The organism is Pseudomonas sp. CC11G, from assembly GCF_056174845.1.
The window spans coordinates 283,284-337,769 of record NZ_JBWBZC010000006.1 but is presented as its reverse complement, the minus strand read 5'-3'; the positions used below and the strand labels follow the sequence as shown (position 1 = coordinate 337,769).

Annotated in this window: 45 protein-coding genes and 6 pseudogenes (1 of these 51 cut by a window edge); 43 read left to right on the top strand and 8 right to left on the bottom strand. The window is 60.3% G+C overall.

What is annotated here, in order from left to right; translation table 11 throughout:
- The 20 genes and pseudogenes from AC0V2S_RS11515 to AC0V2S_RS11420 form a co-directional block, all read left to right on the top strand.
- Positions 1–193: pseudogene (locus tag AC0V2S_RS11515) on the top strand (serine O-acetyltransferase); the annotation flags it as partial.
- Between the two features lie 142 nt (positions 194–335).
- Positions 336–824, top strand: a pseudogene (locus AC0V2S_RS11510) (Fe-S cluster assembly transcription factor).
- A gap of 45 nt (positions 825–869) precedes the next feature.
- Positions 870–2,084 (top strand): annotated as a pseudogene (locus tag AC0V2S_RS11505) (IscS subfamily cysteine desulfurase).
- Between the two features lie 48 nt (positions 2,085–2,132).
- Positions 2,133–2,519: a Fe-S cluster assembly scaffold IscU gene (gene iscU / locus AC0V2S_RS11500; RefSeq protein WP_108095972.1), complete on the top strand. Its 387-nt coding sequence runs from the start codon at positions 2,133–2,135 to the stop codon at positions 2,517–2,519.
- Between the two features lie 30 nt (positions 2,520–2,549).
- Positions 2,550–2,873: an iron-sulfur cluster assembly protein IscA gene (iscA, locus tag AC0V2S_RS11495; protein ID WP_108095971.1), complete on the top strand. Its 324-nt coding sequence runs from the start codon at positions 2,550–2,552 to the stop codon at positions 2,871–2,873.
- Between the two features lie 8 nt (positions 2,874–2,881).
- Positions 2,882–3,403 (top strand): co-chaperone HscB, encoded by a 522-nt coding sequence (gene hscB, locus AC0V2S_RS11490; RefSeq protein ID WP_475509852.1) that lies wholly within the window; start codon positions 2,882–2,884, stop codon positions 3,401–3,403.
- 42 nt (positions 3,404–3,445) lie between these two features.
- Entirely contained in the window at positions 3,446–5,311 is a 1,866-nt protein-coding gene (gene hscA / locus AC0V2S_RS11485) for a Fe-S protein assembly chaperone HscA (RefSeq protein WP_475509851.1), read from the top strand.
- Positions 5,311–5,652 (top strand): ISC system 2Fe-2S type ferredoxin, encoded by a 342-nt coding sequence (gene fdx, locus AC0V2S_RS11480; RefSeq protein WP_108095968.1) that lies wholly within the window; start codon positions 5,311–5,313, stop codon positions 5,650–5,652. The genes hscA and fdx overlap by 1 nt, the downstream gene beginning before the upstream one ends.
- Before the next feature lie 15 nt (positions 5,653–5,667).
- Positions 5,668–5,868, top strand: coding sequence for a Fe-S cluster assembly protein IscX (gene iscX, locus AC0V2S_RS11475; protein ID WP_475509850.1), 201 nt, complete (start codon positions 5,668–5,670; stop codon positions 5,866–5,868).
- A gap of 115 nt (positions 5,869–5,983) precedes the next feature.
- Entirely contained in the window at positions 5,984–6,415 is a 432-nt protein-coding gene (gene ndk, locus AC0V2S_RS11470) for a nucleoside-diphosphate kinase (RefSeq protein WP_108095966.1), read from the top strand.
- 25 nt (positions 6,416–6,440) lie between these two features.
- Complete coding sequence (gene rlmN, locus AC0V2S_RS11465) at positions 6,441–7,589, top strand: dual-specificity RNA methyltransferase RlmN (RefSeq protein ID WP_475509849.1); 1,149 nt, start codon at positions 6,441–6,443, stop codon at positions 7,587–7,589.
- A 12-nt stretch (positions 7,590–7,601) separates the two neighbouring features.
- Entirely contained in the window at positions 7,602–8,357 is a 756-nt protein-coding gene (pilW, locus tag AC0V2S_RS11460) for a type IV pilus biogenesis/stability protein PilW (protein ID WP_475509848.1), read from the top strand.
- On the top strand, positions 8,357–9,364 hold the full coding sequence (locus AC0V2S_RS11455) for a helix-turn-helix domain-containing protein (protein WP_475509847.1): 1,008 nt from the start codon (positions 8,357–8,359) through the stop codon (positions 9,362–9,364). Before pilW ends, AC0V2S_RS11455 begins: the two co-directional genes overlap by 1 nt.
- Positions 9,365–9,366: 2 nt before the next feature.
- Entirely contained in the window at positions 9,367–10,479 is a 1,113-nt protein-coding gene (ispG, locus tag AC0V2S_RS11450; protein ID WP_475509846.1) for a flavodoxin-dependent (E)-4-hydroxy-3-methylbut-2-enyl-diphosphate synthase, read from the top strand.
- A 24-nt stretch (positions 10,480–10,503) separates the two neighbouring features.
- On the top strand, positions 10,504–11,793 hold the full coding sequence (gene hisS, locus AC0V2S_RS11445) for a histidine--tRNA ligase (protein WP_475509845.1): 1,290 nt from the start codon (positions 10,504–10,506) through the stop codon (positions 11,791–11,793).
- A gap of 69 nt (positions 11,794–11,862) precedes the next feature.
- Positions 11,863–12,504: a YfgM family protein gene (locus AC0V2S_RS11440; RefSeq protein ID WP_475509844.1), complete on the top strand. Its 642-nt coding sequence runs from the start codon at positions 11,863–11,865 to the stop codon at positions 12,502–12,504.
- Complete coding sequence (bamB, locus tag AC0V2S_RS11435) at positions 12,497–13,651, top strand: outer membrane protein assembly factor BamB (protein ID WP_475509843.1); 1,155 nt, start codon at positions 12,497–12,499, stop codon at positions 13,649–13,651. Before AC0V2S_RS11440 ends, bamB begins: the two co-directional genes overlap by 8 nt.
- A 131-nt stretch (positions 13,652–13,782) precedes the next feature.
- Entirely contained in the window at positions 13,783–15,255 is a 1,473-nt protein-coding gene (gene der, locus AC0V2S_RS11430; RefSeq protein ID WP_475509842.1) for a ribosome biogenesis GTPase Der, read from the top strand.
- 125 nt (positions 15,256–15,380) lie between these two features.
- Positions 15,381–16,529 carry a pyridoxal phosphate-dependent aminotransferase gene (locus AC0V2S_RS11425; protein WP_475509841.1) on the top strand — a complete coding sequence of 383 codons (1,149 nt, stop codon included), beginning with the start codon at positions 15,381–15,383 and terminating at the stop codon, positions 16,527–16,529.
- A complete protein-coding gene (locus tag AC0V2S_RS11420; RefSeq protein WP_475509840.1) occupies positions 16,517–17,326 on the top strand; it encodes an amidohydrolase in 810 nt (269 codons plus the stop codon). Before AC0V2S_RS11425 ends, AC0V2S_RS11420 begins: the two co-directional genes overlap by 13 nt.
- 55 nt (positions 17,327–17,381) lie before the next feature.
- Here AC0V2S_RS11420 and AC0V2S_RS11415 read toward each other — a convergent pair.
- Positions 17,382–19,975: pseudogene (locus tag AC0V2S_RS11415) on the bottom strand (glycosyltransferase).
- A 355-nt stretch (positions 19,976–20,330) separates the two neighbouring features.
- Between AC0V2S_RS11415 and tcdA the strand changes: the two are divergent.
- Both tcdA and AC0V2S_RS11405 read left to right on the top strand, forming a co-directional pair.
- Positions 20,331–21,140, top strand: a complete 810-nt coding sequence (gene tcdA, locus AC0V2S_RS11410) for a tRNA cyclic N6-threonylcarbamoyladenosine(37) synthase TcdA (RefSeq protein WP_475509839.1) — start codon at positions 20,331–20,333, stop codon at positions 21,138–21,140.
- Between the two features lie 118 nt (positions 21,141–21,258).
- Positions 21,259–22,428: an alpha/beta hydrolase gene (locus AC0V2S_RS11405; protein ID WP_475509838.1), complete on the top strand. Its 1,170-nt coding sequence runs from the start codon at positions 21,259–21,261 to the stop codon at positions 22,426–22,428.
- On the opposite strand, the gene AC0V2S_RS11400 is transcribed toward AC0V2S_RS11405, so the two are convergent.
- From AC0V2S_RS11400 to map, 7 genes and pseudogenes are all read right to left on the bottom strand, one after another.
- On the bottom strand, positions 22,412–22,831 hold the full coding sequence (locus tag AC0V2S_RS11400; RefSeq protein ID WP_475509837.1) for a SufE family protein: 420 nt from the start codon (positions 22,829–22,831) through the stop codon (positions 22,412–22,414). The genes AC0V2S_RS11405 and AC0V2S_RS11400 overlap by 17 nt on opposite strands.
- The gene (locus AC0V2S_RS11395) at positions 22,828–24,033 is read right to left on the bottom strand and encodes an aminotransferase class V-fold PLP-dependent enzyme (RefSeq protein ID WP_475509836.1); all 1,206 of its coding nucleotides are present in this window, start codon (positions 24,031–24,033) and stop codon (positions 22,828–22,830) included. The genes AC0V2S_RS11400 and AC0V2S_RS11395 overlap by 4 nt, the downstream gene beginning before the upstream one ends.
- A gap of 133 nt (positions 24,034–24,166) precedes the next feature.
- Positions 24,167–25,200: pseudogene (gene dapD, locus AC0V2S_RS11390) on the bottom strand (2,3,4,5-tetrahydropyridine-2,6-dicarboxylate N-succinyltransferase).
- A gap of 93 nt (positions 25,201–25,293) precedes the next feature.
- A complete protein-coding gene (locus AC0V2S_RS11385) occupies positions 25,294–25,641 on the bottom strand; it encodes an ArsC family reductase (RefSeq protein WP_475509835.1) in 348 nt (115 codons plus the stop codon).
- Complete coding sequence (dapC, locus tag AC0V2S_RS11380) at positions 25,638–26,843, bottom strand: succinyldiaminopimelate transaminase (protein ID WP_475509834.1); 1,206 nt, start codon at positions 26,841–26,843, stop codon at positions 25,638–25,640. Before dapC ends, AC0V2S_RS11385 begins: the two co-directional genes overlap by 4 nt.
- A 16-nt stretch (positions 26,844–26,859) precedes the next feature.
- Positions 26,860–29,562, bottom strand: coding sequence for a [protein-PII] uridylyltransferase (locus tag AC0V2S_RS11375; protein WP_475509833.1), 2,703 nt, complete (start codon positions 29,560–29,562; stop codon positions 26,860–26,862).
- A 52-nt stretch (positions 29,563–29,614) separates the two neighbouring features.
- The gene (gene map / locus AC0V2S_RS11370) at positions 29,615–30,397 is read right to left on the bottom strand and encodes a type I methionyl aminopeptidase (protein WP_475509832.1); all 783 of its coding nucleotides are present in this window, start codon (positions 30,395–30,397) and stop codon (positions 29,615–29,617) included.
- Between the two features lie 362 nt (positions 30,398–30,759).
- Here map and rpsB point away from each other — a divergent pair, with 362 nt between their 5' ends.
- The 21 genes and pseudogenes from rpsB to eno all read left to right on the top strand — a co-directional run.
- Positions 30,760–31,503: a 30S ribosomal protein S2 gene (rpsB, locus tag AC0V2S_RS11365; RefSeq protein WP_475509831.1), complete on the top strand. Its 744-nt coding sequence runs from the start codon at positions 30,760–30,762 to the stop codon at positions 31,501–31,503.
- Positions 31,504–31,620: 117 nt separating this feature from the next.
- Positions 31,621–32,490: a translation elongation factor Ts gene (tsf, locus tag AC0V2S_RS11360; RefSeq protein WP_475509830.1), complete on the top strand. Its 870-nt coding sequence runs from the start codon at positions 31,621–31,623 to the stop codon at positions 32,488–32,490.
- Positions 32,491–32,687: 197 nt separating this feature from the next.
- The gene (gene pyrH, locus AC0V2S_RS11355; RefSeq protein WP_108095943.1) at positions 32,688–33,431 is read left to right on the top strand and encodes a UMP kinase; all 744 of its coding nucleotides are present in this window, start codon (positions 32,688–32,690) and stop codon (positions 33,429–33,431) included.
- On the top strand, positions 33,428–33,985 hold the full coding sequence (gene frr / locus AC0V2S_RS11350; protein WP_475509829.1) for a ribosome recycling factor: 558 nt from the start codon (positions 33,428–33,430) through the stop codon (positions 33,983–33,985). The genes pyrH and frr overlap by 4 nt, the downstream gene beginning before the upstream one ends.
- Before the next feature lie 14 nt (positions 33,986–33,999).
- Positions 34,000–34,761: a polyprenyl diphosphate synthase gene (gene uppS, locus AC0V2S_RS11345; protein ID WP_475509828.1), complete on the top strand. Its 762-nt coding sequence runs from the start codon at positions 34,000–34,002 to the stop codon at positions 34,759–34,761.
- The gene (locus AC0V2S_RS11340; protein WP_475509827.1) at positions 34,755–35,570 is read left to right on the top strand and encodes a phosphatidate cytidylyltransferase; all 816 of its coding nucleotides are present in this window, start codon (positions 34,755–34,757) and stop codon (positions 35,568–35,570) included. Before uppS ends, AC0V2S_RS11340 begins: the two co-directional genes overlap by 7 nt.
- A complete protein-coding gene (gene ispC, locus AC0V2S_RS11335; RefSeq protein ID WP_475509826.1) occupies positions 35,567–36,757 on the top strand; it encodes a 1-deoxy-D-xylulose-5-phosphate reductoisomerase in 1,191 nt (396 codons plus the stop codon). Before AC0V2S_RS11340 ends, ispC begins: the two co-directional genes overlap by 4 nt.
- Before the next feature lie 14 nt (positions 36,758–36,771).
- A complete protein-coding gene (rseP, locus tag AC0V2S_RS11330; protein ID WP_475509825.1) occupies positions 36,772–38,130 on the top strand; it encodes a sigma E protease regulator RseP in 1,359 nt (452 codons plus the stop codon).
- Between the two features lie 89 nt (positions 38,131–38,219).
- The gene (bamA, locus tag AC0V2S_RS11325) at positions 38,220–40,601 is read left to right on the top strand and encodes an outer membrane protein assembly factor BamA (RefSeq protein ID WP_475509824.1); all 2,382 of its coding nucleotides are present in this window, start codon (positions 38,220–38,222) and stop codon (positions 40,599–40,601) included.
- A gap of 36 nt (positions 40,602–40,637) precedes the next feature.
- A complete protein-coding gene (locus AC0V2S_RS11320) occupies positions 40,638–41,141 on the top strand; it encodes an OmpH/Skp family outer membrane protein (protein WP_475509823.1) in 504 nt (167 codons plus the stop codon).
- A 2-nt stretch (positions 41,142–41,143) separates the two neighbouring features.
- On the top strand, positions 41,144–42,202 hold the full coding sequence (gene lpxD / locus AC0V2S_RS11315) for a UDP-3-O-(3-hydroxymyristoyl)glucosamine N-acyltransferase (protein WP_475509822.1): 1,059 nt from the start codon (positions 41,144–41,146) through the stop codon (positions 42,200–42,202).
- Positions 42,203–42,250: 48 nt separating this feature from the next.
- Complete coding sequence (fabZ, locus tag AC0V2S_RS11310; RefSeq protein ID WP_475509821.1) at positions 42,251–42,694, top strand: 3-hydroxyacyl-ACP dehydratase FabZ; 444 nt, start codon at positions 42,251–42,253, stop codon at positions 42,692–42,694.
- Positions 42,691–43,467 (top strand): acyl-ACP--UDP-N-acetylglucosamine O-acyltransferase, encoded by a 777-nt coding sequence (gene lpxA / locus AC0V2S_RS11305; RefSeq protein WP_475509820.1) that lies wholly within the window; start codon positions 42,691–42,693, stop codon positions 43,465–43,467. Before fabZ ends, lpxA begins: the two co-directional genes overlap by 4 nt.
- A gap of 2 nt (positions 43,468–43,469) precedes the next feature.
- Complete coding sequence (gene lpxB / locus AC0V2S_RS11300; protein ID WP_475509819.1) at positions 43,470–44,603, top strand: lipid-A-disaccharide synthase; 1,134 nt, start codon at positions 43,470–43,472, stop codon at positions 44,601–44,603.
- On the top strand, positions 44,603–45,202 hold the full coding sequence (gene rnhB, locus AC0V2S_RS11295) for a ribonuclease HII (protein WP_475509818.1): 600 nt from the start codon (positions 44,603–44,605) through the stop codon (positions 45,200–45,202). Before lpxB ends, rnhB begins: the two co-directional genes overlap by 1 nt.
- A 74-nt stretch (positions 45,203–45,276) precedes the next feature.
- Positions 45,277–48,797, top strand: a pseudogene (dnaE, locus tag AC0V2S_RS11290) (DNA polymerase III subunit alpha).
- Positions 48,798–48,914: 117 nt separating this feature from the next.
- On the top strand, positions 48,915–49,865 hold the full coding sequence (locus AC0V2S_RS11285) for an acetyl-CoA carboxylase carboxyltransferase subunit alpha (RefSeq protein ID WP_475509859.1): 951 nt from the start codon (positions 48,915–48,917) through the stop codon (positions 49,863–49,865).
- Positions 49,866–51,179 carry a tRNA lysidine(34) synthetase TilS gene (gene tilS, locus AC0V2S_RS11280; RefSeq protein WP_475509817.1) on the top strand — a complete coding sequence of 438 codons (1,314 nt, stop codon included), beginning with the start codon at positions 49,866–49,868 and terminating at the stop codon, positions 51,177–51,179.
- A 185-nt stretch (positions 51,180–51,364) separates the two neighbouring features.
- Entirely contained in the window at positions 51,365–52,996 is a 1,632-nt protein-coding gene (locus tag AC0V2S_RS11275; RefSeq protein WP_475509816.1) for a CTP synthase, read from the top strand.
- The gene (gene kdsA, locus AC0V2S_RS11270) at positions 52,993–53,838 is read left to right on the top strand and encodes a 3-deoxy-8-phosphooctulonate synthase (RefSeq protein ID WP_108095926.1); all 846 of its coding nucleotides are present in this window, start codon (positions 52,993–52,995) and stop codon (positions 53,836–53,838) included. Before AC0V2S_RS11275 ends, kdsA begins: the two co-directional genes overlap by 4 nt.
- A gap of 145 nt (positions 53,839–53,983) precedes the next feature.
- Positions 53,984–54,486: the start of a phosphopyruvate hydratase gene (eno, locus tag AC0V2S_RS11265; RefSeq protein ID WP_475509815.1), read on the top strand. Its footprint extends 787 nt past the window's final position; the window shows 503 of its 1,290 coding nt (coding positions 1–503); it begins with the start codon at positions 53,984–53,986; its stop codon lies beyond the right edge, outside the window.

Sequence of the window (54,486 nt, the reverse complement as noted above, 5' to 3'; positions counted from 1 at the left end):
GGACATGCCGGATCCATCGCCAAAGCCATTGGTTCAAATGCTCGATCACCTGCACGCCGTAGACGGTCGCCTGGGAAGGCATGTGCTCGGCGCTGAGCGCTCTGGTAGTGACTACTGGCCAAGGAACTGCCGGCTGCGCGATGAAGACTTCGACGACGTCTGCAAAGGTCTGGGCGACAAGCCGGCGGCCTAACACCCGCGCAACCGCGTTTCTTGCTATTATTCGCGCCCTTCATTCTGCGTAATCCCGAGTATTTATGTAGGTCCTTATAGTTGACCTAATTACTCGGGAATAGCATACTTGCTGCATATTCAGTGATCTTGCGGTACACCCCATGCGACTGACTCCCAAGGGCCGTTACGCCGTGACTGCCATGCTCGACCTGGCACTCCATGCTCAACATGGTCCGGTTTCTCTGGCGGATATTTCCGAGCGTCAGGGCATTTCCCTGTCCTACCTCGAGCAACTGTTCGCCAAGCTGCGTCGCGGCAATCTGGTCTCCAGTGTGCGCGGGCCAGGGCGGCGGTTATCAGTTGTCGCGTGACATGCGCGCATTCAGGTCGTCCAGGTGATCGACGCAGTCAATGAGTCGGTGGACGCCACCCGCTGCCAAGGTTTGAGCGGTTGCCACGATGGCGACACCTGTCTGACCACCACTTGTGGTCCGACCTCAGCCAACAGATTCACAATTTCTTAGCGGTATCAGTTGGCCGACCTTGTCACGCGCCATGAGGTGCAAGACATCGCCAGACGCCAGGACCAGCGTCACTGCTCAAGCAGAACGCCACGCATGGATAAAATTGAAGCGTCCGCCATCGATTGAGTAGGGCGCCAGGCTGATTGGCCTACACCTGATTAGGAGACATCAATGAAATTGCCGATTTATCTCGATTACTCCGCGACAACACCGCTGGATCCACGTGTTGCGCAGAAAATGAGCGAATGCCTGCTGGTCGACGGTAACTTCGGTAACCCGGCCTCGCGCTCCCACGTCTTTGGCTGGAAAGCCGAAGAGGCCGTAGAAAACGGTCGCCGTCAGGTGGCTGAGCTGGTCGGTGCCGACCCGCGCGAAATCGTCTGGACCTCCGGTGCCACCGAGTCCGACAACCTGGCCATCAAAGGTGTCGCGCGCTTCTACAAGAGCAAAGGCAAACCATCATCACCTCGAAGATCGAGCACAAAGCTGTGCTGGACACCACGCGCCAACTGGAGCGTGAAGGGTTTGAAGTGACCTATCTCGACCCGCAGGAAGATGGCCTGATTACCCCGGCCATGATCGAAGCGGTACTGCGTGGAAGACACCATTCTGGTGTCGATCATGCACGTGAACAACGAGATCGGCGTGATCAACGATATCGCGGCAATTGGTGAGCTGACCCGCTCGCGCGGCGTGTTGTTCCATGTCGATGCAGCGCAGTCGACCGGCAAGGTCGAGATCGACCTGAGCAACCTGAAAGTCGATCTTATGTCCTTCTCGGCACACAAAACCTACGGCCCTAAAGGCATCGGCGCGCTGTACGTCAGCCGCAAGCCACGTGTTCGTCTGGAGGCTCAGACCCACGGTGGCGGCCACGAGCGCGGCATGCGTTCCGGCACCCTGGCGACCCACCAGATCGTCGGTATGGGCGAAGCGTTCCGCATTGCCAAAGAAGAAATGGCGCAGGAAAACCAGCGTATTGCGGCCCTGAGCGAGCGTTTCTTCAAGCAAGTTGATGGCCTGGAAGAGTTGTACGTGAACGGCAGCAGCACCGCGCGCGTTCCGCACAACCTGAACCTGAGCTTCAACTACGTGGAAGGCGAATCGCTGATCATGGCGCTCAAGGACCTGGCCGTTTCGTCCGGCTCGGCCTGCACCTCGGCATCGCTTGAGCCTTCGTACGTACTGCGCGCCCTGGGCCGCAACGACGAGCTCGCGCACAGCTCAATCCGTTTCACCTTCGGTCGCTTTACCACCGAAGAAGAAGTCGATTATGCCGCGGCGAAAGTCCGCGAAGCCGTCACCAAGCTGCGCGAATTGTCGCCGCTGTGGGACATGTTTAAAGAGGGTGTCGATATTTCCAAAGTGGAATGGGCGGCACATTAATAAGCTGCCATTAGAGCGGCACCCTGATGAGATTTAGAGGACTTCACCATGGCTTATAGCGAAAAGGTCATCGACCACTACGAGAACCCGCGCAACGTCGGCAAGATGGACGCGGAAGATCCAGACGTCGGCACCGGCATGGTCGGCGCACCGGCGTGCGGCGACGTGATGCGTCTGCAGATCAAGGTTAACGATCAAGGCGTGATTGAAGACGCCAAGTTCAAAACCTACGGCTGCGGTTCGGCAATCGCTTCCAGCTCGCTCGCTACCGAGTGGATGAAGGGCAAGACCCTGGACGAAGCCGAAACCATCAAGAACACCCAGCTGGCTGAAGAACTGGCCCTGCCGCCAGTGAAAATCCACTGCTCGGTACTCGCCGAAGACGCCATTAAGGCGGCCGTTCGCGACTACAAGCAGAAGAAAGGCCTGCTCTAACCAGCAGTCGTTTACGACCAAGGAGTTCTCATGGCTATCAGCATGACCGAAGCGGCGGCCCAACACGTTCGCCGCTCCCTCGACGGGCGTGGCAAAGGTGACGGCATTCGTCTGGGTGTTCGCACCACCGGTTGCTCGGGCCTGGCCTACGTCCTGGAGTTCGTCGACGAAGCGCAAAGCGAAGACGAAGTGTTCGAGAGTCACGGTGTGAAAGTGATCATCGACCCGAAAAGCCTGGTTTACCTCGACGGTACTGAGCTCGACTTCGTCAAAGAAGGTTTGAACGAAGGCTTCAAGTTCAACAACCCTAACGTGCGCGGTGAATGTGGCTGCGGCGAGAGCTTCAACATCTGAGGCTTGCTGTGGGTACCCCTTGTCACTTTGCGTTGTTTGAACTGCAACCCAGCTTCCGTCTGGACCTCGACCAGTTGGCCGCGCGTTACCGCGAGCTGGCGCGCAGTGTTCACCCAGACCGTTTTGCCGACGCCACCGAGCGTGAGCAACGTCTGGCGTTGGAACACTCCGCGAGCCTGAACGAGGCCTACCAGACGCTGAAGAGCGCGCCGAAACGGGCGCGCTACCTGCTGGCGTTGCGCGGCCACGAGCTTCCGCTGGAAGTCACCGTGCAAGACCCCGAATTCCTCATGCAGCAAATGCAATGGCGTGAGGAGTTGGAAGACTTGCAAGACAGCGCAGACCTCGCCGGCGTCGCCACCTTCAAGCGTCGCTTGAAGGCTGCTCAGGAAGAGCTCAATGACAGTTTTGCAGCCTGTTGGGATGTGACTGCGCGCCACGAAGAGGCCGAGCGCCTGGTTCGTCGCATGCAGTTCCTCGACAAGCTCAGCTACGAAGTGCGCCAGCTGGAAGAGCGCCTCGACGATTAACTTCCGCGCCGCATTAGTGGCGCGCCTGATGCGCAGACAAGCATGGCATTACTGCAGATCGCTGAACCCGGGCAAAGCCCGCAACCGCACCAACGCCGCCTGGCTGTTGGTATCGACCTGGGCACAACCAACTCGCTGGTAGCCGCGCTGCGCAGTGGCATTTCGGCGCCGCTGGCCGATGCTGATGGCGAGGTCATTCTGCCGTCGGCTGTGCGTTATCACAGCGATCGCGTCGAGGTTGGCCAGGCGGCAAAAACGGCGGCGGCCAGCGATCCGTTCAACACCGTGTTGTCGGTCAAGCGTCTGATGGGTCGCGGCCTGGCAGACGTCAAGCAGCTGGGTGAGCAGTTGCCCTACCGCTTTGTTGGCGGTGAATCCCATATGCCGTTTATCGACACCGTCCAGGGCCCGAAAAGCCCGGTGGAAGTGTCGGCGGACATCCTCAAAGTATTGCGTGTACGTGCCGAAGCGGCGTTGGGCGGCGAACTGGTGGGCGCGGTTATTACCGTTCCTGCTTATTTCGACGACTCCCAGCGCCAGGCCACTAAAGATGCTGCGCGACTGGCTGGTCTTAACGTGCTGCGTCTGCTCAATGAGCCAACGGCAGCGGCGGTGGCTTACGGCCTGGATAAGAAAGCCGAAGGCGTAGTCGCCATCTACGATCTGGGCGGCGGCACCTTCGATATCTCGATTCTGCGCCTCACCGGTGGTGTGTTCGAAGTACTGGCAACCGGCGGCGACAGCGCGCTGGGCGGCGATGATTTTGATCATGCGATTGCCGGCTGGATCGTTGAGCAGGCTGGCCTCTCCGCCGATATCGCGCCGGGCGAGCAACGCAGTTTGTTGCAGGCCGCTTGTGCCGCGAAAGAAGCGCTGACTAACGCTGATGCCGTAGCTGTCAGTTACGGCGAGTGGCGCGGTGAACTGACCCGCGCCCACTTCGATAGCCTGATCGAGCCGATGCTGCAGCGCAGCCTCAAGTCTTGCCGCCGTGCGGTACGCGACGCCGGCATCGAGATTGAAGAAGTCGAAGCGGTGGTGATGGTGGGCGGTTCGACCCGCGTGCCGCGCGTGCGCACCGTGGTGGGCGAGCTGTTTGCCCGTGAGCCGCTGACCGATATCGACCCGGATCAAGTGGTCGCCATCGGCGCCGCGATCCAGGCCGACACGCTGGCCGGCAATAAGCGCGACGGTGAAGAGCTGTTGCTGCTCGACGTTATTCCGCTGTCCCTGGGGCTGGAAACCATGGGCGGCCTGATGGAGAAGGTTATTCCGCGCAACACCACGATTCCCGTGGCTCGCGCGCAGGACTTCACCACCTACAAAGATGGCCAGACGGCCATGATGATTCATGTGCTGCAGGGCGAGCGCGAGCTGATCAGCGACTGCCGCTCCCTGGCGCGTTTCGAGTTGCGCGGTATTCCATCAATGGTGGCCGGGGCTGCGAAAATTCGCGTGACCTTCCAGGTAGATGCCGATGGATTGCTCAGCGTTGCGGCGCGGGAGTTGGCGTCCGGCGTTGAAGCGAGTATTCAGGTTAAGCCGTCCTACGGCCTGACCGACGGCGAAATTGCCCGCATGCTGCAGGATTCTTTCCGCAACGCCAGTGACGACAAGGTCGCGCGGGTATTGCGTGAGCAGCAGGTAGACGCCCAGCGTCTGATCGAGGCTGTGCAGGCTGCCTTGGAAGCCGACGGCGAACGTTTGCTGGATACTGATGAACGCCTGGTCATCGACCTGCAAGTGCAGGAGCTGAGTGAATTGATGAAAGGCACCGATGGTTACGCCATCGAGCAGCAGACTAAACGGCTGTCGCAAGTGACCGACGCCTTTGCTGCCCGCCGCCTGGACTCGACGGTGAAGGCCGCGCTGGCGGGGCGCAAACTGAATGAAATCGAGGATAACTGATGCCGCAGGTCATATTTCTGCCCCACCCGAAGTTTTGCCCCGACGGCATGGTTGTAGAGGCTGAGCCGGGTACGTCTATTCTGGATCTGGCTCACGAGCATCATATCGAGATGGAAAGCGCCTGCGGCGGCGTGTGCGCCTGCACCACGTGCCACTGCATCGTGCGTGAAGGTTTTGACTCGCTGGAAGAGGCCGACGAGCTGGAAGAAGACTTCCTTGATCGTGCCTGGGGGCTGGAAGCGCAGTCGCGTCTGGCGTGTCAGGCGATTGTCGGCACTGAAGACATTACCGTCGAAATTCCCAAATACTCGCTTAACCACGCTGCCGAAGCGCCGCACTGATGCCAAGGAACTGACATGAGTCTGAAGTGGACTGATGTATTGGAAATCGCCATTCAACTGGCAGACAGCAAACCTGACGTGGATCCGCGCTACGTCAATTTCGTCGATCTGCAGCGCTGGGTGATTGCCCTGCCGGAATTCAGCGACGATCCGCAACGTGGCGGTGAGAAGGTGTTGGAGGCTATTCAATCGGCCTGGATCGAAGAAGCCGACTGAAACCAGCATGGCCGTGCGCACCACGGCTGGGCGCGAGCCCTACGCATTTACCCGGAACCCGCGTATAATTCGCGGGTTTAATTTTTGGCTTAACTCATAGTTTCTGGAGCTTCACATGGCTGTTCAACGTACTTTCTCCATCATCAAGCCCGACGCCGTTGCTAAAAACGTAATCGGCGAGATCGTTACCCGTTTCGAAAAAGCCGGCCTGCGCGTCGTCGCTTCGAAAATGAAGCAACTGTCCAAAGCCGAAGCTGAAGGCTTCTACGCTGAGCACAGCGCCCGTGGCTTCTTCGGCGAACTGGTTGCTTTCATGATCTCCGGCCCGGTTGTTGTTCAGGTTCTGGAAGGCGAAGACGCCATTGCCAAAAACCGCGAACTGATGGGCGCTACCAACCCTAAAGAAGCTGCTGCCGGCACCATCCGTGCTGACTTCGCCGACTCGATCGACGCCAACGCCGTTCACGGTTCGGACTCCGAAGCTGCTGCTGCTCGCGAAATCTCGTACTTCTTCGCTGCTACCGAAGTAACTGCACGTACTCGCTAATTAGCGAACGGGCGAGGGTGAAGACATGACTGAAGCTACCGGCAAAATCAATCTCCTGGGTCTGACCCAGCCTGAGATGGAAGAATTCTTCGACTCTATCGGGGAGAAGCGTTTCCGTGCCGGTCAGGTGATGAAGTGGATTCACCACTTTGGCGTCGATGATTTCGCCGCCATGACCAATGTGGGCAAGGTCTTGCGCGAAAAGCTCGAGGCCCGTGCCTTCATTCGTGGGCCGGAGGTGGTGAGTGAAGATATCTCCACCGACGGAACCCGCAAATGGGTAGTGCGCGTGGCGTCCGGCAGTTGTGTCGAGACCGTGTACATTCCCCAGGGCAATCGCGGCACCCTCTGCGTATCGTCGCAAGCAGGTTGTGCGCTGGATTGCAGTTTTTGCTCCACCGGCAAACAAGGTTTCAATAGCGATCTGACGGCGGCCGAGATCATCGGCCAGGTGTGGATCGCCAACAAATCGTTCGGCAGCGTGCCGGCGAAGGTTGATCGCGCCATCACCAACGTGGTGATGATGGGCATGGGCGAGCCGCTGCTGAACTTCGACAACGTGGTCGCTGCCATGAAATTGATGATGGACGACCTCGGTTACGGCATCTCCAAGCGCAAGGTGACCCTGTCCACCTCCGGCGTGGTGCCAATGATCGACAAGCTTGGCGAAGTCATCGACGTGTCCTTGGCCTTGTCGCTGCACGCGCCCAACGATGCGCTGCGCAACACACTCGTGCCGATCAACAAGAAGTATCCTCTGGCGATGCTGCTGGCTGCCTGCAAGCGCTATGTGGCGCGCCTCGGCGAGAAACGCGTGCTGACCATCGAGTACACCCTGCTCAAAGACGTCAACGACCGCACCGAGCACGCCGAAGAGATGATCGAGTTGCTCAAGGACACTCCTTGCAAGATCAACCTGATCCCGTTCAACCCGTTCCCGCACTCCGGTTACGAGCGACCGAGCAACAACAGTATTCGTCGCTTCCAGGACCTGCTGTATAAAGCAGGGCACAACGTCACCGTGCGCACCACTCGCGGTGAAGACATTGATGCCGCCTGCGGGCAATTGGTTGGCCAGGTCATGGACCGCACCCGTCGTAGCGAACGCTACATTGCGGTGCGCCAGCTGAACGCCGAAGCTGACGCTGTAAACGCCGCTGCAAACCGAACCTAAGGTAGGACACCTATGACATTGCGCACTGCGCTACTGCTTCTGTTCACTGGCTTACTGTTTGGCTGTGTATCGACGGGTCATGTTGACCCGATGAAAACCGACAAAGGGCGTGATGAAGCGCGTGATGCGTATATTCAGTTGGGTATCGGCTACCTCAATCAGGGCAACACCGAACAGGCCAAAGTGCCGCTGAAAAAGGCCCTGGAGCTTGACCCTTCGAACGCCGACGCCAACGGCGCGCTGGCCATTCTGTTCCAGACCGAACTGGAGCCACAGTTGGCCGATGAGCACTTTCGCAAAGCCATTGCCAGCCGCCCGGATTCGCGCTTCCTGAATAACTACGGTGTGTTCCTGTATGACCAGGGGCGTTACCCCGAGGCCAAGGAACGCTACCTGCAAGCGGTCAAAGACAACATGTACCCCGAGCGTTCGCGGGTGTTCCAGAACCTGGGCATGGTGTCGCTGAAACTCAACGATCGTGAAGGCGCCAAGCAATATTTTGAGCGTTCCCTGCGTCTGAACAAGCGCCAGGCGCGTCCGCAGCTCGAGCTGGCCAAACTGGCCTACGACGACAAACAGTACGTGCCGGCGCGCAAGTACTACGACGGCTTCAGCAAGATTTCCGAGCAGAATGCCGAGAGCCTGTTGCTGGGCGTGCGCCTGGCCAAAGTCTTTGACGACCGCGACAAAGCGGCAACCCTCGGTCTGCAGCTCAAACGTCTTTATCCCGGTACGCCGGAATACAAGCAATACATCTCGGAGCAATGATGAAAGCGGTGCAATCCGAAGCTTTAGCTGTTTCTCGCAGCAACCCAGGCGAGACATTGCGCAAGGCCCGCGAAAACAAGAACTGGTCGCTGCCTGATGTCGCCGCCCAGCTCAACCTCACCAGCCAGCGTTTGGGCCAGCTGGAAGCCGGGCAATTCGATCAACTGCCAGGGCACACCTTTGCCCGCGGCTATGTGCGCGCGTACGCCAAATTGCTGGGTATGGACCAGACCCTGATCGTTCAGGAGTTTGATCAGTACACCGGCACCAACGCCTCCGGCAGTTCCGTTCATGGCCTTGGCCGTATTGAAGAACCGATGCGTCTGTCGCAGAACCTGCTGCGTCTGGTCTGCTTCCTGCTGTTGCTGGCTTTGGCCGGTGGCGGCTTCGTCTGGTGGCAGGATCAGTCGGCCGGCCGTGGTACCGAAGCCGGTGGCATCAGCCTGGGTCACGTAGAAGTCGACGGCGCCGATGGCACCACCGAAATTCACCCGCTGGACGAGCCGGAAGACCAGGCAGTCGCTGACGCCGAAGGCCCTGTCGAAAATGCGCCGGCTGAAGTGTCGCCTGAACTGGCTGGCCAACCGGAAGCGCCGGTTGCCGCCGCTCCGGTAGTTCCTGTCGCGCCTGCTGCCCCGGCTGCCAGTGCCTCTGCACCTGTCGCGCCAACTCCAACTGCACCGGCGGCTGCAGCCCCTGTACAAGCACCAACTGTTGCTCCGGCAGCGCCGGCAGTCCCCTCCGCCCCGGTGGTTGCAGGCGCCGGCGAAGGCGTGGTGACGATCGATTTCAATGCCAACTGCTGGATTTCGCTCACCGATGCCACCGGTAAAGTCGTGGTCAGCGGTTTGAAACGTGCCGGTGAAAAACTCGAAGTCTCCGGCAAGGCGCCGCTTGAACTGCGCCTGGGTTTCGCCCGTGGCGCCCAGGTGCGCTACAACGGCCAGCCAGTCGACGCGGCGCCGTTCACCAGTGGCGAAACCGCCCGTATCAAGTTGGGGCAATAAGCATGCACGCCGAATCGCCAATCATCCGTCGCGTCTCGCGCAAAATCTGGGTCGGTTCCGTACCGGTCGGTGGTGATGCCCCCATTGCCGTGCAGAGCATGACCAACAGTGACACCTGCGACGTAGCGGCCACCGTCGCGCAGATCCGTCGCCTGGAAGAAGCCGGCGCTGATATCGTGCGGGTTTCCGTGCCCGACATGGACGCCGCCGAAGCGTTCGGCAAAATCAAGCTGCAGGTCAACGTGCCGCTGGTGGCCGACATTCACTTCGACTACAAAATCGCCCTGCGCGTGGCCGAGTTGGGTGTGGATTGCCTGCGGATCAACCCGGGCAACATCGGCCGTGAAGACCGGGTAAAAGCGGTGGTGGAAGCCGCTCGCGACCGCGGTATCCCTATCCGCATCGGCGTCAACGCCGGCTCGCTGGAAAAAGACCTTCAGAAAAAGTACGGCGAACCCACCCCCGAAGCACTGGTGGAGTCGGCCCTGCGCCACGTCGAACACCTCGACCGCCTGAACTTCCCCGATTTCAAAGTCAGCGTAAAAGCCTCCGACGTGTTTATGGCCGTGGCGGCGTATCGCCTGCTGGCCAAGCAGATCGAGCAGCCGCTGCACCTGGGTATCACCGAAGCCGGCGGCTTGCGTTCCGGTACGGTGAAATCTGCCGTGGGCCTGGGCATGCTGCTTGCCGACGGAATTGGCGATACCATCCGCATCTCGCTGGCGGCAGACCCGGTGGAAGAGGTGAAAGTCGGCTACGACATCCTCAAATCCCTGCGTCTGCGCTCGCGCGGCATCAACTTTATTGCGTGCCCCAGCTGCTCACGGCAGAACTTCGATGTGGTGAAAACCATGAATGAGCTGGAAGGGCGTCTGGAAGACCTGCTGGTTCCGCTGGACGTGGCCGTAATCGGCTGTATCGTCAACGGTCCTGGCGAAGCCAAGGAAGCCCATGTCGGTCTCACCGGTGGTACCCCGAACAACCTGGTGTACATCGACGGCAAGCCGGCTACCAAGCTGACCAATGACAATCTGGTGGACCAGCTGGAACAGCTGATCCGCCAGAAAGCGGCCGAAAAGGTCGAAGCCGACGCAGCGCTGATCGCCCGTGGCTGAGAAGAAGAACTTTAAGGATTCTGTGTGAGTAAGTCCCTGCAAGCCATCCGTGGCATGAACGACATCCTGCCGGAGCAAACCCCGCTCTGGCGTTATTTCGAAAACAGCGTGGCACGCCTGCTCGATGGCTATGGCTATCGGCAGATCCGCATGCCCATCGTTGAAGCCACTGAACTGTTCAAACGCTCCATCGGTGAAGTGACCGACATCGTCGAAAAAGAGATGTACACCTTCGACGACCGCAACGGGGACTCCCTCACCTTGCGCCCCGAAGGCACCGCCAGCTGCGTACGCGCGGTGCTGGAGCACGGTATTTCCGGCGGCGGCCAGGTGCAGAAACTCTGGTACATCGGCCCGATGTTTCGCCATGAGCGCCCGCAGAAAGGCCGTTATCGCCAGTTTCACCAGATCGGCGTGGAGGTGTTCAACCTCGACGGTCCGGACATCGACGCCGAACTGATCGTGCTTACTTGGCGCCTGTGGGGCCTGCTGGGCATCCGCGATGCGGTAAAGCTCGAACTCAACAGTCTGGGCACCAGCGAGGCGCGCGCCACATACCGCGAAGCCCTGGTGGCCTATCTGTCGGCCCGCGCCGACCAACTCGACGAAGACAGCAAACGTCGCCTGCTCAGCAACCCGCTGCGCGTGCTCGACAGCAAAGTGCCGGAAACCCAGGCGCTGCTGACCGACGCGCCGAAGCTAGCTGACTACCTGGACGACGCCTCGCGCCTGCACTTCGAAGGGCTGAAAGCTCGTCTGGACGCCGCTGGTATTCCGTACGTGCTCAATACCAAACTGGTACGCGGCCTGGATTACTACAGCAAAACCGTTTTCGAATGGGTCACTGACAAACTTGGCGCCCAGGGCACCGTGTGTGCCGGTGGTCGTTACGATGGCCTGGTCGAGCAGATGGGCGGCAAGCCTACTGCTGGTGTGGGTTTCGCCATGGGCATCGAGCGCCTGATTCTGCTGCTCGAAACCCTGGAAAAAGTACCGGAAGAAATTGCCCGTCAGGTAGATGTTTACCTGTGCGCGTTTGGCGATGCCGCCGAACTCGCCGGGCTGCAACTGGCTGAACGTCTGCGTGATCAGCTGCCGGGCTTGCGCCTGGTGGTCAACGCCGGCGCAGGGAGCTTCAAAAGCCAGCTGAAGAAAGCCGACAAGAGCGGTGCGCTGTTCGCTGTGGTGCTGGGCGAAGACGAACTGGCTCAGCAAGTGGTAGGTTTCAAACCGCTCCGTGGTCAGGGCGAACAACAAAATATTGCCTGGGATGCTCTCGCCGAGCACCTGGAAACCAGCTTGCAGCAAGGCTGACGAGCGGGTTCAAAAACAACCGGTTTTTAAACACCAGGTTTGAGCATTCAGCGGGTTTAAGGCATTGGCGTGTCGAGTACCGAAGACGAACAACTGGCGGACATCAAGGACTGGTGGGACCGCAACGGCAAACCGCTGTTGACCGGTGGCGTGTTGGCCCTGGCCGTCGTGGTGGGCTGGAACACCTGGCACAAGTACCAGAACACCCAGGCGCAAAATGCCTCGATGCTCTATCAGCAATTGCTGGAAACCACCTTTGACCCGGCCGGCAAGCCGGACGTTGCCAAGGTGGCCGATCTTTCCAACAAGCTGAAAACTGAATACGCCGGCACCTATTACGCCCAGTACGCGAGCCTGTTCGCCGCCAAGATCGCGGTCGACGCCGGTAAGCTCGACGACGCTGCCGCTGAACTGCAAAGCGTGGTCGCCAAGCCAGCCGATGAAACTGTCGGCGAGTTGGCCCGTCAGCGTCTGGCCCGTGTTATGGCTGCTCAGAACAAGGCTGAAGAAGGTCTCAAGCTGCTCGATGGCGATGCTGAAAAAGCATTCGTTGCCAGCCGCGAAGAGCTGAAAGGCGATTTGCTGGTGAAAGTCGGCCGTAACGACGACGCCCGCAGCGCATACGAGAAGGCCAAGGCAGCTCTGTCCGATGAAGCGGCAGTGGGTGGCTTGCAAATGAAGCTCGACGATCTGGCCAAAGGGGATGCGTGAAGTGATGCGCTGGAAATATGCCGCACTGTTGGCCCTGGCCGTACTTGCCACGGGTTGCAGCAGCACTAGCAAGAAAGAACTGCCACCGGCCGACCTGCCGGACTTCACCGAAGAAGTCGAACTGCATAAAGAATGGAGCCGCTCCGTTGGCGATGGCCAGGGCGACACCTTCAACATGCTGGTGCCGGCCATTGATGGCGACACCATCTACGCCGCTGACGTAAATGGCGAAGTCATGGCGATCAACCGTTTCTCCGGCGACAAGCTGTGGGAAACCGACCTTGACCTGCCGGTATCGGGCGCTGTTGGCGCCGGTAGTGGTCTGGTACTGGTTGGCACCCTGAAGGGTGAAGTGGTTGCCCTGGACGGCGCTACCGGTGAAGAAAAATGGCGCGCCAAGGTCACCAGCGAAGTGCTGGCTCCGCCGGCTACCAACGGTGACGTAGTGGTTGTGCAGACCCAGGACGACCGCGTTATTGGCCTTGAAGCCAGTACCGGTGCTCAGCGCTGGATCTACGAAAACACCCCGGCCGTACTGACCCTGCGTGGTACCGGTGCGCCGATCGTGACCGACAGCCTGGCCTACGCCGGCCTGTCTACCGGTAAGGTTATCGCTCTGGATACCCAGCGCGGTCTGCCGGCTTGGGAACAGCGCGTAGCTGTGCCACAAGGCCGCTCCGAGCTCGACCGCGTGGTGGATATCGACGGCGGCCTGCTGCTGTCTGGTAATACCCTCTACGCTGTGAGCTATCAGGGTCGCGTTGCCGGTCTGGATGCTACCAACGGTCGCATCATCTGGCAGAAAGAAGCCTCAAGTAACGTCGGCCTGGCTGAAAGCATCGGTAACGTTTTCCTGTGCTTGGCTAACGGCACCGTAGAAAGCGTCGACGAGCGTTCCGCGTCCTCGCTGTGGAGCAACGAAGCCCTGGCCCGCCGTCAGCTGTCGGCACCGGAAGTGTTCTCCAGCTACGTGGCCTTTGGTGATTTCGAAGGTTACCTGCACCTGGTCAGCCAGGTAGATGGTCGCTTTGTGGGCCGTACCCGCATCGACAGCGACGGTCTGCGTGCCCGGCCATTGGTGGTCGCCGATTGGCTCTATGCTTTCGGTAACAGCGGTGAGTTGGTTGCCCTGACCATCAAGAAGTAGGACTCACCGCACTGATGCAGCCTCAAGCCGAGGCTGGCATCAGGCAGTGAGGCCTGCGCAACAATGAGTTCGGCCGCTGCCGTTTGACGGTAGCGGCCTTTGTATTTTCTGCAATTGAGTGGAGGGGCCGTATGGTTCCCGTAATCGCCCTGGTGGGCCGTCCTAACGTCGGCAAGTCCACCCTGTTTAACCGCCTGACCAGAAGTCGCGACGCCATCGTCGGCGACCTGGCTGGTCTGACCCGTGATCGCCAGTACGGTGAAGCCAAATGGCAAGGGCGAACCTACATCCTGATCGACACCGGCGGTATCTCCGGTGACGAGCACGGCATGGACGAAAAGATGGCCGAGCAATCGCTGCTGGCCATTGAAGAGGCCGACGTTGTCCTATTCCTGGTGGACTCCCGTGCAGGCTTTACCGCCGCCGACCAGATGATTGGCGAGCACCTGCGCAAGCGCAACAAAACCTCCTATGTGGTGGCTAACAAGGTCGACAACATCGACCCGGACCTGGCCCGCGCCGAGTTCTCGCCGCTGGGCATGGGCGATGCAATCCCGATTGCCGGTGCCCACGGTCGCGGTCTCGCGCAGATGATGGAAGTTGCCCTGGGCGGCTTCCCGAAAGACGTGGAAGAGCTGGCTGAAGGCGAAGAAGAGGAAGTGGTTGCCGAAGGTCAGGAAGCCAAGCGCATCCCCGGCCCGAGCGAAAAAGACGGCATCAAGATTGCCATCATCGGCCGCCCCAACGTGGGCAAGTCGACCCTGGTGAACCGCATGCTCGGTGAAGACCGGGTAATCGTTTATGACCAACCCGGCACTACCCGCGACAGCATTTACATTCCCTTCGAGCGCAACGAAGAGAAGTACACCCTGATCGACACTGCCGGCGTGCGCAAGCGCGGCAAGATCCACGAAGAAGTCGAAAAATTCTCCGTGGTAAAAACCCTGCAGGCCATCAAAGACGCCAACGTGGTGATCTTCGTGATGGACGCCCGCGAAGGCGTGGTTGACCACGACCTCAACCTGCTTGGCTTTGCCCTGGAGTCCGGTCGCGCCCTGGTAATCGCCCTGAACAAATGGGACGGCATGGAGCCAAGCGAACGCGACTACGTGAAGACCGAGCTGCAACGCCGGTTGTTCTTCGTCGACTTCGCCGACATCCACTTTATTTCCGCCCTGCACGGCACCGGCGTCGGCAACCTGTATCAGTCGGTACAGAACGCCTTCAAATCGGCCGTTACCCGCTGGCCGACCAGCCGCCTCACCCAGATTCTCGAAGACGCCGTCAGCGAGCACGCCCCGCCCATGGTTGGCAGCCGCCGCATCAAGCTGCGCTATGCCCACTTGGGTGGCGCCAACCCGCCGCTGATCGTGATCCACGGCAACCAGGTGGAGGCAGTGCCGAAGTCGTATGTGCGCTACCTGGAGAACACCTACCGCCGCGTGCTGAAGCTGGTCGGTACGCCGATTCGCATCGAGTTCAAAGGCGGCGAGAACCCGTACGAAGGCAAGAAAAATACCCTGACCGACCGCCAGGTCAACAAGAAGCGCCGCATGATGTCGCACCACAAAAAAGCCGACAAGAAACGCCGCGATAAAAAGTGATGTTTCGGTTCTAGCGATATGCCAAAGGGCACCCTCGGGTGCCCTTTTTCATGCCCGGTCGATCCGCTATCCTGCCTGTCCTTATGGCTCCAGCCGTGCCATGACCGGTCAAACAGGAAGGCGTGATGATCACCAGCAAGTTGCCCAACATCGGCACCACCATCTTCACTCGTATGTCGCAGTTGGCCAACGAGGTGGGGGCGCTGAATCTGTCCCAGGGCTTCCCGGATTTCGATGGCCCGCAGGCCTTGCTCGATGCCGTTGCTCGCCATGTGCACAGCGGCCACAACCAATATGCTCCCATGACCGGCCTGCCGGCATTGCGTGAGCAGGTCGCGCTGAAAATCGCCGCGTGCTACGGCCGCACCGTTAGCGCCGACAGCGAAATCACCATCACTCCCGGCGCCACCCAGGCGATTTTCTGCGCCATTCAGACGCTGATCCGCGCAGGCGATGAAGTGATCGTGTTCGACCCCAGCTACGACAGCTACGAGCCCTCGGTCGACTTGGCCGGCGGCCGCTGCGTGCACGTGCCCCTCAGTCAGCCGGATTTCGCCATCGACTGGCAGCGCCTGGCCGATGCCATCACCCCGCGCACGCGCCTGATCATTCTCAACAGCCCGCATAACCCCAGCGGTGCGCTGATTTCCCGCAGCGACCTGGACCAGTTGGCCGAGCTGATTCGGGCCCGCGATATCTACCTGATCAGCGACGAGGTCTACGAGCACCTGGTATTCGACGGCGCCAAGCACGACAGCGTGCTGGCCCACGACGAGCTGTATCAGCGCGCCTTTGTGGTCAGTTCGTTCGGCAAGAGCTACCACGTTACCGGCTGGAAAACCGGCTACGTGGTGGCGCCGCCGGCGCTGAGCGCAGAACTGCGCAAGGTGCACCAGTACGTCAGCTTCTGCGGCGTAACCCCGCTGCAATGGGGGCTGGCCGACTTTATGGCGGCCAACCCGCAGCACGTCAGCGAGCTGCCAGCGTTCTATCAGGCCAAGCGCGATTTGTTCTGCGATCACCTCGAAAACTCGCGGTTCCGTTTTACCCGCGCCGCCGGCACCTTCTTCCAGTTGGCCAACTATTCAGCCATTCGCGACGACCTCGACGACGTGGCAATGGCCGAATGGCTCACCCGCGAACACGGCGTGGCGGTCATTCCGATTTCGGTCTTCTATCAAGAGCCGCCGAAAGACCTGCGCCTGGTGCGCTTCTGTTTCGCCAAGCGTGAAGAAACCCTGATTCAAGCGGCGGACAAGCTATGTCGGATTTAAAAAGCGGGCGCGATATAAACCACCTGCCCGACCTCAAACTCGCCTTGGTGCAAACCACCCTGGCCTGGCATGACCCTGCGGCCAACTTCGCCCACTTCGAGGCGCTGCTGGAACAAGCCCGCGGCGCGCACCTGATCGTGCTACCGGAAATGTTCACCACCGGGTTTTCCATGGACTCCGAGGCGCTCGCCGAGCCGGAGGAGGGCGCCAGTTACGCCTGGCTGCGTGCGCAGGCCAAACGCCTCGACGCGGTCATCACCGGCAGCGTGATCATTCAGGCCGCTGACGGCAGCCACCGCAATCGCCTGCTCTGGGCGCGCCCCGATGGGCAAGTGCTGCACTACGACAAACGTCACCTGTTTCGCATGGCCGGCGAGCACAAGCACTACAGCCCCGGCGAACGGCAAGTGCAGATGGAGTTGCACGGCTGGCGCATCCGCCCGTTGATTTGCTACGACCTGCGCTTCCCGGTGTGGAGTCGCGACCCGCACGACACTGACCTGCTGCTCTACACCGCCAATTGGCCCGCCGCGCGACGTTTGCACTGGAACCGCCTGCTACCGGCACGGGCCATCGAAAACCTCTGCTACGTGGCCGCCGTGAACCGTGTGGGCACCGATGGCAAAGGTTATCCGTACAGCGGTGATAGCCAGGTACTCGACTTTCAGGGTGAGCCGCTGCTGGACGCGCAAGACGCCGACGGCGTGTTCAGCGTAACCCTCAAGGCCGCCGACCTGGCCGCCTACCGCGAGCGATTTCCGGCGCATCTGGATGCGGATCCGTTTCATATCGAGTGAATTAGCAGGCAATAAAAAAGGCAGCCAATTGGCTGCCTTTTTCGTTTCTACCGTATCACTCGGCCAAGGCCACTTCCGGAACTTCCGGCGGCTTGGGCAGCGACGACAGCAGCGCCATGATAAGCGCCGCCAGGTACGGCAAGGATTGCACCAGCAGCATCGCGACCCAGAACTTCACGTCGTTGCTCGGGAAGCCCTGCACGATGCCGATGCCGATCGCGGCGCCCCACAACAGCAGCATGATGAACACCTCTTCACGCGCCTCGGCCATGGCCACCATAAAGCCGTGGCTGGAGCGCATTTTCGGCGTGCGGAAGAACGGGATGCTGGTGGTGAAGAAGCCGTACAGCACCGCCTTGGCGATGGTGTGCGACAACGCCAAACCGGCCAGGGCCGCGCAGAAGGCGTCCTTGAGGTTAACGCCCACAGCACGCTGGTAGAGGAACACGATCTTGCCGAACTTGAAGAAGAACAGCGCCAAGGGCGGGATCGCGAAAATCAGCAGCGGCGGGTCGACCCGTTGCGGCACGATGATCATCGCCGCCGACCACAGCAGGGCGCCGGCAGTGAAGAAGATGTTCAGACCGTCCGCCACCCATGGCAGCCAACCGGCCACGAAGTGGTAACGCTGGCCGCGCTTGAGCTGGGTATCTTTGCCGCGGAACAGATGGGCAGCGTGGCCTTTCATGATCTGAATGGCGCCGTAAGCCCAACGGAAACGCTGCTTCTTGTAGTCGATAAAGGTGTCCGGCATCAGGCCCTTGCCGAAGCTGTCGTAGGCGTATGCAGCGGAATAGCCTTTCTCGAATACGCGCAGACCCAGCTCGGCGTCTTCGCAGATGGTCCAGTCGGCCCACTTCAGCTCGTCCATCACGGTACGGCGAATCATGGTCATGGTGCCGTGCTGAATGATCGCGTCGCGGTCGTTGCGGGTCACCATGCCGATGTGGAAGAAACCTTTGTACTCGGCGTAGCAGAGCTTTTTGAAGGCGCTGCCGTCCTGGTCGCGGTAGTCCTGCGGCGATTGCACCACGGCGATTTTCGGGTCCGCGAAGTGCGGCACCATGTGCTTGAGCCAGTTCGGGTCGACGCAGTAGTCCGAGTCGATCACCGCCACCACTTCGGCATCCGGCGCGGTGTGCGGCAGGATGTAGTTCAGCGCGCCGCCTTTGAAGCCATGCAGCGGAGCCACATGGAAGAAGCGGAAGCGCGGGCCCAGTACGTTTTCGCAGTAGGCCTGCACCGGTTCCCATACCGCCGGGTCTTTGGTGTTGTTGTCGATGATCAACACTTCAAAGTCCGGGTAATCCAGGGCTGCCAGGGCGTCGAGGGTCTGTTTGACCATCTCCGGCGGCTCGTTGTAGCACGGCACGTGAATCGAGACTTTCGGGCGGTAAGTGCTATCGCCGCTCACTGGAATAAACGGCCGGCGACGTTTGTGAACCCACACCGCCTCGGCCAGTTCATGGGCCTCGGTGAGCAGCACGATAAACACGCCGATGGCGCCGACACCCAGCAGTAAGCCCACGGTCAGGCTGAACCATGTGCTGTATTGCTGGCTGTAGTCGTAGCCGATCCACACCAGTACCGAGCCGCCAGCGAAGGCGACGAAGGTCAGGAAGGTGCGGCCGCGTTGACGCAAGGCACTGCCGTCGATCAGCAGCAAAGCCAGGGCGAGCATGGCCAAAACAACTGAACCGATGGCCAGCACGCGCCATTGCGGAATGGCGACTACCGGGCCTTCGAAGGCGAATTTCTGCTGACGGGCTGCGTTGAACACGCCCCAGTAAGCGCCCACCGAACCTTCGTCGCTGGCCTTCCACGGCTGGTCGAAGGCTTCGATTACGAAGTAGTTGTAGCCCTTGGCGTTCAGCGTGTTTACCAGCGTACGCAGGTAAATCGCCTGGTCCGCCTGAGTAGCGTCAGCACCACCGCGCATACGGCCGTTGCTCGGCCAGCCTACTTCCGAGAGCAGCAGCGGTTTTTCGGGAAGATGCGTTTCAGGTCGCGCGCGCGGTCGAGCACGAACTGCGTGGAGTCTTCCATGGGAATAAATTCCCAGTAGGGCAGGATGTGCGCGGCCACCAGGTCGGTGTGCTTGGCCAGCTGCGGGTATTTTTCCCAGATGTGCCACTGCTCAGAGGTGGTCACCGGCACTTTCACTTGCGCGCGTACGCGGTCAAGGAAGGTGATCAGTTGCTGGGTGGTAACTTCACGGCGGAACAGCGCCTCGTTACCCACCACAACCCGTACCACACTGCGCGAGGAGTTGGCGATCTCGATGCCACGGGCGATTTCGCGCTCGTTGCGCTCCTCGTCGGGGCTGATCCAGATACCCAGGGTTACGCGCAGCCCGAACTCTTCAGCGATTTTCGGGATGTCAGCCAGGGTGCCATCCACCGAATAGGTGCGGATGTTGTCGGTGTGTTTGCTCAACAGTTCGAGGTCTTCCCGAATCTGTTCGTCGGTGGGGTACTGATCCTTCTGCGGGTTCTGGTCGAGCCGGAACGGCGAGAAGGAGAAACCGGAGATTTGCTCGGGCCAGTCAGGTGCAGTCACCGGACGGTTGTACAGCGCCCATATGCCGGTGAAGAGCGCGGCGATTGCCACGAATACCACCAGGTTGAGTCCAAATTTACGCGATGACATAGACGTTTCAGGTTCCAAAGGGTGGAACGGAGAGATGCCGGCGAGCGCCGGTCGGCGCGCATCCTACTCCGGCGTCAAATTGCTGTATAGCTTCAAGCAATCGCCCGGTTTTAATGCCCGCAAACCTTGGTCAGCACCGCCTGTTTTTAGTTCTGCGCAGACCAGGCAAAGCTGGCGATTTACCAGCACGTGCGGGTGTAAGTGCCGGTGGCAGTTAAGCATAGGCAAGCATCGCTGCGCACGCGTTGAACCATACTTGTGCAACCAGCGTGGCATGCACGTGTGACGCTTCATATAATGCGCGCCGTTTTGCCAGACGCGCCCTTATATAAAGGCGCGGTACAGAGGTGGTGTGATGAGTACAGATGAACAACGCTTTGGCGGCATTGCCCGCCTGTACGGCCGCGACGGCCTGGCCCGGCTGGCGGCTGCCCATGTGGCGGTGGTCGGCATCGGCGGCGTCGGCTCGTGGACGGCCGAGGCGTTGGCGCGCAGCGGCGTGGGTGAGATCTCGCTGTTCGATCTGGACGACGTCTGCGTCACCAACACCAACCGGCAGATCCATGCCATGCAAGGCGCCATCGGCCAGCCCAAGGTCGAGGTGATGGCTGAGCGCATCCGCGCCATCAATCCCAACTGCGTGGTGCATGCGGTGAGCGACTTCGTCACCCGCGAGACCATGGCCCAGTACATCACCCCTGAGCTGGACTGCGTGGTCGACTGCATCGACAGCGTGAACGCCAAGGCCGCGCTGATTGCCTGGTGCAAGCGGCGCAAGATTCAGATCATCACCACCGGCGGTGCCGGCGGGCAGATCGACCCGTTGCTGATTCAGGTCGGCGACCTCAATAAAACCGTCAACGACCCGCTGGCCTCCAGCGTGCGTTCGGCCCTGCGCCGCGATTACGGTTTCTCCCGTACGCCGGGTCGCCACTACAGCGTGCCGTGCGTGTATTCGCGCGAGCAGCTGCGCTACCCGAAACCCGATGGCAGCATTTGCCTGGAGAAGAAGTTCGTCGGCGACGGCGTCAAGCTCGACTGCGCCGGTGGCTTTGGCGCAGTGATGATGGTGACCGCCACCTTCGGCATGGTGGCGGCGGCCAAGGCGGTGGATAAGTTGGTGGCCGGTATCCGCCGACCTTCGGAACGTATGGGTAGTGCGTAGGCGCGGCTTGTATCAGGAAATTTACCCGCCGATTACCCAGTCATTACCCGCTTTTCACACCACTTGAGGCACACTGCGCAGGCCCCCGGTTCGCCGGATTTCTTCGCGGATACCTTGCATGTCCAAACGTCCTTTTCAGCCCCTTCGCTTGCCAGTTGCCTTGCTGCTGGCCAGCACGCTGCTCGCCGCCTGCGCCAGCAAGCCCAACGATTTGCGTAATCCCCATGAGGCCGTCGCGGCCTTTGCCGAAAAGTCTTACCAGGCGCCGCAGCATGGGCCGAGCCAGGGCTGGGATGCCAGCTTCACCGTGGCCGAGCAGCCCGTCGACGTCAGTTGGCTAGCCCCGGCACAAACCACCGCGGCCGCACCGTTGGTGGTGTTTTTGCCGGGCCTGGGCGAGGGCGCCAACGCCGGCTTGCAATGGCGTCGCACCTGGGCTGAGGCCGGCTACGCCGTCGTCTCGATTCAGCCCCAGCAGTATGGCCGTGGCATCTATTCCAGCAGCGAAGCACAGGCGGGCACCTTCCGGGGCATGGCCCAACGCGCCTATTCCGACAAGGCGTTGAAAGAGCGCATTGCCGTGGTTCAACAGGTGCTTAACCAGTTACGCGTGCGCGGCCAGGCCGGCGACGCCCAGGTGGCGGGTGTGGACTGGAACAACGTGGTGTTTGCCGGTTACGACCTGGGCGCCCAGACAGCTGCCGCGTTGGCCGGCGATAGCCTGCTCAAGGATTGGCACCCCAAAGCCGTGATTCTGCTAAGCCCTTACGTGGGCCCCGGCAGCCCCGTAGCGCGCGTGGATACGCCGTTGCTGAGCGTGACCGGCCCGCACGACGAAGATCCCTTTAGTTGGGTCGACTCCCCCGAGCGGCGCCTGGCCATGTGGCGCGGCAACCCCAATCCGGGCAGTTATCAACTGATCGCCAAGAATGCCCAACACCAGTTGTTCAGTGGTTCGCTAGATGAACTGCCAAGCGCCGACAGTGAGGGGCATAAGCCGCCCAAGCGTGATGGCGACATGGGCGCCGGTGCCGGCGGTCGAGACGGCAGTAGCGGCCCACCTGGCGCCGATGGCGGCGAAGGGCCCAAGCGCCGCCCCCAGCCCGACAGCATGGGCCACGGTCAGGACAGCCAGAACTGGTTTGATGCCCATCAGGTTGCCAACGTGCAGACAGTCAGCACCGCGTTTCTCGACGCCACCGTGCGTCGTTCCGCCGAAGCCAAGACTTGGCTAGGCAGTGATGCGGTTCAGGCCATCGGCCCAGGCGCCTCTATCGAGGCGCGCTAAGCGCTGACTCGCGCATTCGTGTCAGCACGGCCTGCAGGCCGTTGCTGCGCGAGGGTGAAAGATGACGGGCCAGGCCGAGCTGGGTAAACCAGGCGGCCAGGTCCAGCGTCTTCAGTTCATCGGCGGGCAAGCCATTGACCCGCACCAACAGCAGGGCCAGCAGGCCGCGAATCAGCCGGGCGTCGCTACTGGCGCGAAACTGCCAGCTCCCTTCGCTGAAATTACCCACCAACCACACCAGACTTTCACAGCCATCTACCCGATTGGCCTCGCTGCGTTCGTCGTCGGTCAGTGGGTCAAGTTGCTCGCCCCACGTCATCAGCAGACGGGCGCGCTGCTCCCAACTGATCGGTTGGCTAAAGACAACCAGAGCGTGTTCGGCGGCAGCGGGAAGGGTGGTCATCCGAGAATCTCCAGCGCTTGATCCAGTGCGGCGAAGAAGCGCTGCAAGTCGCTGCTGTCGTTATACAGCCCCAGCGACACACGAATAGCCCCCGGTAACCCCAGGCGGCGAAGCAGCGGCATGGCGCAATGGTGCCCGGCGCGCACGGCGATGCCTTGCTCGGTGAGCAGGTGGGCCAGATCTGCGCTGTGCACGTCTTCCACCACAAAGCTGGCCAGGGCCGTTTGTGGCGCACCCAGCAGCCTCACGCCGGGGCGCGCGGCCAGGCCTGCGAGCAGTTCGGCGTGCAAGGCGGCTTCATGGGCCAGCACGGCGGCGCTATCGAGACTCGCCAGATAATCCAGCGTAGCGCCGAGCGCAATCACGGCAGACACCGCCGGCGTACCCGCCTCAAAACCCAGCGGCGCCGGGCGGAATTTGGCGGTGTAGTAGTCAGTCTGCAGCAGCATTTCACCACCGAATTGCCAGGGCAGCACACGCTGCAAGGTAGCGGCGCGGCCGTACAACACGCCCACGCCATCGGGGCCGTACAGCTTGTGGCTGGAGCAGACATAGAAGTCGCAGCCCAGCTGCTGCATGTCGTGGCGGCCATGCACCACGCCCTGGGCGCCGTCGACCACGATAATGGCGCCTTGGGCTTGTGCCAGGGCCAGCAGCTCCGCCAGTGGCTGCCAGGTGCCGAGCACGTTGGACAGCTGGCTGATGGCGACCAGGCGCGTGCGCGGCCCGATCAGGTGCTTGGCGGCAACAAGGTCGATCTGTCCGGCGGCGGTAATCGGCACCACGATCAAGGCCAGGTCGCGCCGTTGCGCCAATTGCTGCCAGGGCAACAGATTGGCGTGGTGCTCAAGGGCGCTGATCAGGATTTCATCGCCGGCGTGGAAGTGTTCTTCCAGGCCATAGGCGAGCAGGTTCAGCGCCTCGGTGGCGCCGCGGGTAAAGATGATTTCGTCCTGGCTGGCGGCATTCAGCCAGCGGGCGATTTTGCCGCGTGCATCTTCGAACGCCCGGGTGGCACGTTCGCCAGGCAGGTGTTGGGCACGGTGTACGTTGGCAGCGCCCGCGGCGTAGTAACCCAGCAGGGCATCGAGCATGGCCTGGGGTTTCTGCGCGGTGGCGGCGCTGTCGAGATAGGTCTGGCCTTCGGCGGCGAGCGCGGCGAGGGCCGGGAAGTCAGAACGCCAGGGGGAGAGAGTTGGCATGGTTTGACCGCCGCACGAGGATTCTTACACCGTCATTCCCGCGCAGGCGGGAATCCAGAGTCGCTCATGTGAACGGCGTACCTGGATCCCCGCCCGCGCGGGGATGACGGATTTCAGATAGGGGGTAAACCTATCAGTTATGCGCGTGCAGGGCAGCGTTCAGCTCGATCGCGGTCTTGTGCGATTTGGCTTCTACGGCGCCGGTCTGCGAGTTGCGGCGGAACAGCAGGTCCGGCTGGCCAGCCAGGTCGCGCGCTTTAAGCACTTTTACCAGCTGGTTCTGGTCGTCGAGCAGCGCCACTTTGGTGCCGGCGGTGATGTACAGGCCCGATTCCACGGTGTTGCGGTCGCCCAACGGGATGCCGATACCGGCGTTAGCGCCGATCAGGCAGCCTTCGCCGACGCTGATCACGATATTGCCGCCGCCAGACAGGGTGCCCATGGTGGAGCAACCGCCGCCCAGGTCCGAACCCTTGCCGACAAATACGCCCGCCGATACACGGCCTTCGATCATGCCCGGACCAGCGGTGCCGGCGTTGAAGTTGATAAAGCCTTCGTGCATGACGGTGGTGCCTTCGCCAACATAGGCGCCCAGACGGATACGCGAGCTATCAGCCAGACGCACGCCAGCCGGCACCACGTAGTCGGTCATTTTCGGGAACTTGTCCACCGAGAACACTTCCAGCAGCTCGCCTTTCAGGCGCGCTTCCAGTTGGCGCTCGGCCAGTTCGCTGAGGTCGACAGCGCCCTGGCTGGTCCAGGCCACGTTCGGCAGCAGCGGGAAGATGCCGGCCAGGCTCAGGCCGTGCGGCTTCACCAAGCGGTGCGAGAGCAGGTGCAGCTTCAGGTACGCCTCTGGGGTGGAGGTCAACGCAGCGTCTTCAGCCAGCAGGGTGGCCACCAGCGGGCGTTGGCTTTCGGCAGGCGGGTGAGCAGGGCAGCTTGGGCGGCGTCGACGTTTTTCAGCAGGTCGGCCAGTTCGGTAGCCTGGTTGCTGGTGAACGCGATGGCTTGGTTGCCGCCGCTGTAGCCGAGTTTCTCGCTGACTTTGGCGACCAGGTCGCTGGCCGGGTTAAGCAAAGGTTGTGCGTAAAACACTTCCAGCCAGTTGCCTTCGCGATTTTGGGTGCCGACGCCGAAGGCCAGGCTGAACAGGGAATTGGACATGGTGTTTCCTCTTGCTGAATTAGGTCGACGCGCCGAATGGCGGCGGCTGTCACGGTGTTTTTTGCCACTTGCCCGGGCTCGCCAGGCAGCGGTTTATTTGAATGCGGCGGCGTAGGCGTCCGGTTTGAAACCGAGCAGCGTCTTGCTGCCCAGGTCCAGCACCGGCCGCTTGATCATCGATGGCTGGGCCACCATCAGTTCAATCGCCTTGGCCTGGTTGAGGTCGCTTTTGTCGGCGTCGCTCAATTTGCGAAAGGTGGTGCCAGCGCGGTTCAGCACGCTTTCCCAGCCATGTTCGCTGCACCATTGCTGCAGGTGCTCGCGGTCGATGCCCACGGCTTTGTAGTCGTGAAAGGCGTAATCAACCTTGTGCTCTTCCAGCCAGGTGCGGGCTTTTTTCATCGTGTCACAGGCTTTGATGCCGTAGAGGGTGATGCTCATGCGTTTGCCTTGCTCTGAATAAAGGCGCGAATCCGCGTGGCGGCCTCCACGCATTCGGCCAACGGGGCGACCAGGGCCATGCGCACACGGCCCGCGCCGGGGTTGAAGCCGTCTACTTCGCGCGACAGGTACGAGCCGGGCACCACGGTGACGTGTTCTGCCGCGAACAGATCACGGGTGAAGTCGGCGTCATCCATTGGCGTTTTCGCCCACAAGTAAAAGCCGCCGTCGGGGCGCTGCACGTCCATCACCGGCTGCAGGATATTCAGCACGGCATCGTACTTTTCCCGGTACAGGTCGCGGTTGGCGCGTACATGGGCTTCGTCCTTCCAGGCGGCCACGCTAGCCAGCTGGGTTTGTACCGGCATGGCGCAGCCGTGGTAGGTACGGTACAGCAGGAATGATTTCAGGATTGCGGCATCACCGGCCACAAAGCCCGAGCGCAGGCCAGGCAGGTTGGAACGCTTGGACAGGCTGTGGAACACCACGCAGCGGGAAAAATCGCTGCGGCCCATAGCGGCGCAGGCGCTGAGCAGGCCGGCCGGCGGGTTGGCTTCGTCAAAATACAGCTCGCTGTAGCACTCGTCGGCGGCGATCACGAAATCGTACTGATCGGCCAGCGTGATCAGCTTTTGCAGGGTGGCTTGCGGAATCAGCGCACCGGTCGGGTTACCTGGGGAGCACAGGAACAGAATCTGGCAGCGCTGCCAGACGTCAGCCGATACGGCGTCGAAGTCCGGATTGAAACCGTTCTCCTCCAGGCACGGCAGGTAATGCGGCTTGGCGCCGGCCAGCAGGGCTGCGCCTTCGTAGATTTGATAGAACGGGTTGGGGCTGACCACCAAACCGTCGTCGCTGCGCTGCACCACGGTTTGGGTGAAGGCGAACAGCGCTTCGCGGGTGCCGTTCACCGGCAGCACATGCTTGGCCGCGTCCAGCCAGCCGGCTGGCACGTTGAAACGGCGCTCGCACCAGGTGGCGATCGCCTCGCGAAGCGCGGGAATACCCAGGGTGGTCGGGTAGACGGCGAGCTGGTCGAGGTTGTCGCTCAAGGCCTTGGCCACGAAGTCGGGCGAACGGTGTTTGGGTTCGCCAATCGACAGGGCAATCGCTTTCTTCTCGGCCGGCGGCTGAACACTGGCCAGCAGGGCGCGGAGCTTTTCAAACGGGTAGGGCTGCAGGTGGTTCAGGGCGTTATTCATGTGCGGGCGTCGTTATTCAAATACTGATGCGGGAGAGTTCGACTCGGTTGCCGTCGGCGTCGGAGAGCTGTTGGATGATCGCGTCCTGCAAGCGGGCACACAGATCGGGGTCGGACAACGGCTGGTTGTTGGCGTCGGTGACGAAAAACACGTCTTCCACGCGCTCGCCCAAGGTGGCGATCTTGGCGTTCTGCAGCGACAGGTCGAAGTCCAGGAAGATTCTGCCAATCCGCGCCAGTAGGCCGGGGCGGTCCGGTGAGGTGAGTTCCAGCACGGTAACCGGGCGGCCGGCGTCGTTGGAAATCACCACCTGCGGGGCAAAGGCGAAGTGCTTGAGCTGGCGCGGTACCCGGCGCTGGATGATGGTCGGGTAGTCGTCCGGGTGGCTCAGCGCGTTGACCAGGCCCTCGCGAATTTCCTTGATACGCGCCGGGTTGTCGCCAATCGACCCGCCATCCGTGTCGAGCACGATATAGCTGTCGAGGGTGAACTGGCTGCTGGAGGTGATGACGCGGGCGTCATGGATGTTCAGGTTGAGCTGGTCCATGGCCGCCACGGTTACGGCGAAGAAGTCGTGCTGGTCGGGGGCGTAGATGAAAATCTGCGTGCCGCCTTCGAACTCACGCTGAGTGGTTTCCTTGATCAACACCAGCGGGTCGTGGGCCGAGGTGTGCTGCAAGATGGCATCGGTGTGCCAGGCCACGTCGCCCGCGGTGTGACGCAGGAAGTAGTCATCGCCCAGTTGCGACCAGAGCTGTTCGGCGTCGTCCGGGTCGGTGCCGCTGCGCACCAGAATATCCAGGGCGGCATTCTGGGTTTGGCGAATCTGTTCTTCGCGGTCGACCGGGTGCTCCAGCCCACGGCGCAACGCGCGCTTGGTCTCGCTGTACAGCTGGCGCAGCAGGCTGGCGCGCCAGGAGTTCCACAGGGTCGGGTTAGTGGCGTTGATATCGGCCACAGTCAGCACGTACAGGTAATCGAGGTGCACCTGATCGCCCACCAGTTGGGCGAAGTCGTGGATGACCTGCGGGTCGGACAAGTCCTTGCGCTGCGCAGTGGTGGACATCACCAGGTGGTTTTGCACCAGCCAGACAATCAGGCGCGAATCCCAGGCCGGCAGCTGGTGGCGTTCGCAGAAGGCTTGCGCGTCGACCGCGCCCAACTCCGAGTGATCGCCGCCACGGCCCTTGCCGATGTCGTGGTACAGGCCGGCCATATAAATGAGTTCCGGCTTGGGCAGGGTGCCCATCAGCTTGCTGGCCAGCGGGAATTTCTCGGAGATTGGCGTGTACTGCAGTTTGCGCAGGTGCTTGATGAGGTTGAGCGTGTGCGCATCCACGGTGTAAATGTGGAACAGGTCGTGCTGCATCTGCCCGACGATATCGCCGAATTCGGGCAGGTAACGGCCGAGAATGCCGTAGCGGTTCATCCGCCGCAGGTTGCGGTGAATGCCGATTTCGCATTTGAACAGCTCGATAAACAGGCTGGTGTTGCGGATGTCCTGGCGGAACTCGTCGTCGATCAGGTGCCGGTATTCGCGCAGCAGGCGCACGGTGTCGGCGCGCACGCCCTTGATCTCGGGGTTCTGGGCCATCAGCACAAACACTTCGAGCATGGCGAACGGCGTGCGTTTGAAGACGCTGGAGCTGGTGACTTCGATATAGCCGTCGCGAAGCTGGAAGCGGCTGTTGAGCGGCAGCACCTGGCCGCTGTCTTCGTGGCGCAGAATCACTTCTTCGAAATGCTGGACCACCAGTTCGCTGAGCTCGGAGATGCTCATCACGACGCGGTAGTAGTTCTGCATAAAGTGTTCGATGGCGAGCTTGCCGTTGCTGTCTTCAAAGCCGAGCAGCTTGGCGATGGCGCGCTGGTGGTCGAACAGCAGACGGTCTTCGGCGCGGCCGGCAAGCATATGCAAGGCGTAACGCACCTTCCAGAGAAACTCCTGGGATGAGGCCAGCAGCGAATACTCGCTTTCCAGCAAAAAGCCCTGGCCGACCATGGCGTGCAGATTCAGGGTGCCGAAATGGCGGCGGGCGACCCAGAGAATGGTCTGAATATCGCGCAGGCCGCCGGGCGAGCCTTTGACGTTCGGCTCGAGGTTATATTCGGTGTCGTTGTACTTGGCGTGGCGGGCGGTCTGCTCGTCGCGCTTGGCAAGGAAGAAATCTTTGCTCGGCCACATCTTGCTGGTGCTGGTGACCTCGATCATGCGCTGGCGCAGACGCTCGGGGCCGGCGATGGTGCGGCTTTCCATCAGGTTGGTGACCACCGTCAGGTCGGCTTGCGCTTCGGAGGCGCATTCATCTACCGAGCGTACGCTTTGCCCGACTTCCAGGCCGATGTCCCACAGCAGGGTGAGGAAACGTTCGATGGAGTCGCGGAAGATTTCGTGGTCGGCGCTGTCGAGCAACAGCAGCAGGTCGATGTCCGAGTACGGATGCAGCTCGCCACGGCCGTAGCCGCCGACGGCCAGCAGGGCGATATCGGCGTCTTCACTCCAATCGAACTGGGCCCAGGCTTCGCGCAGGATCTGGTCGATGCACCAGGCGCGGTCTTCCACCAGGCGCCGCACGTCGCGGCCTTCCTTGAAGCGCTCATCGAGCACCTCATGGGCACGACGGATGGCTTTCTTGAATGCCGCAATGGGGCTGGCTTTGAGCGCCAGTTCCGCCTGGAACTGGCCGCGGTCGAACAACTCGGGATCCACCTGCGGCATTCAGTTGCTTTCCTTACTCTTTATATAAAGGGTGGTCAGGTCAGGTAGTCGATCAGGCCGAGGTGCGAGCGATGGTGTCATCGGTGCGCAGGGTGAAGATCTCGTAGCCGCTGGCGGTCACCAGAATGGTGTGTTCCCACTGGGCCGAGAGCTTGCGGTCTTTGGTGATGGCGGTCCAGCCGTCGCCCAGCAGGCGGGTTTCGGCGCGGCCCTGGTTGATCATCGGCTCGATGGTGAAGGTCATGCCTTCTTTCAATTCCATGCCGGTGCCGGCGCGGCCGTAGTGCAGCACTTGCGGCTCTTCGTGGAACACCTTGCCGATGCCGTGGCCGCAGTATTCGCGCACCACCGAGAAGCCGTTCTTTTCCGCGTGCTTCTGAATCACCTCACCGATATCGCCCAGGCGTGCGCCCGGTTTGACCAGTTCGATGCCTTTATACATGCATTCCTGGGTGATCTTGGACAGGCGCACTGCCCACTCGGGTACGTTGCCGACGTGGAACATCTTGCTGGTGTCGCCGTGGTAGCCGTCTTTGATCACGGTGATGTCGATGTTCAGTACATCGCCATCCTTGAGCGGCTTCTCATTCGGAATGCCGTGGCACACCACGTGGTTGATCGAGGTGCAGATGGATTTCGGGTAGCCCTTGTAGTTCAGCGGCGCAGGAATAGCCTGCTGAACGTTGACGATATAGTCGTGGCAGATGCGGTCGAGTTCTTCGGTGGTCACGCCCGGCTTGACGTATTCGCCGATCATTTCCAGCACTTCACTGGCCAGACGGCCGGCGATGCGCATTTTTTCGATTTCTTCGGGCGTCTTGATAGTGACGGTCATACAAGCTCTCTCAGCGCCCGGTTGGCGCTCGGCAAAAATACGGAAAGCGCGATTCTAGCATTCCAAGCAGCCTAACTATCTAGCTGTGGGCTGATCCCTACAGGCTTATGGTGCTTTCCTTATAGTAGTGGGGTGATTTGTGTTCGACCTGTTGCCGCGTCGATACGTACTTTCGGGTTCCGTTTCCCCACCTGCTGTGGTATAAAATGCGCCGCTTTCCGGGCACTAGCTCGAAAGCCTAAACCCCACACACGTATCGACACGATGACCTGGGTGCCTTTCAGTTAATTGCTCGCAGTTAATTGCTGGAGGTTGGTCATTGGGATGCGTGGAGGCCTAACCCGACTTATCAAGGAACTATCATGTCCCAAGTCAATATGCGCGATATGCTGAAGGCCGGTGTGCACTTCGGCCACCAGACCCGTTACTGGAACCCGAAAATGGGCAAGTACATTTTCGGCGCGCGCAACAAGATCCACATCATCAACCTCGAAAAAACCCTGCCGATGTTCAACGACGCTCTGGCGTTCGTTGAGAAACTGGCTTCGGGCAAAAACAAGATTCTGTTCGTCGGTACCAAGCGTTCCGCTGGCAAGATCGTGGCTGAAGAAGCAGCACGCTGCAATTCGCCGTTCGTCGATCACCGCTGGTTGGGCGGCATGCTGACCAACTACAAAACCATCCGTCAGTCGATCAAGCGTCTGCGCGACCTGGAAGTTCAGTCCCAGGACGGCACTTTCACCAAGCTGACCAAAAAAGAAGCGCTGATGCGCACTCGTGATCTGGAAAAACTGGATCGCAGCCTGGGTGGTATCAAGGACATGGGCGGCCTGCCTGATGCTCTGTTCGTAATCGACGTTGATCACGAGCGCATTGCTATCACCGAAGCTAACAAGCTCGGCATCCCGGTTATCGGCATCGTCGATACCAACAGCAGCCCGGAAGGTGTTGATTTCATCATCCCAGGCAACGATGACGCCATTCGCGCCATCCAGCTGTACATGGGTGCAATGGCTGACGCAGTAGTGCGTGGCCGCAGCAACGCCAACGGCGGCACCGACGAATTCGTCGAAGCTCCTGTTGCTGCTGAACAAGCTGAAGGCTGAGTAGACCGCTTCTAGCGTCTCTCGGTTAGCAAAAAGGGGGCTAGGCCCCCTTTTTGCCACCTTAGAATTGATCATCATCCGGCTCGCCGGGTGGGACTTATCCAAGAGGATTTCGAAATGGCAGAGATTACTGCAGCGCTGGTTAAAGAACTGCGTGAGCGTACTGGCGAAGGCATGATGGATTGCAAAAAGGCCTTGACCAAGGCTGGCGGCGACATCGAGAAAGCCATCGACGATATGCGTGCTTCGGGTGCCATCAAGGCCGCCAAGAAAGCCGGTAACGTGGCTGCCGAAGGCGCCATCGCGGTCAAGGTTGCTGCTGACAACAAGCGCGCCGTGATCATGGAAGTGAACTCGCAGACCGACTTCTTGGCTCTGCAAGATGACTTCAAGAAATTCGTAGCTGACAGCATCGACCAGGCCCTGGCCGAAAACCTGACCACCGTTGAGCCGCTGATCGCTGCTCGCGAAACCGCTCGCGTTGAGCTGGTTGCCAAGGTTGGTGAGAACGTCAACATTCGCCGTCTGACCGCTGTTGAAGGCGACGTGCTGGGTGCTTACGTTCACGGCAACAAAATCGGCGTGATCGTTTCGCTGAAAGGCGGTACCCCGGAACTGGCTCGCGACATCGCTATGCACGTTGCTGCCAGCAACCCTGAGTTCCTGCTGCCGTCGGAAGTTTCCGCTGAAGCCATCGAGCGTGAGAAGGGCGTTTTCCTGTCCCTCAACGAAGACAAGATCAAAGGCAAACCAGCCGAGATCGTCGAGAAGATGGTTGCTGGCCGTATCTCCAAGTTCCTGGCCGAAGCCAGCTTGGTTGAGCAGTCTTTCGTGAAAGATCCAGAAGTCACCGTTGGTGCTCTGGCCAAGAAAGCCGGCGCTGAAATCGTTTCCTTCGTACGTTACGGCGTAGGCGAAGGCATCGAGAAAGTTGAATCCAACTTCGCAGACGAAGTAGCGGCTCAACTGGCTGCCAGCAAGCAGTAAGGCGGGTTTTTACCTGTCGCCCCGAAGAGGCTGCCCGCTCACGCGCGCAGCCTCTTTGTCGAAATGGGGCCGACAATTGCATGTGTAAGAGGTATTGGTGCACTGTGCTGCACCAAATGCCGTGAGCGCTGTCCAAGCGCTCGATCAATGCAGGCATTTCGCCTGTTCAGAATTCAAACGCCGCAGGAGAGATACGCATGGCTCAGCAGGTGAGTGGTCGCCAACCTCGCTACAAACGCATTCTGCTCAAACTAAGCGGCGAAGCCTTGATGGGGTCGGAAGACTTCGGTATCGACCCCAAAGTGCTCGACCGCATGGCCCTGGAAGTCGGCCAATTGGTCGGAATAGGGGTTCAGGTTGGTCTGGTGATTGGTGGCGGTAACCTGTTCCGCGGCGCGGCTTTGAGCGCTGCCGGCATGGACCGCGTCACCGGCGACCACATGGGTATGCTGGCCACGGTAATGAACGCCCTGGCTATGCGCGACGCCCTTGAGCGCTCGAATATCCCCGCTATCGTGATGTCGGCGATTTCCATGGTCGGCGTCACCGACCATTACGATCGTCGCAAAGGCATTCGCCATCTGAACTCCGGGGACGTGGTGATTTTCGCCGCCGGTACCGGTAACCCGTTCTTCACCACCGACTCCGCAGCCTGCCTGCGTGCCATCGAAATCGATGCTGATGTGGTGCTGAAGGCGACCAAGGTGGATGGCGTGTACACCGCCGATCCGTTCAAAGATCCGAATGCTGAAAAATTCGACCGTTTGACCTATGACGAAGTCTTGGACCGCAAGCTGGGCGTGATGGACCTGACGGCCATCTGTCTGTGCCGTGACCACAAGATGCCGCTGCGGGTCTTCAATATGAACAAGCCCGGCGCACTGCTGAATATCGTAGTGGGCGGCGCGGAAGGAACCCTGATCGAGGAAGGCGAGCAATGATCAACGAAATCAAGAAAGACGCCCAAGAACGCATGCAGAAGAGCCTGGAATCGCTTGTCCACGCTTTCAGCCGCATCCGCACCGGCCAGGCGCACCCAAGCGTGCTCGGCGGCGTGATGGTGCCTTACTACGGCGCCGATACCCCGCTGAATCAGGTCGCCAACGTTACCGTTAAAGACTCGCGTACCCTGCAAGTCGTAGCGTTCGAGCGCAACATGCTCTCTGCTGTCGACAAGGCTATTCAGAGTTCCGGTCTGGGTCTGAACCCGACCAACCTCGGCGAACTGCTGCTGGTCACCATGCCGGCGCTGACGGAAGAAACCCGTAAGGGCTTCACCAAGCAAGCACGCGATGCAGCTGAAGACGGTCGTGTAGCGGTGCGCAACATTCGTCGCGACGCTTTGAGCCAGCTGAAAGATCTGGTGAAAGAGAAAGAAATCAGCGAAGACGAAGAACGCCGCGCAGCCGATGACATCCAGAAACTGACGGATAAGTTCGTCGGCGAGATTGAAGTCGCTGTGAAGCAGAAAGAAGCGGATCTGATGGCCGTTTAACGGTCGGTCTCGTCATGGAAAAGACCGTCAAGACCGGCTCGCCGGGCGTGCCACGGCATGTGGCAATCATCATGGATGGCAATAACCGCTGGGCCAAGAAGCGCCTGCTGCCTGGCGTTGCCGGGCACAAAGCGGGCGTTGATGCGGTGCGCGCGGTGATTGAGGTGTGCGCCGAGGAAGGCGTTGAGGTACTGACCTTGTTCGCCTTTTCCAGTGAAAACTGGGATCGACCGGCAGAAGAAGTCGGCGCCTTGATGGAGCTGTTTCTCTCTGCTTTGCGGCGCGAGGCGAGGCGGCTCAATGCCAACGGCATCAGCCTGCGCATCATCGGCGACCGCTCGCGTTTTCACCCTGAACTGCAAAGCGCCATGCGCGAAGCTGAGGCGCTCACTGCGGGTAATGACCGTTTTGTCCTGCAGGTAGCGGCCAACTACGGCGGCCAGTGGGATATCGCTCAGGCTGCCCAGCAATTGGCGCATCAGGTGCAGGCTGGTCATTTGCGTCCGGAAGACATCACTCCGCGTCTGTTGCAAGGCCACCTGGCCACCGGCGACCAACCGTTGCCCGATCTGTGTATCCGCACCGGTGGCGAGCACCGCATCAGCAATTTCCTGTTGTGGCAGTTGGCGTATTCCGAGTTGTATTTCTCCGACCTGTTCTGGCCGGACTTCAAACACGACGCCATGCGCAACGCGCTGGCCGATTACGCTACCCGCCAGCGCCGCTTTGGTAAAACCAGCGAGCAAGTGGCAGCTGAGGCACGCGCACAATGTTGAAGCAACGCATCATCACGGCTCTGATTCTGGCGCCTATCGCCCTCGGCGGTTTTTTTCTGCTCAGTGGTTCTGCCTTCGCCTTGTTTATTGGCGCGGTGGTAACCCTTGGGGCGTGGGAGTGGGCGCGTCTGGCTGGCTTTGAAGCGCAGCCAGTGCGTGTGACTTACGCCGCTGCCGTCGCCGTGTTGCTGTTCGTGCTGTATCAGGTGCCCGCGCTGGCGCCGGTCGTGCTGCTGGTGGGTATCGTCTGGTGGTTGGCGGCGACCTTTCTGGTGGTCAACTTTCCTGAGAGCAGCCGCTATTGGGCGGGTACGCCAATTAAATTGGTGATCGGTTTGCTGATTCTGCTGCCGGCCTGGCAAGGCCTGGTGCTGATCAAGCAATGGCCGCTGGCCAATTGGCTGATTTTCGCGGTGATGATTCTGGTTTGGGGGGCAGATATCGGCGCCTATTTCTCCGGTCGTGCCTTTGGCAAACGCAAGCTGGCGCCCAAGGTCAGTCCGGGTAAAAGCTGGGAAGGTGTGTTCGGTGGTCTGCTGACATGTCTGCTGATCGCTGTTGGCGTAGGCCTGTTCCGTGGCTGGAGCGTGGGCGAGTTTGTGCTCGGTTTGGCCGGTGTTGCTTTGGTGGTGATGGTGTCGGTGGTCGGTGATCTGACCGAAAGCATGTTCAAGCGCCAGGCAGGCCTGAAAGACAGCAGCAATTTGTTGCCGGGCCACGGCGGTGTGCTGGATCGCATCGATAGTCTGACTGCCGCCATCCCCATGATTACCGTGTTGCTCTGGGGTGCGGGCTGGGGTTCGCTGTGAGTCTGGCGCAACAGATCACGGTTCTGGGGGCGACCGGCTCCATCGGCCTTAGCACGCTAGATGTTATCGCTCGCCACCCTCAGCGTTACCAAGTGTTTGCCCTTAGTGGCTTCTCTCGCCTGGCCGAGCTGGAAGCGCTGTGCCTGCTGCATCGTCCACGCTATGCAGTAGTGGCGGACGCAGCGGCAGCCGGCAAGCTGCGCGCTGCCCTGCAGGCGGCAGGCTTGGCGACTCAAGTGCTGGAAGGGGAGGGCGGTCTCTGCGAAGTGGCGGCCCATCCTGAAGTGGATGCCGTGATGGCGGCGATCGTCGGCGCCGCCGGTTTGAAGCCGACGCTGGCCGCCGTCGAGGCGGGCAAGAAGGTTTTGCTGGCTAATAAAGAAGCGCTGGTGATGTCCGGCGCGCTGTTTATGCAGGCTGTGCGCAAAAGCGGCGCCGTGCTCCTGCCGATCGACAGCGAACACAACGCCATTTTCCAATGTTTGCCCACCGACTATGCGCGTGGCCTCAATAACGTAGGCGTGCGGCGCATTCTGCTGACCGCCTCGGGTGGCCCGTTCCGTCAGACGCCGCTGGGTGATTTGCAGCATGTAACGCCTGAACAGGCCTGTGCGCACCCGAACTGGTCCATGGGGCGCAAGATTTCGGTCGATTCGGCCAGCATGATGAACAAGGGCCTGGAGCTGATCGAGGCCTGCTGGTTGTTCGACGCGCCGCCCTCCAAAGTCGAAGTGGTGATTCATCCGCAGAGCGTCATTCACTCGCTGGTCGATTATGTCGACGGTTCGGTGTTGGCGCAGTTGGGCAACCCTGATATGCGTACGCCGATCAGCCATGCACTGGCTTGGCCGGAGCGTATCGACTCAGGTGTGCTGCCCCTCGATCTGTTCGCCATTGCTCGTTTGGACTTTCTCCCGCCGGACGAGCAGCGCTTCCCTTGCCTGCGTTTGGCTCGTCAGGCCGCCGAGGCAAGCGGAACGGCGCCGGCCATGCTTAATGCCGCGAATGAAGTGGCGGTGGCGGCGTTTCTCGAACGGCGCATTCGTTTCCCCGAGATCGCGAGTATGATTGACGCGGTCTTGAACGCTCAGCCGGCCCAGCCGGTAGACAGTCTTGATGCCGTACTGGCCGCCGATGCCAGTGCGCGAGCGCAGGCTGAACACTGGTTGAGTCACCACGGGCGTTAGCTCGGAGGATGTAAATGAACATGCTGTATATGGTCTGCGGCCTGCTGGTCGCCCTGGGCGTGCTGGTTACCTTCCACGAGTTCGGCCATTTCTGGGTCGCTCGCCGTTGTGGTGTGAAGGTGCTGCGCTTCTCCGTCGGCTTTGGCACCCCGCTGGTGCGCTGGCACGACCGTCACGGTACCGAGTTTGTTGTCGCCGCCATCCCGCTGGGCGGCTACGTAAAAATGCTGGACGAGCGCGAGACCGACGCGCACATCGCCACCGAAGACCTCCCTTTCGCTTTCAACCGCAAGCCGGTGCTGCAACGCATCGCCATTGTTTCTGCTGGGCCTATCGCCAACTTCCTACTGGCGATTTTCTTTTTCTGGGTGCTGGCGATGATGGGCAGCCAGCAAGTGCGCCCGGTGATTGGTGCGGTCGAGCCGCAGAGTTTGGCGGCGCAGGCCGGTTTGGCGGCGGGTCAGGAAATTGTCGCAGTCGATGGTGAGCGTACCAGCGGCTGGAGCAACATCGGCCTGCAGCTGGTTCGCCGTCTAGGCGAAAGCGGGCAGATTGCCGTGCAGGTGATTGAGCCGGGCTCCACCACTGAAACCACCCATAACGTTCAATTGCAGGATTGGCTCAAAGGCGCTGACGAGCCAGACCCGATTGCTTCGCTGGGTATCCGTCCTTGGCGTCCGGTGCTTGAGCCGGTACTCGCCACGCTCGATCCCGATGGGCCTGCGCAAGCAGCCGGCTTGAAAGTTGGCGATCGCTTGCTGACCCTGGATGGTGCGGCGCTTGGCGACTGGCAGCAACTAGTCGACGGTGTGCGCCCGCGTGCCGGTCAGCGCATCCTGCTGGCGGTTCAACGCGATGGTCAGCAGATCGATGTGCCGGTCACCTTGGCGTCAAAAGGTAACGACAAGGCTCACTCAGGCTACCTCGGCGCCGGTGTGCAGGGCGGTGAGTGGCCGGCGGACATGCTTCGTGAAGTGAATTTCGGGCCGCTGGAATCAGTCTCCCAGGCGCTTAAACGCACCTGGACGATGAGCCTCCTGACCCTTGATTCACTGAAGAAAATGCTCTTTGGCGAGCTCTCGGTAAAAAACTTGAGCGGGCCGATAACCATTGCTAAAGTGGCGGGCGCTTCAGCCCAGTCCGGGGTAGGGGATTTTCTAAATTTCCTGGCCTATCTGAGCATCAGTTTGGGGGTTCTCAATCTTTTGCCGATTCCCGTGCTTGATGGGGGGCACCTGCTTTTCTATCTGATCGAATGGGTGCGTGGTCGCCCGGTGTCAGAGCGAGTGCAGGGGTGGGGGATGCAGATCGGCATCAGTCTGGTGGTTGGGGTGATGTTGCTGGCGCTGGTCAATGACCTGAGTCGGTTCTGAGTTTCATCGTTATACCGTTCACCGAATTACAAAAAGTGCCGCCTTTCGCGGCAGATTTTTTATCGTCAGTTGGAATAAGAAAGGACTTCATGAAACGTCTGCTGCTGCTACCTGTGGTGCTCTTCGCACTGATGATCGCCGAAGTTCACGCCGAGTCCTTCACCATCTCCGATATCCGCGTCAACGGCCTGCAGCGGGTTTCCGCCGGCAGCGTGTTCGGCGCCTTGCCCCTGAACGTGGGTGAAACGGCCGATGATCGCCAGTTGGTCGAAGCCACCCGCTCGCTGTTCAAAACCGGTTTCTTCCAGGACATTCAACTGGGTCGTGACGGCAACGTGCTCGTCATTACTGTAGTAGAACGCCCGTCGATCTCCAGCATCGAGATCGAAGGTAACAAGGCCATCACCAGCGAAGACCTGCTGAAGGGTTTGAACCAGTCCGGTCTGTCGGAAGGCGAAATCTTCCAGCGCGCCACCCTTGAAGGCGTGCGTAACGAGCTGCAGCGTCAGTACGTGGCCCAGGGTCGCTACTCGGCCGAAATCGAAGCAGAAGTTATTCCCCAGCCGCGTAACCGCGTCGCGCTGAAGATCAACATCAATGAAGGCACCGTCGCCGCCATCCAGCACATCAACGTGGTGGGTAACACGGTGTTCCCGGATGAAGACCTGGTTGATCTGTTCGAACTGAAGACCACCAACTGGCTTTCCTTCTTCAAGAACGACGACAAGTACGCCCGCGAAAAACTGTCCGGTGACCTTGAGCGTCTGCGCTCCTACTACCTGGACCGCGGCTACATCAATATGGATATCTCCTCCACCCAGGTATCCATCACCCCGGACAAGAAGCACGTCTACATCACCGTCAACGTGGATGAAGGCCAGAAGTACACCGTTCGTGAAGTGAAGCTCAGCGGCGACCTCAAGGTGCCGGAAGACGAAGTCAAAGCCCTGCTGCTGGTGAAAAAAGGCCAGGTGTTCTCGCGCAAGCTGATGACCACCACGTCGGAACTCATCACCCGTCGCCTTGGTAACGAGGGCTACACCTTTGCCAACGTCAACGGCGTGCCGGAAGCGCACGACGAAGACCACACCGTATCGATTACCTTCGGCGTCAACCCAGGCAAACGTGCTTACGTAAACCGCATCAACTTCCGTGGCAACACCAAGTCCGAAGACGAAGTGCTGCGCCGTGAAATGCGTCAGATGGAAGGCGGCTGGGCTTCGACCTACCTGATCGACCAGTCGAAAACCCGTCTGGAGCGTCTGGGCTTCTTTAAAGAAGTAAACGTTGAAACCCCGCAAGTGCCGGGTACCGACGACCAGGTTGACGTGAACTACAGCGTTGAAGAGCAAGCTTCGGGTTCCATCACCGCTAGCGTGGGTTTCGCACAGAACGCCGGTCTGATCCTTGGTGGTTCGATCAGCCAGAACAACTTCCTGGGTACGGGTAACAAGGTCAGCATCGGCCTTACCCGCAGCGAATACCAAACCCGCTACAACTTCGGCTTCGTTGACCCCTACTGGACCGTCGACGGCGTGAGCCTGGGTTACAACGCCTTCTACCGCACCACTGACTACGATGAACTGGACACCGACGTTTCCAGCTATGCCGTGGACAGCTTTGGCGGTGGCGTAAGCATTGGCTACCCAATCAGTGAGACTGCGCGCCTGACCTTTGGTCTGACTGCGCAGGAAGACGAAATCAAGACCGGTGACTACACCGTTGACGAAATCATCAACTTCCTCGACCAGGAAGGGGATAACTTCCTCAACTTCAAAGGCTCCATCGGCTGGTCCGAGTCCACCCTGAACCGTGGCGTGCTGGCTAACCGTGGTCACTCGCAAAGCCTGGTGCTGGAAACCACGTTGCCAGGTAGCGACCTGTCCTTCTACAAGCTGGACTACCGCGCTCAGATCTTCGCGCCGCTGACCACCAACACCACCATGCGTTTCCATACCGAACTGGGTTATGGCGACGGTTACGGTTCCACCTCCGGCCTGCCGTTCTATGAGAACTACTACGCCGGTGGTTTCAACTCGGTACGCGGCTTCGAAGACAGCAGCCTTGGCCCGCGCAGTACCCCAAGCTATGTGCCAGGCGGTGGCCGTGACAAATACGGTCGTTACACCGACCCGGACCAAGATCCGCTGCCATTTGGCGGTAACGTGTTGATCCAGGGTGGTGCGGAATACCTGTTCCCACTGCCTTTCGTGAAAGACCAGCGTTCCCTGCGTACCTCGTTGTTCTGGGATGTGGGTAATGTGTTCGATACCAACTGCAGTTCCACGCAGAAAAAACGTGGCGACAGCGGTTGTGATCTCGACCTGAGTAGTCTGGCTAGCTCCGTAGGTGTTGGCGTGACCTGGATTACCGCGTTGGGCCCGCTCAGCTTCAGCTTGGCCATGCCAATCAAGAAGCCGGACGATGCCGACACTCAAGTGTTCCAGTTCTCCCTCGGTCAGACTTTCTAATTACCTGATCACACAACAGTTTTGCAGGAGTTCATCGTGCGCAAGTTGATCCAATTGGTACTGTTAAGCGCTGCCGTTCTGGCAGGCCCGGCCTTCGCCGACATGAAAATTGCCGTGCTGAACTATCAGCAGGCACTGCTTGAGTCGGACGCTGCGAAGAAATACGCAGTGGATGCCGAGAAGAAATTCGGTCCGCAACTCACCAAGCTCAAGGCTCTGGAAACCAGCGCCAAAGGCATCCAGGATCGTCTGGTCAAAGAAGGCGACAAACTGCAGCAAGGCGAGCGTGAGCGTCTGGAGCTTGAATTCAAGCAAAAGGCCCGTGACTTCCAGTTCCAGTCCAAAGAGCTGAACGAAGCCAAAGCCGGTGCGGACCGCGAAATGCTGAAGAAGCTGAAGCCGACTCTGGATAAAGCCGTTGAAGACGTGATCAAGAACGGCGCCTTCGACCTGGTGCTGGAGCGCGGTGCGGTGATTGATGTCAAACCTCAGTACGACATCACCCGCCAAGTCATCGAGCGCATGAACCAGTCGCGTTAATCATGACTGCTATTGTTTTCTCCCTCGGCCAGCTGGCCGAGCGTCTAGGCGCCACCCTGCGTGGCGCTGCAGACACCAGCATTACCGGCTTGGCCACCTTGCATGAGGCTGGCCCGGCTGAGCTGAGCTTCCTCGCCAACCCCCAATACCGCAAATTCCTCACTGACTGCAAAGCCGGTGCGGTGCTGCTGACTGCGGCGGATGCCGACGGTTATGCCGGCGCGGCATTGATCGTCCCCAACCCCTATCTGGCTTACGCCGAACTTTCCCATCTGTTCGATCGCAAACCGCGTGCGGTGGCCGGCGTTCACGCCACCGCCATTGTCGCGGCGGATGCGGTGGTCGATGCGACTGCCAGTATCGGGGCCTACGCGGTTATCGAGAGTGGTGCGCAGATTGGGGCCGGCGTAACCATCGGTGCCCAGTGCTTTATCGGCGCGCGCACCGTGGTGGGTGAGGGTGGTTGGTTGGCACCGCGGGTAACGCTGTACCACGATGTGCATATCGGTAAGCGTGTGGTCATTCAGTCGGGCGCAGTCATCGGCGGTGAAGGCTTCGGCTTTGCCAACGAAAAAGGCGTGTGGCAGAAGATCGCCCAGATCGGCGGCGTCACCCTGGGTGATGACGTGGAAGTGGGCTCCAACACCACCATCGACCGTGGCGCGCTGGCCGACACCATCATTGGCAACGGCGTGAAACTGGATAACCAGATCATGATCGCGCACAACGTCCAGGTCGGTGATCACACCGCCATGGCGGCGTGTGTCGGTATTTCCGGCAGCACCAAAATCGGTAAGCACTGTATGCTTGCCGGCGGCGTCGGACTGGTGGGGCATATCGAGATCTGCGATGGCGTATTCGTCACCGGCATGACCATGGTTACTCGCTCTATTACCGAACCCGGTTCGTATTCTTCCGGCACGGCCATGCAGCCGGCAGCGGAGTGGCGCAAAAGCGCGGCCCGTTTCCGTACCCTGGATGACATGGCGCGTCGCCTGCAGCAGCTAGAAAAGCGTCTGGCCGCCGTGACCCCGGCCGACGATGCTTCATCTGATGCGTGACTGACGACATTCGTCAGTCCCCTTCCTCTATTACAGGCTTTTCCGAACATGATGGACATTAACCAGATCCGCGAGTACTTGCCGCACCGCTACCCGTTCCTGCTGGTAGACCGTGTGGTTGACTTGGATGTGGCAGACACCAAGACCATTCGCGCCTACAAGAATGTCAGCATCAACGAGCCTTTCTTCAACGGTCACTTCCCCGAACACCCAATCATGCCGGGTGTGCTGATCATCGAAGCCATGGCCCAAGCCGCCGGCATCCTGGGTTTCAAGATGCTTGACGTGAAGCCGGCCGATGGCACGCTTTACTACTTCGTCGGCTCCGATAAGCTGCGTTTTCGCCAGCCCGTAACGCCGGGCGACCAGCTGATTCTTGAAGCCAAGTTCATCAGCTCCAAGCGCAGCATCTGGAAGTTCGCCTGCCGTGCCAGCGTTGACGGCAAAGAAGTGTGCTCGGCAGAAATCATCTGTGCGGAAAGGAAGCTATGAGTTTGATTGACCCTCGAGCGATCATCGATCCGACTGCCAAGCTGGCCGACGACGTAGAAGTCGGCCCTTGGTCGATCGTCGGTCCCGGTGTGGAAATCGGCGAGGGTACGGTCATCGGGCCCCACGTGATTCTCAAGGGGCCCACGCGCATTGGTAAGCACAACCGCATCTACCAGTTTTCCTCGGTAGGCGAAGACACCCCCGATCTCAAGTACAAGGGCGAAGACACCCGCCTGGTGATCGGCGACCACAACGTGATTCGCGAAGGCGTGACCATCCACCGCGGCACCATTCAGGACCGCGCAGAAACCACCATTGGCGACCACAACCTGATCATGGCCTATGCCCATGTCGGGCACGACAGCGTGATCGCCAACCACTGCATCCTGGTCAACAACACCGCGTTGGCCGGCCATGTGCACGTGGATGACTGGGCTATTTTGTCCGGCTTTACCCTGGTGCATCAGTTCTGCCGTATCGGCGCCCACAGCTTCTCCGGCATGGGCACCGCCATCGGCAAAGACGTACCGGCCTATGTCACCGTATTCGGCAACCCAGCCGAAGCGCGCAGCATGAACTTCGAAGGCATGCGCCGTCGTGGGTTCAGCGAAGAGGCCATTCAGGCTCTGCGTCGCGCCTATAAAGTGGTGTATCGCCAAGGGCTGACCGTCGACAAGGCGCTCGCCGAGTTGGCCGACTCCGCTGCGCAATACCCGGAAGTCGCCGTGTTTATCGACTCCATCAAAGCCTCGTCGCGCGGCATCACCCGCTAACCATGGGCGCTCCAGTGCGTATCGCCATCGTTGCCGGTGAGGCGTCGGGCGACATCCTTGGCGCGGGTCTGATGCACGCCCTCAAGGCGCAGCATCCTGAGGTTGAATTCATCGGTGTCGGCGGCCCGCGTATGCAGGCCGAGGGCATGGACTCGTATTTCCCGATGGAGCGTCTGGCGGTGATGGGCCTGGTGGAAGTGCTGGGCCGGCTGCCGGAGCTGCTGTCGCGGCGCAAGCGTCTGATTAAGACCCTGATTGCGGCCAAGCCCGATGTGTTTATTGGCATCGACGCGCCGGACTTCAACCTCGACCTCGAACTCAAGCTGCGCCGCGCCGGCATCAAGACCGTGCATTACGTCAGCCCGTCGGTCTGGGCCTGGCGGCAGAAACGGGTGCTGAAGATTCGCGAAGCCTGCGACCTGATGCTGACGCTGTTTCCCTTTGAGGCGAAATTCTACGACGAGCACCAAGTGCCCGTGCGCTTTGTCGGCCATACCCTGGCCGATGCCATTCCCCTTGAGGCCGACCGCGCCGCCGCGCGTGCCGAACTGAATTTGCCGGAAGACGGCCCTGTGGTCGCCTTGATGCCAGGCAGCCGAGGCGGTGAAGTGTCACGCCTGGGTGGTCTGTTTCTCGACGCCGCAGTCCGTCTTCGAGCGCTGCGCCCAGGCGTACGGTTTGTGTTGCCCTGCGCCAGTCCAGAGCGCCGCGCACAGATCGAAGCGCAGTTGGTCGGCCACGATATTCCCGTGACCTTGCTCGACGGCCAGTCGCATACCGCGCTGGCCGCCTGCGATGCGGTATTGATCGCTTCGGGCACAGCGACCCTGGAAGCCTTGCTCTATAAGCGGCCGATGGTCGTGGCGTACCGCGTGGCGCCGATGACCTACCGCATTCTCAAACGCATGCTGAAAAGCCCGTATGTGTCGCTGCCTAACCTGCTCGCTGGCCGCCTGTTGGTGCCTGAGCTGTTGCAGGATGCCGCCACGCCGGATGCCTTGGCGCAAACCCTGGCGCCGCTGCTCAACGGCGGCGAAGCACAGACCGAAGGTTTTGATCAGATTCATCGCACCTTGCGTCGCGATGCCTCCACCGAAGCGGCCAAGGCTGTGCTTGAACTGGCAGGAGCACGCTGATGCAACTGGGCCTGGATTTCACCCTGGTAGAAGAACTGGTCGCCGGCGTCGACGAAGTGGGCCGTGGTCCGCTGTGTGGTGCGGTGGTGACGGCGGCGGTGATCCTCGATCCGGCGCGGCCGATCCTCGGTCTTAACGACTCGAAGAAACTCACAGAAGCCAAGCGCGAAAAGCTCTTCGATGAAATCAAAGAGAAAGCCCTTGCCTGGTGCATCGCCCGCGCCGAGGTCGAAGAAATCGACCAGCTGAATATTCTTCACGCCACCATGCTGGCCATGCAGCGGGCGGTCGAAGGCTTGAGCGTGACGCCGCGTCTAGCGCTGATTGACGGCAACCGCTGCCCGAAACTCAAGGTGCCCAGCGCCTCGGTGGTGCAGGGCGATAGCAAGGTGCCGGCCATTGCCGCGGCCTCGATTCTGGCCAAGGTCAGCCGCGACCGCGAAATGCAGGAAATGGAAGCGCTGTACCCGGGTTACGGCATTGGTGGGCATAAAGGTTATCCCACGGCGGTTCACCTGGAAGCCTTGCAGCGCCTGGGGCCAACCCCTATTCACCGGCGTTCCTTTGCCCCCGTGCGGCGGTTATTGGAAGACGTTTAAACGGCTGAGCTGATGTTTGCGCCAAGGCCCGGTACAATCCGGGCCTTGTCGTTTTTGCGCTTTATAGGATCAGCATGCCGGCCACCTTTGTTCATCTGCGTTTGCATACCGAGTTCTCCCTGGTTGACGGTCTGGTACGGGTAAAGCCGCTGGTCAAGGCCGCCGCCGGTTCCGGTATGCCAGCCGTGGCTGTTACCGATCAGCGCAACCTGTGCTCGCTGGTGAAGTTCTACAAAGCCGCCATGGGCGCCGGTATCAAGCCGATTTGCGGCGCCGACCTGTGGCTGGCCAGCAAGGACGAAGACGGCCAACTGAGCCGTATGACCCTGCTGGTGATGAACGCCAAGGGCTACCGCAACCTCACCGAATTGATCTCCCGCGGCTTTACCGAAGGCCAGCGCAACGGTGAGGTGATCATAGAGCGCGACTGGGTCAAGCAAGCGTCCGAAGGCCTGATCGCGTTGTCGGGTGCGAAAGAAGGCGAGATCGGCCTCAACCTGCTGGCCGGCAATATCCAGGAAGCCGAAGCCTCGCTGCGTGAATGGCAAGACGTGTTCCCCGACCGCTTCTACCTGGAACTGCAACGCACCAGCCGCGTTAACGACGAAGAGTATCTGCACCTGGCCGTCGAGCTGGCCGGGCGCTGCGACGCCATGCTGGTCGCTACCAACGACGTACGGTTTATCAAGCAGGGCGATTTTGAAGCCCACGAAACGCGCGTATGCATCGGTGAAGGCCGGGCCCTCGACGACCCGCGTCGTGCCCGCACTTACAGCGATCAGCAGTACCTGAAGTCGCCGGAAGAAATGTGGGAGTTGTTCAGCGACATTCCCGAAGCGCTGGAAAACACCGTCGAAATTGCCAAGCGCTGCAACATCGAAATCCTCCTGGGCAAGAGCTTCCTGCCCAACTTCCCGGTGCCGGATGGCATGACCATGGACGAGTTCTTTCGCAAGGTCTCGTTCGAGGGGCTGGAAGAGCGGCTGGCCGTGCTGTGGCCGAAAGAGACCACGCCCAACTATGAAGAGAAGCGTCAGGTCTATGTGGACCGGCTGAATTTCGAGCTGGATATCATCATCCAGATGGGATTCCCCGGTTACTTCCTGATCGTTATGGACTTTATCCAGTGGGCCAAACGCAACGGCATTCCCGTCGGCCGGGCCGGGGGTCAGGTGCCGGTTCGCTGGTGGCCTACGTACAGAAGATCACCGACCTCGACCCCCTGCAGTACGACCTTCTGTTCGAGCGGTTCCTTAACCCGGAACGGGTATCGATGCCCGACTTCGACATCGACTTCTGCATGGACGGCCGCGACCGCGTCATCGAGTACGTGGCCCAAACCTACGGGCGCAACGCGGTTAGCCAGATCATCACCTTCGGTACCATGGCGGCTAAAGCGGTGGTGCGCGACGTGGCGCGGGTGCAAGGCAAGTCCTACGGCTTGGCGGATCGTCTGTCGAAGATGATTCCGTTTGAAGTCGGCATGACGTTGGAAAAAGCCTTTGATCAGGAAGAAATCCTCCGTGACTTCCTCAAGGTGGATGAAGAAGCCGCCGAAATCTGGGAAATGGCCAAGAAGCTTGAAGGCGTTACCCGGAACGTCGGCAAGCACGCCGGTGGTGTGGTTATCGCACCGACCAAGCTCACCGATTTCGCCGCGATTTATTGCGACGATGAAGGCGGCGGCCTGGTAACCCAGTTCGATAAAGACGACGTGGAAGCGGCCGGCCTGGTGAAGTTCGACTTTCTCGGCCTGCGGACCCTGACGATCATCGACTGGGCGCTGAAGACCATCAACCGCGAGAAGGCCAAGGTCGGCGAAGCACCGCTGAACATCGACTTTATTCCGCTGGACGACAAGCCCACCTACACGCTGCTGCAGAAAGCCGAAACCACTGCGGTATTCCAGCTTGAGTCGCGCGGCATGAAAGAGCTGATCAAAAAGCTCAAGCCCGACTGCCTGGAAGACCTGATCGCACTCGTGGCCCTGTTCCGACCGGGCCCATTGCAGTCGGGCATGGTGGATGACTTTATCAACCGTAAGCACGGCCGCGCCGAGCTGGCCTACCCGCACTCCGACTATCAGTACGAAGGCCTCAAGCCAGTGCTGTTGCCGACCTACGGCATCATCCTGTACCAGGAACAGGTGATGCAGATCGCCCAGGTGATGGCCGGCTACACCCTCGGTGAAGCGGACATGCTGCGTCGTGCCATGGGCAAGAAAAAGCCCGAGGAAATGGCCAAGCAGCGCGGTGGTTTTATTGACGGTTGCGCGAAGAACAATATCGACCCGGACCTGGCCGGTAACATCTTCGACTTGGTGGAAAAATTCGCCGGTTACGGCTTCAACAAATCCCACTCGGCCGCCTATGGCTTGGTGTCGTACCAGACGGCTTGGCTGAAAACCCACTACCCATCGCCCTTCATGGCGGCGGTGTTGTCGGCGGATATGCAGAACACTGACAAGGTCGTCACCCTGATCGAAGAGTGCCGCAGCATGAAGCTGCGCGTTGATGCGCCGGACGTGAACACCTCGGAATTCAAGTTCACCGTGAACGACGACGGCCGCATCGTGTACGGCCTCGGGGCTATCAAGGGCGTGGGCGAGGGGCCGGTGGAGGCCATCGTTGAATCCCGTCAGGCCGGGCCGTTCAAGGACCTATTCGACTTCTGCGCCCGTGTCGATCTCAAGCGCATCAACAAGCGCACCACCGACGCATTGATTCGCAGCGGCGCCCTGGACCGTCTGGGCCCGTACTTCCACGACGAAATCAAAGCCTATCAAGCCAACATCGACCGCAACCGTGCGGTGCTGCTGGCGTCGATGGAAGAAGCGATTCAAGCCGCCGAGCAGACCGCCCGCAGCCACGACAGCGGCCATGCCGACTTGTTTGGTGGGGTGTTTGCTGACGAAACCGCCGACGTTTACGCCAAGCACAAAAAGGCTAAAGAGCTCTCGCTGAAAGAGCGCCTGCGTGGCGAGAAGGAAACCCTGGGCCTATACCTGACCGGCCACCCGATTGACGAATACGAAGGCGAGATTCGTCGCTTCGCCCGTCAGCGCATCATCGACCTGAAGCCTGCGCGTGACAGCCAGACCATCGCCGGTCTGATCGTCAACTTGCGGGTAATGAAGAACAAGAAGGGCGACAAGATGGGCTTTATCACCCTCGACGACCGCTCGGGGCGTATCGAAGCGTCCTTGTTCGCCGATGCGTTCAACTCGGCGCAGGCGTTGTTGCAAACCGACGCCTTGGTGGTAGTCGAAGGTGAAGTCAGCAACGACGATTTCTCCGGCGGCTTGCGTCTGCGCGCCAAGCGCGTGATGAGCCTGGAAGATGCCCGTACGGGCCTGGCGGAAAGCCTGCGTGTGCGGGTGAAGAGCGATGCGCTGAAGGGCGATCGCCTGCGCTGGCTGGCAGAGTTGTGCAAGAAGCACCGTGGCGGCTGCCCGATCACCCTCGACTACACCGGCAGCGAAGCGAAGGCCTTGTTGCAGTTCGGCGAAGGCTGGCGAATCGATCCGGCGGATGGATTGATTCAAACATTGCGTGACCAGTTCGGGCGCGACAACGTCTTTTTGCACTATCGCTAGCAAGTGAGCGGCGCCGCGCGCCATTTTTACTCTCGACCTGAATGCGCCTGTTCCCGTAAGGTAGGGCGCTCAACGGACTCAGCCGCCGGCCCCAGGCCAGGCGCAAGACGGATGACTATGAACCCGAATTTTCTCGATTTCGAACAGCCGATTGCCGATCTGCAAGCCAAGATCGAAGAGTTGCGCCTGGTCGGTAACGACAATTCGCTGAACATCAGCGATGAAATTGCCCGTCTGCAAGACAAGAGCAACACGCTCACCGCCAGCATCTTCGGCAGCCTCACCAGTTGGCAGATCGCCAAGCTGGCGCGCCACCCGCGCCGGCCGTACACCCTCGATTACATCGAACATATCTTCACCGAGTTCGACGAACTGCACGGCGACCGTCACTTCTCCGACGACCCGGCCATCGTCGGCGGCGTTGCGCGTCTGAACGATCAACCGGTTATGATCATCGGCCATCAGAAAGGCCGCGAAGTGCGTGAGAAGGTCCGCCGCAACTTTGGTATGCCGCGCCCCGAGGGCTACCGCAAAGCCTGCCGCCTGATGGAAATGGCTGAGCGCTTCAAGATGCCGATCCTGACCTTTATCGACACGCCGGGTGCTTACCCAGGCATCGACGCGGAAGAACGCGGCCAGAGCGAAGCAATTGCCTGGAACCTGCGCGTGATGGCGCGCCTGAAAACCCCGATCATTGCCACCGTTATCGGTGAAGGTGGTTCCGGCGGGGCATTGGCTATCGGCGTGTGCGACCAACTGAACATGCTGCAGTACTCCACCTACGCGGTGATTTCGCCGGAAGGCTGCGCCTCCATTCTGTGGAAAACCGCCGAGAAGGCGCCGGAAGCTGCTGAAGCCATGGGTATCACGGCTGAGCGTCTGAAAGGCCTGGGCATCGTAGATAAAGTGATCGACGAGCCGCTGGGTGGCGCGCATTCGGCCCCGGCTGTGGCCGCTGCCTCGATTCGTGCGGCATTGGGTGAGCAACTGGCTTCCTTGCAGAAGTTCGATATCGATGCGCTGCTGGCGCGTCGCTACGATCGTCTGATGAGCTACGGCATTGCCTAAATGAGTCTGCACGCCAGGTTGCTAGCTGGCCTGGCACCCTGGCGTGCTGCGCCGGCCTGGCATATCGCCTTGTCCGGCGGCTTGGACTCCAGCGTTCTGCTCCACCTCTTGGCGACCCTCGGGCACACCGAGCGCTTGCCACCTCTTAACGCCATTCATATCCATCACGGCCTGCAGGCTGCGGCTGACGGCTGGCCGGCGCATTGTCAGCGGCTGTGTGATGGGCTGGGTGTGCCGCTGCGGGTTATTCCCGTGCAGGTCGCGCAGGGTGCGAGTCTGGAGCGGGCGGCGCGTGATGCGCGGTATCAGGCGTTTACCCAGGTGGTGGGGGAGGGCGAAGTGCTGCTCACTGCTCAGCACCGCGACGATCAGGCCGAGACTTTGCTATTCCGTTTGCTGCGCGGCGCCGGTGTGCGTGGGCTGGCCGGGATTCCCGTCAGTCGCTCGTTAGGCCGAGGCGTAGTACTGCGCCCGTTGCTGGAGTGTTCGCGTGCGGAGTTATTGGCCTATGCCAATGAGCATGGGCTGGGCTGGATAGAAGATCCCACCAATACCGACCCAGGCTACGCGCGCAATTATCTGCGTCACCACGTATTACCGCAGTTCGCCACGCACTGGCCGCAGGCGGCGCAAACCTTGGCGCGCAGTGCGGCCCATCTGCGTGAAGCGCAGGGGTTGCTGGATGATTTGGCGGAGTTGGATCTGGCGACTGCGCAAACTCCATCGCCGTTCAGCTGGCTCGCTCTGCCATCACTAAAATTGCAACCGCTGCTCGGTCTTTCGCCCGAACGCCAACGCAATGCCCTGCGCCATTGGCTGGCGCCGCTGACGTTGCTGCCGGACAGCGAACATTGGGCAGGCTGGAATGATCTGCGAGATGCAGCGGGAGATGCCAAACCGATCTGGCGTTTGGCTGAGGGCGAGTTGCACCGCGATGGTGGGCGGCTTTTTTGGTTGAGTGGGGATTGGCTGGCGACGCCTGGTCAGCCGCAAATCTGGCAAGACACGACACACGCGTTGCACTTGCCCGGCAACGGTCAACTGCGCTTGCACGGCGAAGCGCCGCAAGGTCCGTTGCACGTTCGTTACCGCCAAGGCGGCGAGGTGATGAATATCCCCGGCCGCGGTCATCGTGATCTCAAACGCCTGCTCAACGAACACGCAATTCCCGCATTTGTTCGCGGTCGATTGCCATTGTTGTACCGCGATGATGAGTTGTTGGCGGTGGCCAATCTGCCTGCAATCCGCGTCCCCGTTGAGGCGCGCTGGCAATTGCAGTGGCAGGCGCCGACGAATGACCAACGTTTGAGCTGAAAGGGTAGTTCCGGTAGACTACGCTCCCGTCTCATACAGCTAATGCGCAGGCCTTCTGGTTCTCTGCACGGCTATCAATTTTCACGGCATCGTCTTTGGCTTTGTCGGTAATGGGTGGGCAGCAGCCCTCCTTCAGCTTTCCCCGGCGGCGCAAACCGCCTAAACGCAGACTTCTAGGGTTTTTCATGACGCGCTACATATTCGTCACGGGCGGTGTTGTTTCTTCATTGGGGAAAGGCATCGCCTCGGCTTCATTGGCGGCTATCCTGGAGGCGCGGGGCCTGAAGGTCACGATGCTCAAACTGGACCCTTATATCAACGTCGATCCGGGCACCATGAGCCCGTTCCAGCACGGTGAAGTGTTCGTCACTCACGACGGTGCCGAGACCGACCTCGACCTTGGCCACTATGAGCGGTTTATCCGCACCACCATGACCAAGGGCAACAACTTCACCACCGGCCGCGTCTACGAAGACGTGCTGCGCAAAGAGCGCCGTGGTGATTACCTGGGTGCAACCATTCAGGTCATTCCGCACATCACCGACGAAATCAAACGCCGCATCATCAAAGGTGCTGGCGATGCTGACGTGGCCATGGTGGAAATCGGCGGTACCGTTGGCGACATCGAGTCCCAGCCGTTCCTCGAAGCCATTCGCCAGTTGCGCGTGGAAGTGGGCGCCAAGCGCGCCATGTTGATGCACCTGACGTTGGTGCCGTACATCGCCACCGCCGGCGAAACCAAGACCAAGCCCACCCAGCACTCGGTGAAAGAGCTGCGTTCTATCGGTCTGCAGCCTGACGTGTTGATCTGCCGTTCCGACCACCCGATCGATATCTCCTCGCGCCGCAAAATCGCCCTGTTCACCAACGTTGAAGAGCGTGCGGTGATTGGTCTGGAAGACGTCGACACCATCTACAAGATTCCTTCCGTGTTGCACGCCCAGGGCCTGGACGATTTCGTCGTCGAGCGCTTCGGTCTGCAGTGCGGCAGCGCCGACCTGTCTGAATGGGACCGCGTTGTCGATGCCAAGCTGAACCCGGAAAAAGAAGTCAACATCGCCATGGTCGGCAAGTACATGGAGCTGCTGGACGCGTACAAATCGCTGATCGAAGCGATGAGTCACGCCGGCATCCAGAACCGCACCAAGGTCAACCTGCGCTACATCGATTCCGAAGACATCGAACAGCAAGGCACCGGCCTGCTCGAAGGTGTGGATGCCATTCTGGTGCCCGGCGGCTTCGGTCTGCGCGGCGTGGAAGGCAAGATCACCACGGTGCAATACGCCCGTGAAAACAAGATCCCGTACCTGGGCATTTGCCTCGGCATGCAGGTCGCGGTTATCGAGTTCGCCCGTAACGTACTGGGCTGGACCGACGCCAACTCCACCGAGTTCGACAAAGTCAGCGGCCACCCGGTTGTCGGCTTGATCACCGAGTGGGAAGACGCTGAAGGCGGTGTGGAAATTCGTACCGAAGCCTCGGACCTGGGCGGCACCATGCGTCTCGGCGCGCAGGATTGCCACCTGATCGAAGGCTCGAAAGTGTTCGACTGCTACGCGAAAGAAACCATCGTAGAGCGTCACCGTCATCGCTATGAAGTGAACAACAACCTGCTGCCAAAACTGCAGGAAGCCGGCCTGAAAATCACCGGCCGTTCTGCCGATGGCGCCCTGGTTGAAGTGGTTGAAGCGCCGGATCATCCATGGTTCGTGGCCTGCCAATTCCACCCGGAGTTCACCTCCACCCCGCGCGATGGTCACCCATTGTTCAGTGGTTTCGTTAACGCCGCACTGGCGCAGAAAGCGAGAAAGGCATGACCCAGAAAGTCATCAAGGTTGGCAATATTGAAATCGCCAACGACAAACCCTTTGTGCTGTTCGGCGGTATCAACGTTCTTGAATCCCGCGACCTGGCGATGAAAGCCTGCGAAGAATACGTGCGCGTTACCGACAAGCTCGGCATCCCTTACGTGTTCAAGGCCAGCTTCGACAAAGCCAACCGCTCCTCCGTGTCTTCCTTCCGCGGCCCAGGCCTGGAAGAGGGCATGAAGATTTTCGAAGAAGTGAAGAAAACCTTCGGCGTGCCGGTCATCACCGACGTGCACGAGCCTGAGCAAGCCGCTCCGGTTGCCGCGGTGTGCGACATCATCCAGCTGCCGGCTTTCCTGTCCCGACAAACCGATCTGGTCGTGGCCATGGCCAAGACTGGCGCGGTCATCAACATCAAGAAAGCCCAGTTCCTCGCCCCTCAGGAAATGAAACATATCCTGGCCAAGTGCGTCGAAGCCGGTAACGACCAGCTCATCCTTTGCGAGCGCGGTTCGAGCTTTGGCTACAACAACCTGGTGGTGGACATGCTCGGCTTCGGCATCATGAAGTCGTTCGAATACCCGGTGTTTTTCGACGTGACCCACGCCCTGCAAATGCCGGGCGGGCGTTCCGACTCCGCTGGCGGCCGCCGCGCCCAGGTTACCGACCTGGCCAAGGCCGGCATGAGCCAGGGCCTGGCGGGCTTGTTCCTCGAAGCCCACCCGGACCCGGACAACGCCAAGTGCGATGGTCCCTGCGCCCTGCGCCTGGACAAGCTGGAGCCGTTCCTCACTCAGCTCAAGGCCCTGGACGACCTGGTCAAGAGCTTCCCGCCGATTGAGACTGCCTAAGCGCAGCAACTTTCGGTAAAGTGCCGCTCGGGCGAGCTCTGACCCGTGAGTCAGAGAGTCGTCGAGCGGGCTGGTTTGGTTCCAAGCTGCCTGCATCAACCTCTCTGCAGCGCCGTTTTCGTCATATTTTGGAGTGTTAGCAACAATGGCAAAGATCGTCGACATCAAAGGTCGTGAAGTTCTCGACTCCCGCGGCAACCCGACCGTCGAAGCAGACGTCATTCTCGACAACGGTATCGTCGGCAGCGCCTGCGCGCCGTCGGGTGCCTCCACCGGTTCGCGCGAAGCGCTGGAACTGCGTGATGGCGACAAGAGCCGTTACCTGGGCAAAGGCGTGCTGAAAGCAGTCGCCAACATCAACGGCCCGATCCGCTCCCTGCTGTTGGGCAAAGACCCGGTAGACCAGAAAGCCCTCGACCTGGCGATGATCGCCCTCGACGCCACTGAAAACAAAGGCAGCCTGGGTGCCAACGCCATCCTCGCCGTCTCCCTGGCCGCTGCCAAAGCCGCTGCCCAGGACCAGGACCTGCCGCTGTACGCGCACATTGCCAACCTCAACGGCACCCCGGGCGTGTACTCCATGCCGGTACCGATGATGAACATCATCAACGGCGGCGAGCACGCCGATAACAACGTCGACATTCAAGA

Excerpts from the sequence above, each read along its gene's own strand:
- AC0V2S_RS11375 (WP_475509833.1), bottom strand. The coding sequence starts at position 29,562 with ATGCCGCAGGTGGATCCCGAGTTGTTCGACCGCGGCCAGTTCCAGGCG.
- fabZ (WP_475509821.1), top strand. The coding sequence starts at position 42,251 with ATGATGGACATTAACCAGATCCGCGAGTACTTGCCGCACCGCTACCCG.
- frr (WP_475509829.1), top strand. The coding sequence starts at position 33,428 with ATGATCAACGAAATCAAGAAAGACGCCCAAGAACGCATGCAGAAGAGC.
- pyrH (WP_108095943.1), top strand. The coding sequence starts at position 32,688 with ATGGCTCAGCAGGTGAGTGGTCGCCAACCTCGCTACAAACGCATTCTG.
- uppS (WP_475509828.1), top strand. The coding sequence starts at position 34,000 with ATGGAAAAGACCGTCAAGACCGGCTCGCCGGGCGTGCCACGGCATGTG.
- map (WP_475509832.1), bottom strand. The coding sequence starts at position 30,397 with ATGACCGTCACTATCAAGACGCCCGAAGAAATCGAAAAAATGCGCATC.
- iscX (WP_475509850.1), top strand. The coding sequence starts at position 5,668 with ATGAGTCTGAAGTGGACTGATGTATTGGAAATCGCCATTCAACTGGCA.
- rseP (WP_475509825.1), top strand. The coding sequence starts at position 36,772 with ATGAACATGCTGTATATGGTCTGCGGCCTGCTGGTCGCCCTGGGCGTG.
- AC0V2S_RS11395 (WP_475509836.1), bottom strand. The coding sequence starts at position 24,033 with ATGCCAACTCTCTCCCCCTGGCGTTCTGACTTCCCGGCCCTCGCCGCG.
- AC0V2S_RS11275 (WP_475509816.1), top strand. The coding sequence starts at position 51,365 with ATGACGCGCTACATATTCGTCACGGGCGGTGTTGTTTCTTCATTGGGG.
- AC0V2S_RS11425 (WP_475509841.1), top strand. The coding sequence starts at position 15,381 with ATGATCACCAGCAAGTTGCCCAACATCGGCACCACCATCTTCACTCGT.
- AC0V2S_RS11285 (WP_475509859.1), top strand. The coding sequence starts at position 48,915 with ATGAACCCGAATTTTCTCGATTTCGAACAGCCGATTGCCGATCTGCAA.
- dapC (WP_475509834.1), bottom strand. The coding sequence starts at position 26,843 with ATGAATAACGCCCTGAACCACCTGCAGCCCTACCCGTTTGAAAAGCTC.
- AC0V2S_RS11385 (WP_475509835.1), bottom strand. The coding sequence starts at position 25,641 with ATGAGCATCACCCTCTACGGCATCAAAGCCTGTGACACGATGAAAAAA.
- iscA (WP_108095971.1), top strand. The coding sequence starts at position 2,550 with ATGGCTATCAGCATGACCGAAGCGGCGGCCCAACACGTTCGCCGCTCC.
- bamB (WP_475509843.1), top strand. The coding sequence starts at position 12,497 with ATGCGTGAAGTGATGCGCTGGAAATATGCCGCACTGTTGGCCCTGGCC.
- tilS (WP_475509817.1), top strand. The coding sequence starts at position 49,866 with ATGAGTCTGCACGCCAGGTTGCTAGCTGGCCTGGCACCCTGGCGTGCT.
- tcdA (WP_475509839.1), top strand. The coding sequence starts at position 20,331 with ATGAGTACAGATGAACAACGCTTTGGCGGCATTGCCCGCCTGTACGGC.
- rpsB (WP_475509831.1), top strand. The coding sequence starts at position 30,760 with ATGTCCCAAGTCAATATGCGCGATATGCTGAAGGCCGGTGTGCACTTC.
- tsf (WP_475509830.1), top strand. The coding sequence starts at position 31,621 with ATGGCAGAGATTACTGCAGCGCTGGTTAAAGAACTGCGTGAGCGTACT.
- AC0V2S_RS11420 (WP_475509840.1), top strand. The coding sequence starts at position 16,517 with ATGTCGGATTTAAAAAGCGGGCGCGATATAAACCACCTGCCCGACCTC.
- hscA (WP_475509851.1), top strand. The coding sequence starts at position 3,446 with ATGGCATTACTGCAGATCGCTGAACCCGGGCAAAGCCCGCAACCGCAC.
- pilW (WP_475509848.1), top strand. The coding sequence starts at position 7,602 with ATGACATTGCGCACTGCGCTACTGCTTCTGTTCACTGGCTTACTGTTT.
- der (WP_475509842.1), top strand. The coding sequence starts at position 13,783 with ATGGTTCCCGTAATCGCCCTGGTGGGCCGTCCTAACGTCGGCAAGTCC.
- rnhB (WP_475509818.1), top strand. The coding sequence starts at position 44,603 with ATGCAACTGGGCCTGGATTTCACCCTGGTAGAAGAACTGGTCGCCGGC.
- fdx (WP_108095968.1), top strand. The coding sequence starts at position 5,311 with ATGCCGCAGGTCATATTTCTGCCCCACCCGAAGTTTTGCCCCGACGGC.
- kdsA (WP_108095926.1), top strand. The coding sequence starts at position 52,993 with ATGACCCAGAAAGTCATCAAGGTTGGCAATATTGAAATCGCCAACGAC.
- rlmN (WP_475509849.1), top strand. The coding sequence starts at position 6,441 with ATGACTGAAGCTACCGGCAAAATCAATCTCCTGGGTCTGACCCAGCCT.
- bamA (WP_475509824.1), top strand. The coding sequence starts at position 38,220 with ATGAAACGTCTGCTGCTGCTACCTGTGGTGCTCTTCGCACTGATGATC.
- AC0V2S_RS11400 (WP_475509837.1), bottom strand. The coding sequence starts at position 22,831 with ATGACCACCCTTCCCGCTGCCGCCGAACACGCTCTGGTTGTCTTTAGC.
- ispG (WP_475509846.1), top strand. The coding sequence starts at position 9,367 with ATGCACGCCGAATCGCCAATCATCCGTCGCGTCTCGCGCAAAATCTGG.
- lpxA (WP_475509820.1), top strand. The coding sequence starts at position 42,691 with ATGAGTTTGATTGACCCTCGAGCGATCATCGATCCGACTGCCAAGCTG.
- lpxD (WP_475509822.1), top strand. The coding sequence starts at position 41,144 with ATGACTGCTATTGTTTTCTCCCTCGGCCAGCTGGCCGAGCGTCTAGGC.
- AC0V2S_RS11405 (WP_475509838.1), top strand. The coding sequence starts at position 21,259 with ATGTCCAAACGTCCTTTTCAGCCCCTTCGCTTGCCAGTTGCCTTGCTG.
- lpxB (WP_475509819.1), top strand. The coding sequence starts at position 43,470 with ATGGGCGCTCCAGTGCGTATCGCCATCGTTGCCGGTGAGGCGTCGGGC.
- iscU (WP_108095972.1), top strand. The coding sequence starts at position 2,133 with ATGGCTTATAGCGAAAAGGTCATCGACCACTACGAGAACCCGCGCAAC.
- AC0V2S_RS11455 (WP_475509847.1), top strand. The coding sequence starts at position 8,357 with ATGAAAGCGGTGCAATCCGAAGCTTTAGCTGTTTCTCGCAGCAACCCA.
- ndk (WP_108095966.1), top strand. The coding sequence starts at position 5,984 with ATGGCTGTTCAACGTACTTTCTCCATCATCAAGCCCGACGCCGTTGCT.
- AC0V2S_RS11340 (WP_475509827.1), top strand. The coding sequence starts at position 34,755 with ATGTTGAAGCAACGCATCATCACGGCTCTGATTCTGGCGCCTATCGCC.